54 protein-coding genes, 3 pseudogenes and 1 riboswitch (1 of these 58 only partly in view) are annotated in these 57,413 nt (G+C 61.8%); of the genes and pseudogenes, 26 read left to right on the forward strand and 31 right to left on the reverse strand.

Going from position 1 to position 57,413, the window contains the following annotated elements:
- The 5 genes from G3N64_RS00245 to G3N64_RS00265 all read right to left on the reverse strand — a co-directional run.
- A protein-coding gene (locus G3N64_RS00245) for a M20/M25/M40 family metallo-hydrolase (RefSeq protein WP_205781792.1) crosses the window boundary here: on the reverse strand, positions 1–95 show its beginning. 1,144 nt of this gene lie to the left of the window's left edge; only the first 95 of its 1,239 coding nucleotides appear in the window; it begins with the start codon at positions 93–95; its stop codon lies beyond the left edge, outside the window.
- A gap of 84 nt (positions 96–179) precedes the next feature.
- The gene (locus G3N64_RS00250) at positions 180–917 is read right to left on the reverse strand and encodes an amino acid ABC transporter ATP-binding protein (protein WP_205781793.1); all 738 of its coding nucleotides are present in this window, start codon (positions 915–917) and stop codon (positions 180–182) included.
- The gene (locus G3N64_RS00255) at positions 895–1,584 is read right to left on the reverse strand and encodes an amino acid ABC transporter permease (protein WP_205781794.1); all 690 of its coding nucleotides are present in this window, start codon (positions 1,582–1,584) and stop codon (positions 895–897) included. Before G3N64_RS00255 ends, G3N64_RS00250 begins: the two co-directional genes overlap by 23 nt.
- On the reverse strand, positions 1,584–2,252 hold the full coding sequence (locus tag G3N64_RS00260; RefSeq protein WP_205781795.1) for an amino acid ABC transporter permease: 669 nt from the start codon (positions 2,250–2,252) through the stop codon (positions 1,584–1,586). The genes G3N64_RS00255 and G3N64_RS00260 overlap by 1 nt, the downstream gene beginning before the upstream one ends.
- Before the next feature lie 5 nt (positions 2,253–2,257).
- Positions 2,258–3,217: a transporter substrate-binding domain-containing protein gene (locus G3N64_RS00265; RefSeq protein WP_241020687.1), complete on the reverse strand. Its 960-nt coding sequence runs from the start codon at positions 3,215–3,217 to the stop codon at positions 2,258–2,260.
- A 26-nt stretch (positions 3,218–3,243) separates the two neighbouring features.
- On the opposite strand from G3N64_RS00265, the gene G3N64_RS00270 reads away from it, so the two are divergent.
- The 8 genes from G3N64_RS00270 to G3N64_RS40330 all read left to right on the forward strand — a co-directional run bounded on the left by G3N64_RS00270 (position 3,244) and on the right by G3N64_RS40330 (position 9,653).
- Complete coding sequence (locus tag G3N64_RS00270) at positions 3,244–3,531, forward strand: (2Fe-2S)-binding protein (protein ID WP_205781796.1); 288 nt, start codon at positions 3,244–3,246, stop codon at positions 3,529–3,531.
- Positions 3,524–4,948: an NAD(P)/FAD-dependent oxidoreductase gene (locus tag G3N64_RS00275; RefSeq protein WP_205781797.1), complete on the forward strand. Its 1,425-nt coding sequence runs from the start codon at positions 3,524–3,526 to the stop codon at positions 4,946–4,948. Before G3N64_RS00270 ends, G3N64_RS00275 begins: the two co-directional genes overlap by 8 nt.
- The gene (locus G3N64_RS00280) at positions 4,945–6,114 is read left to right on the forward strand and encodes an FAD-dependent oxidoreductase (RefSeq protein WP_205781798.1); all 1,170 of its coding nucleotides are present in this window, start codon (positions 4,945–4,947) and stop codon (positions 6,112–6,114) included. Before G3N64_RS00275 ends, G3N64_RS00280 begins: the two co-directional genes overlap by 4 nt.
- On the forward strand, positions 6,111–7,061 hold the full coding sequence (locus G3N64_RS00285) for a dihydrodipicolinate synthase family protein (RefSeq protein ID WP_205781799.1): 951 nt from the start codon (positions 6,111–6,113) through the stop codon (positions 7,059–7,061). The genes G3N64_RS00280 and G3N64_RS00285 overlap by 4 nt, the downstream gene beginning before the upstream one ends.
- Positions 7,058–8,506, forward strand: coding sequence for a dihydropyrimidinase (gene hydA / locus G3N64_RS00290; RefSeq protein ID WP_205781800.1), 1,449 nt, complete (start codon positions 7,058–7,060; stop codon positions 8,504–8,506). The genes G3N64_RS00285 and hydA overlap by 4 nt, the downstream gene beginning before the upstream one ends.
- Positions 8,493–8,711: an FmdB family zinc ribbon protein gene (locus tag G3N64_RS00295; RefSeq protein ID WP_205781884.1), complete on the forward strand. Its 219-nt coding sequence runs from the start codon at positions 8,493–8,495 to the stop codon at positions 8,709–8,711. The genes hydA and G3N64_RS00295 overlap by 14 nt, the downstream gene beginning before the upstream one ends.
- A gap of 488 nt (positions 8,712–9,199) precedes the next feature.
- Positions 9,200–9,469 carry a hypothetical protein gene (locus tag G3N64_RS00300; RefSeq protein ID WP_241020688.1) on the forward strand — a complete coding sequence of 90 codons (270 nt, stop codon included), beginning with the start codon at positions 9,200–9,202 and terminating at the stop codon, positions 9,467–9,469.
- Between the two features lie 40 nt (positions 9,470–9,509).
- Positions 9,510–9,653, forward strand: a complete 144-nt coding sequence (locus G3N64_RS40330) for a hypothetical protein (protein WP_346778788.1) — start codon at positions 9,510–9,512, stop codon at positions 9,651–9,653.
- Positions 9,654–10,349: 696 nt separating this feature from the next.
- Here G3N64_RS40330 and pntB read toward each other — a convergent pair.
- From pntB to G3N64_RS00325, 5 genes are all read right to left on the reverse strand, one after another.
- Positions 10,350–11,765, reverse strand: coding sequence for a Re/Si-specific NAD(P)(+) transhydrogenase subunit beta (pntB, locus tag G3N64_RS00305; protein ID WP_205781801.1), 1,416 nt, complete (start codon positions 11,763–11,765; stop codon positions 10,350–10,352).
- A 15-nt stretch (positions 11,766–11,780) separates the two neighbouring features.
- Positions 11,781–13,400: a Re/Si-specific NAD(P)(+) transhydrogenase subunit alpha gene (locus G3N64_RS00310; RefSeq protein ID WP_205781802.1), complete on the reverse strand. Its 1,620-nt coding sequence runs from the start codon at positions 13,398–13,400 to the stop codon at positions 11,781–11,783.
- A gap of 118 nt (positions 13,401–13,518) precedes the next feature.
- Entirely contained in the window at positions 13,519–14,775 is a 1,257-nt protein-coding gene (locus G3N64_RS00315) for a D-amino acid dehydrogenase (protein WP_241020689.1), read from the reverse strand.
- 136 nt (positions 14,776–14,911) lie between these two features.
- Positions 14,912–15,007: riboswitch (glycine riboswitch) on the reverse strand.
- A 113-nt stretch (positions 15,008–15,120) separates the two neighbouring features.
- Entirely contained in the window at positions 15,121–16,200 is a 1,080-nt protein-coding gene (locus G3N64_RS00320) for an ABC transporter substrate-binding protein (RefSeq protein ID WP_205781804.1), read from the reverse strand.
- Positions 16,201–16,677: 477 nt separating this feature from the next.
- Complete coding sequence (locus G3N64_RS00325; protein ID WP_205781805.1) at positions 16,678–17,499, reverse strand: IclR family transcriptional regulator; 822 nt, start codon at positions 17,497–17,499, stop codon at positions 16,678–16,680.
- Between the two features lie 336 nt (positions 17,500–17,835).
- Here G3N64_RS00325 and G3N64_RS00330 point away from each other — a divergent pair, with 336 nt between their 5' ends.
- From G3N64_RS00330 to ubiA, 5 genes are all read left to right on the forward strand, one after another.
- A complete protein-coding gene (locus G3N64_RS00330; protein WP_205781806.1) occupies positions 17,836–18,927 on the forward strand; it encodes an ABC transporter ATP-binding protein in 1,092 nt (363 codons plus the stop codon).
- Between the two features lie 13 nt (positions 18,928–18,940).
- On the forward strand, positions 18,941–20,203 hold the full coding sequence (locus tag G3N64_RS00335; RefSeq protein WP_205781807.1) for an ABC transporter permease: 1,263 nt from the start codon (positions 18,941–18,943) through the stop codon (positions 20,201–20,203).
- Positions 20,200–21,006, forward strand: coding sequence for an ABC transporter permease (locus G3N64_RS00340; protein WP_205781808.1), 807 nt, complete (start codon positions 20,200–20,202; stop codon positions 21,004–21,006). The genes G3N64_RS00335 and G3N64_RS00340 overlap by 4 nt, the downstream gene beginning before the upstream one ends.
- 22 nt (positions 21,007–21,028) lie before the next feature.
- The gene (locus G3N64_RS00345) at positions 21,029–22,147 is read left to right on the forward strand and encodes an alcohol dehydrogenase family protein (RefSeq protein ID WP_241020690.1); all 1,119 of its coding nucleotides are present in this window, start codon (positions 21,029–21,031) and stop codon (positions 22,145–22,147) included.
- 69 nt (positions 22,148–22,216) lie between these two features.
- Positions 22,217–23,074, forward strand: coding sequence for a 4-hydroxybenzoate octaprenyltransferase (ubiA, locus tag G3N64_RS00350; protein ID WP_205781809.1), 858 nt, complete (start codon positions 22,217–22,219; stop codon positions 23,072–23,074).
- Between the two features lie 69 nt (positions 23,075–23,143).
- Here ubiA and G3N64_RS00355 read toward each other — a convergent pair whose 3' ends face one another.
- Positions 23,144–24,415, reverse strand: a complete 1,272-nt coding sequence (locus G3N64_RS00355) for a M20 family metallo-hydrolase (protein ID WP_205781810.1) — start codon at positions 24,413–24,415, stop codon at positions 23,144–23,146.
- 174 nt (positions 24,416–24,589) lie between these two features.
- Here G3N64_RS00355 and speB point away from each other — a divergent pair, with 174 nt between their 5' ends.
- The 5 genes from speB to G3N64_RS00380 all read left to right on the forward strand — a co-directional run bounded on the left by speB (position 24,590) and on the right by G3N64_RS00380 (position 30,273).
- The gene (gene speB / locus G3N64_RS00360) at positions 24,590–25,549 is read left to right on the forward strand and encodes an agmatinase (RefSeq protein ID WP_205781811.1); all 960 of its coding nucleotides are present in this window, start codon (positions 24,590–24,592) and stop codon (positions 25,547–25,549) included.
- 19 nt (positions 25,550–25,568) lie between these two features.
- Entirely contained in the window at positions 25,569–26,966 is a 1,398-nt protein-coding gene (locus G3N64_RS00365) for an aminotransferase class III-fold pyridoxal phosphate-dependent enzyme (RefSeq protein WP_205781812.1), read from the forward strand.
- Between the two features lie 17 nt (positions 26,967–26,983).
- Complete coding sequence (locus G3N64_RS00370; RefSeq protein WP_205781886.1) at positions 26,984–27,841, forward strand: enoyl-CoA hydratase/isomerase family protein; 858 nt, start codon at positions 26,984–26,986, stop codon at positions 27,839–27,841.
- A 1-nt stretch (position 27,842) separates the two neighbouring features.
- Positions 27,843–29,387 (forward strand): long-chain-fatty-acid--CoA ligase, encoded by a 1,545-nt coding sequence (locus G3N64_RS00375; protein WP_205781813.1) that lies wholly within the window; start codon positions 27,843–27,845, stop codon positions 29,385–29,387.
- A 112-nt stretch (positions 29,388–29,499) separates the two neighbouring features.
- Positions 29,500–30,273: an IclR family transcriptional regulator gene (locus G3N64_RS00380; protein WP_205781814.1), complete on the forward strand. Its 774-nt coding sequence runs from the start codon at positions 29,500–29,502 to the stop codon at positions 30,271–30,273.
- A 240-nt stretch (positions 30,274–30,513) separates the two neighbouring features.
- Here G3N64_RS00380 and G3N64_RS00385 read toward each other — a convergent pair whose 3' ends face one another.
- Genes G3N64_RS00385 through G3N64_RS00395 form a run of 3 tightly spaced genes read right to left on the reverse strand, consistent with a single transcriptional unit; the run spans position 30,514 to position 34,044 of the window.
- On the reverse strand, positions 30,514–31,668 hold the full coding sequence (locus G3N64_RS00385) for a porin (protein WP_205781815.1): 1,155 nt from the start codon (positions 31,666–31,668) through the stop codon (positions 30,514–30,516).
- 34 nt (positions 31,669–31,702) lie between these two features.
- The gene (locus tag G3N64_RS00390; protein WP_205781816.1) at positions 31,703–32,674 is read right to left on the reverse strand and encodes a sulfonate ABC transporter substrate-binding protein; all 972 of its coding nucleotides are present in this window, start codon (positions 32,672–32,674) and stop codon (positions 31,703–31,705) included.
- A 47-nt stretch (positions 32,675–32,721) separates the two neighbouring features.
- Entirely contained in the window at positions 32,722–34,044 is a 1,323-nt protein-coding gene (locus G3N64_RS00395) for an LLM class flavin-dependent oxidoreductase (protein WP_205781817.1), read from the reverse strand.
- 194 nt (positions 34,045–34,238) lie between these two features.
- On the opposite strand from G3N64_RS00395, the gene G3N64_RS00400 reads away from it, so the two are divergent.
- A complete protein-coding gene (locus tag G3N64_RS00400; protein ID WP_241020692.1) occupies positions 34,239–35,240 on the forward strand; it encodes a LacI family DNA-binding transcriptional regulator in 1,002 nt (333 codons plus the stop codon).
- Between the two features lie 124 nt (positions 35,241–35,364).
- Positions 35,365–35,589 (forward strand): annotated as a pseudogene (locus G3N64_RS00405) (IS3 family transposase); the annotation flags it as partial.
- Between the two features lie 43 nt (positions 35,590–35,632).
- Here the strand turns inward: G3N64_RS00405 and G3N64_RS00410 are convergent.
- Positions 35,633–35,788: pseudogene (locus G3N64_RS00410) on the reverse strand (transposase); the annotation flags it as partial.
- Between G3N64_RS00410 and G3N64_RS39525 the strand changes: the two are divergent.
- Positions 35,783–35,973, forward strand: a pseudogene (locus G3N64_RS39525) (DDE transposase); the annotation flags it as partial. The pseudogenes G3N64_RS00410 and G3N64_RS39525 sit on opposite strands and share 6 nt — an antisense overlap.
- A 67-nt stretch (positions 35,974–36,040) precedes the next feature.
- On the opposite strand, the gene G3N64_RS00415 reads toward G3N64_RS39525, so the two are convergent.
- From G3N64_RS00415 to nac, 16 genes are all read right to left on the reverse strand, one after another.
- Positions 36,041–36,568, reverse strand: coding sequence for a gluconokinase, GntK/IdnK-type (locus G3N64_RS00415; protein WP_241020693.1), 528 nt, complete (start codon positions 36,566–36,568; stop codon positions 36,041–36,043).
- A 78-nt stretch (positions 36,569–36,646) separates the two neighbouring features.
- Positions 36,647–37,528: a transporter substrate-binding domain-containing protein gene (locus tag G3N64_RS00420; RefSeq protein WP_346778789.1), complete on the reverse strand. Its 882-nt coding sequence runs from the start codon at positions 37,526–37,528 to the stop codon at positions 36,647–36,649.
- Positions 37,529–37,580: 52 nt separating this feature from the next.
- Entirely contained in the window at positions 37,581–38,309 is a 729-nt protein-coding gene (locus tag G3N64_RS00425; protein WP_205781819.1) for an amino acid ABC transporter ATP-binding protein, read from the reverse strand.
- A 27-nt stretch (positions 38,310–38,336) separates the two neighbouring features.
- Entirely contained in the window at positions 38,337–39,086 is a 750-nt protein-coding gene (locus G3N64_RS00430; RefSeq protein ID WP_205781820.1) for an amino acid ABC transporter permease, read from the reverse strand.
- 2 nt (positions 39,087–39,088) lie between these two features.
- On the reverse strand, positions 39,089–39,790 hold the full coding sequence (locus tag G3N64_RS00435; protein ID WP_205781821.1) for an amino acid ABC transporter permease: 702 nt from the start codon (positions 39,788–39,790) through the stop codon (positions 39,089–39,091).
- Positions 39,791–40,090: 300 nt separating this feature from the next.
- Positions 40,091–41,104: a D-glycerate dehydrogenase gene (locus G3N64_RS00440; protein ID WP_205781822.1), complete on the reverse strand. Its 1,014-nt coding sequence runs from the start codon at positions 41,102–41,104 to the stop codon at positions 40,091–40,093.
- A 123-nt stretch (positions 41,105–41,227) separates the two neighbouring features.
- Positions 41,228–44,020 carry a phosphoenolpyruvate carboxylase gene (locus tag G3N64_RS00445; RefSeq protein ID WP_205781823.1) on the reverse strand — a complete coding sequence of 931 codons (2,793 nt, stop codon included), beginning with the start codon at positions 44,018–44,020 and terminating at the stop codon, positions 41,228–41,230.
- A 3-nt stretch (positions 44,021–44,023) separates the two neighbouring features.
- Positions 44,024–44,692 carry an RraA family protein gene (locus tag G3N64_RS00450; protein ID WP_205781824.1) on the reverse strand — a complete coding sequence of 223 codons (669 nt, stop codon included), beginning with the start codon at positions 44,690–44,692 and terminating at the stop codon, positions 44,024–44,026.
- A gap of 42 nt (positions 44,693–44,734) precedes the next feature.
- Entirely contained in the window at positions 44,735–45,478 is a 744-nt protein-coding gene (locus tag G3N64_RS00455; RefSeq protein WP_205781825.1) for an SDR family oxidoreductase, read from the reverse strand.
- A 114-nt stretch (positions 45,479–45,592) separates the two neighbouring features.
- Positions 45,593–46,375 (reverse strand): 5-oxoprolinase subunit PxpA, encoded by a 783-nt coding sequence (locus G3N64_RS00460; RefSeq protein ID WP_205781889.1) that lies wholly within the window; start codon positions 46,373–46,375, stop codon positions 45,593–45,595.
- A complete protein-coding gene (locus tag G3N64_RS00465; RefSeq protein WP_205781826.1) occupies positions 46,365–46,835 on the reverse strand; it encodes a hypothetical protein in 471 nt (156 codons plus the stop codon). The genes G3N64_RS00460 and G3N64_RS00465 overlap by 11 nt, the downstream gene beginning before the upstream one ends.
- Positions 46,836–46,838: 3 nt before the next feature.
- Positions 46,839–47,843, reverse strand: a complete 1,005-nt coding sequence (locus G3N64_RS00470; protein ID WP_205781827.1) for a biotin-dependent carboxyltransferase family protein — start codon at positions 47,841–47,843, stop codon at positions 46,839–46,841.
- Positions 47,840–48,511, reverse strand: a complete 672-nt coding sequence (pxpB, locus tag G3N64_RS00475; protein WP_205781828.1) for a 5-oxoprolinase subunit PxpB — start codon at positions 48,509–48,511, stop codon at positions 47,840–47,842. Before pxpB ends, G3N64_RS00470 begins: the two co-directional genes overlap by 4 nt.
- 83 nt (positions 48,512–48,594) lie before the next feature.
- Positions 48,595–49,947 carry an acetyl-CoA carboxylase biotin carboxylase subunit gene (gene accC, locus G3N64_RS00480; RefSeq protein WP_205781829.1) on the reverse strand — a complete coding sequence of 451 codons (1,353 nt, stop codon included), beginning with the start codon at positions 49,945–49,947 and terminating at the stop codon, positions 48,595–48,597.
- Positions 49,948–50,016: 69 nt separating this feature from the next.
- Positions 50,017–50,508 carry a biotin/lipoyl-containing protein gene (locus G3N64_RS00485; protein ID WP_205781830.1) on the reverse strand — a complete coding sequence of 164 codons (492 nt, stop codon included), beginning with the start codon at positions 50,506–50,508 and terminating at the stop codon, positions 50,017–50,019.
- Between the two features lie 193 nt (positions 50,509–50,701).
- Complete coding sequence (gene nac, locus G3N64_RS00490) at positions 50,702–51,637, reverse strand: nitrogen assimilation transcriptional regulator NAC (protein ID WP_124646112.1); 936 nt, start codon at positions 51,635–51,637, stop codon at positions 50,702–50,704.
- Between the two features lie 228 nt (positions 51,638–51,865).
- On the opposite strand from nac, the gene G3N64_RS00495 reads away from it, so the two are divergent.
- The 5 genes from G3N64_RS00495 (at position 51,866) to G3N64_RS00515 (ending at position 57,321) form a co-directional block, all read left to right on the forward strand.
- A complete protein-coding gene (locus G3N64_RS00495) occupies positions 51,866–53,074 on the forward strand; it encodes an aspartate transaminase (protein WP_205781831.1) in 1,209 nt (402 codons plus the stop codon).
- Positions 53,075–53,191: 117 nt separating this feature from the next.
- The gene (locus G3N64_RS00500; RefSeq protein WP_241020694.1) at positions 53,192–54,301 is read left to right on the forward strand and encodes a porin; all 1,110 of its coding nucleotides are present in this window, start codon (positions 53,192–53,194) and stop codon (positions 54,299–54,301) included.
- 110 nt (positions 54,302–54,411) lie between these two features.
- Positions 54,412–55,554, forward strand: coding sequence for a Re/Si-specific NAD(P)(+) transhydrogenase subunit alpha (locus tag G3N64_RS00505; protein WP_205781832.1), 1,143 nt, complete (start codon positions 54,412–54,414; stop codon positions 55,552–55,554).
- A 10-nt stretch (positions 55,555–55,564) separates the two neighbouring features.
- A complete protein-coding gene (locus G3N64_RS00510; RefSeq protein ID WP_205781833.1) occupies positions 55,565–55,885 on the forward strand; it encodes an NAD(P) transhydrogenase subunit alpha in 321 nt (106 codons plus the stop codon).
- Positions 55,882–57,321: an NAD(P)(+) transhydrogenase (Re/Si-specific) subunit beta gene (locus G3N64_RS00515; RefSeq protein ID WP_205781834.1), complete on the forward strand. Its 1,440-nt coding sequence runs from the start codon at positions 55,882–55,884 to the stop codon at positions 57,319–57,321. The genes G3N64_RS00510 and G3N64_RS00515 overlap by 4 nt, the downstream gene beginning before the upstream one ends.
- Positions 57,322–57,413 lie beyond the last annotated feature (92 nt).

The raw sequence follows: 57,413 nt of genomic DNA on the forward strand, positions 1-57,413 counted from the left end.
GGCTTGCGCACGAGCGCGGCGAGAAAATCGACCTCGTTGGCGAAGTTGCGATCGACCAGGTCGAACAGCGCCGAAGAAAACAACTGTGCATCCATCGTCATTCCTTGAGTTGCAGTGAGTGACTGCCCCGCTACACCGACCAAGCGCGAGGCGAACCCGATAGCTGGCACCGGGCCGGTTCAATGACGCAGGATCTTGCCGACGAATTCGCGCGTACGCGCTTGCTGCGGGGCATCGAAAATCGCTTGTGGTGACCCGGACTCCATCACCCGTCCGCCCGCCATGAACACGACTTTCGACGACACCTGCCGGACGAAGCTCATCTCATGCGACACGATCACCATCGTGATACCGTCCCTCGCGAGTTCGAGAATCGTATCGAGCACTTCGGTGACGAGTTCGGGGTCGAGCGCAGCGGTCACCTCGTCGAGCAGCAACAACTTCGGCTTCAGTGCGAGCGCGCGCGCAATTGCCACGCGCTGCTGCTGCCCGCCGGACAACTCGTCGGGATAAGCATGAAGCCGGTGAGCGAGACCGACACGAGCAAGCAACGCCGTTGCCTCCTGCTCCACCTGCTCGCTCGGTCTGCCGCGAATCTTCGTCGGGGTGATCATCACATTCTCGAGCGCGGTCATGTTCTGAAACAGGTTGTATTGCTGGAATACGACCGCGACATCCGTTCGCAACGCACGTACGCGGTCCCGGCTGCCGTAATCGATCTCGCGGCCGTCGAGCAACACACTGCCCCGTGCAAGCGGCAGCAACCCGAGCAACACGCGCAACAACGTGCTCTTCCCCGATCCCGACGGACCGATCAGGCTGACCACCTCGCCTTTATCGATGGACAGGTTGATGGATTCGAGGACGGTTTGGACGCCATACGACGCTTTCAAATCAACGATTTCTAGTTGCGGCAAGGCTTTTCTCCAGACGCTTTCCAACACGCGACAGCGGATAGGACATGGCGAAATACAGCAGCAGGATCGCACCGTATACGAGACCGGCGGAAAACCCCTTGTCGTTCAGGACTTTCCCCGCGGACGTCAGTTCCATCACGCCGATCTGCGACGCCAGCGCGGTGTCCTTGATGAACATGACGAAGAACCCGAACGTCGGTGGCACGATCACGCGCCATGCCTGCGGCACGATCACATATCGCAGCATTTGCAGGTAACCGAAATTCAGCGCGACAGCTGCCTCCCGCTGATTGGGGTGAACGGATTCGAGCCCACTGCGAACGATCTCGCCCAGATACGCCGACGCGATCAGGCTTACGCTGACGAGCGCGACCGAAAATGTCGACATCTTTGCACCGCTCGACTGGCTCGCGAAAAAGACCAGCATCAATGTGACGAGAAATGGTATGCGCCGGAACACGAGGCAATAAGCGAACAACAGTGACCGAACCGGCGTGAGCGCGCGGGCGCGCGTCACCCTGACCACGGCAACGGCAAAACCAACGGCGAAGCCCGTGATGCACCCGACGGCAGAAAGCACGAACGTAGCAACGAAACCCTGTAACAACAGCTCCACGTTGTAAAGGGAAAACAGGTGGCGCAGTTCGGACGCAGTGGTATCGACCATCACATCACCTTTATCTTCGCCCGGCAGACGTATCGGCCGAATGCCGCGAGCGCAAACGTGGCGATCAACGTAATCGCGATGTATATCACCGCCGCAACAGTGAACGCCTCGACGGACAAATACGTCTGCGAACTCAGGTTGAACGTCCGCCCCGTCAGTTCCTCGACACCGAATACCGATGCCATCGAGGTGCCGAGCGTCATCACGATGAACTGGTTCGACAACGGCGGAAACATGACTTTCAAAACATGCGGAAAGATGACGTAACGCACGATTTGCGAGGTCGAGAACCCGAGCACTTCCGCCGCCTCGATTTCCGCTCGCCGCACCGACACGAAACCAGCGCGCTGGATTTCACACAGGTACGCGCCCGCGTTGAATGTCGCGCCGATCAGCACCGCCGAAAACGGGCTCAGCGTTATGCCGATTTCCGGTAGCGCGAAGAACAGGAAAAAAATCTGGACGAGCTGCGGTGTGTTGGTCGCGAACGTCACGTAGGCGACGACGAACCGCCGCAGCGACGCCGGCCCGTAATGCACGATCGACGCGCACACGACGCCGATGAGCATACCGAACGCAAACGCGAGCACGGCGATCTGCAGGCTCAGCCATGCGCCTGCGAGCAGATACGGCCACTGTTCGAGAATCGGGGCGAACTGGAGCGCCATCGTCGTCACTTGGCGGCCATCGCAGGCGCCGCGGTCGGGTCATGCAGCATCGGACCGCCGAACCATCGCTTCCAGCTCGTCGCGATGAACCCCATTTTATGCAACGTGGCAATTTCCTTGTTCAGACGCTCGGTCAGCGCGGTATTGCCCTTCCGGATGCCGACGCAATCGTAGTCGACCTCGATCGGCGAATCGACCACACGCCATTTCGTCGAATAGTTCTTCGTGTAGCTCAGCATGAAATCGAGCACGTCGATCAGCGCGTCCGCACGTCCCTGCGCGATCGCGCGCACCGCATCCGGGTAATTGTCGAGCAACAGCAGTTGCGCCTTGGGTAGCTGATCCTGGATCAGTTTTACCGGCGTTGTGCCGCGCACCTGCACAAGCCTGACCGACGGGTCGTTCAGTTGCGTGTAGTCCTTGAACGTCGTGGCCTGGGTCGTCAGTACGCCCAGCACTTCGGTATTCACCGGATCGGTGAAATCGATCACTTTCAATCGGTCCGGGTTGCGGGTCATGCCGCCCATCACCGCATCGATCTTGTCGGCCATCAGGAACGGCACGCGATCGGCCGAGCCGACCGGCACGATCTCGAGCTTCACGCCCAGCGCATCGGCGAGCTTGCGCGCGACGCTGACGTCGAAACCGTCGATCGCATTTTTCGCATCGTACAGGCCGAGCGGCGGCAGATTCGGGTTGATGCCGAACACGATCTTCTTCGACTCGAGAATTTCCTGCAGTGAACGTGCGTGCGCCGGGAGTGCGCCAATCAGCGCGATAGCGGCGAGGCCCGCAGCAAGGAGACGGCTCAGGGTAATCGGAGGCTGCATGGGAAGCTCCTGACGATACGAACAGGTGGCGAAAATTCGGGCCGAAAGCGTGGCGCCGAAACAGGTTTTTTTGTCGATTTTGCGTATACGAATCGTATACGTTAGTATCAAATCATCGCCCAAATTCGTTGTCAAGCAACGCTGTGCAACCGGAGAACATCATGCGAAACGAGATCGCGGATCAGGCTGCCACGGTCAACTTTTTCTTCGACAAACGAAGCATCGCCGCACGCGCCGGCGAATGCATCGCAGCTGCCCTGTTCGCCGCCGGCGTCAAGACGCTTCGCAAGAGTCCTCGTCTGCATCAACCGCGCGGCATGTTCTGCTTGATGGGGTCATGTCAGGAATGTCTCGTCATGGTCGATGGCCAACGCTTGCTTGCGTGTCGCACGCCCGTCACGGCGGCACTTCAGGTTGGGTCCGTTCCGGAGATCGACGCCCATGAATAATTTCGACGTGGCCGTGCTGGGCGGCGGGCCGGCCGGGGCAAACGCGGCGCTCGCCGCAGCCGGAGCTGGATTGAAGGTGGCGCTTTTCGACGAGAATCGCGCGGTTGGAGGCCAGGTCTATCGCGTGCCCGTCGATAGACAACCGGTAGATGGCGACGCGGAGCGTGTGATCGGCGACGCGTTGCGTGCAGCCGTCGACGCGAGCGACGTGTCCATCTTCGCCGATCACCAGGTGTGGTCGATCGGCGACAACTACCGTATCGACGCGGTCGGGCCGAGCGGCCTGGTTCAATGCAACGCGCGTGCGCTCATCGTCGCGACAGGTACGACCGAACGCGTCGTGCCCTTCGATGGCTGGACGACGCCAGGCGTGATCGGTCTCGCCGCGGCAACCATCCTGCTGAAGTCGCAGCACCGGCTGCCCGGCCGAACGACGCTCGTTGCCGGATGCGGGCCGCTGCTCGCCTCGGTAGCGGCCAAGACGATCCTGAACGGCGGCTCGGTCGTGGCAATGGCCGATCTGGCTGGCCCCAGCGACTGGCTGCGTACGCTACCGTCGTTCGCGGCACGCCCTGATCTGCTGCGCCAAGGTTTCGACTGGTGGCGCACGATCCGGCGTGCCGGCGTACCGCTTCATCACCGTCACACCGTCGTACGCGTCGAGCCGCATGGCGATCGCCTGCTTGCCACGCTGGCCAGATGCGATGCCGCGGGACGCCCGGTCGGTAGCGTACGCACGACCGTCATCGCCGACTGCGTCGCGATCGGCCACGGCCTCACGCCTTCCACCGAGGTGACGCGCCTGCTCGGGGCGTCACACCGTTATTCCCGCGAGGCCGGCGGCTGGATCGCGGTTGCCGACCGTGACGGACGGACGTCTCGATCCGGCCTGTATGTCGCGGGCGACGCAGCAGGGATTGCCGGTGCGGCAGCGGCGGCCGTTCATGGAACGCTCGCGGGTAGCGCATGTGCGCTCGACCTGTCGGCGACCGACGCCGCGCGCATCGCCGAGCAGATCGACGGCTTGCGCCACGCGCACCGGAACGCGGCTCGCGCCGGTCATGCGATGGCGCGGCTCATGGCGCTGCGTACCGGCCACGTGGATGCGATTGCATCGGAAACGATCGTATGTCGTTGTGAAGACGTCCGACGCATCGAGATCGACATGGCGGTCGGCGCGGGTGCTCGCGATATCAATCAACTGAAGGCATGGACACGATGCGGAATGGGCCCGTGCCAGGGACGCACCTGCGGCGATATCGCGGGTGAACTGCTTGCGTGCCACATGGCAGTCGGTACACGCGAAGCGGCGGGGTGCTTTACCGCGCGCACGCCGTTCCGCCCGGTCTCGGTCGGCGCTCTCACGGGAACGTTCTGCTATGACGACATTCCGATTCCGCAAGCCGCGCCGCTATGAGCACCACATCGCATCGGACCTTCGGCCCGTACGATGCCGCCATCGTCGGCGGCGGCATCATGGGATGCACGACCGCGTTGTTTCTCGCCCGTGGCGGCATGCGTGTCGCACTGCTGGAGCGCGATGCGCTGTGTCGAGCCGCGTCGGGCGTGAACGCCGGCACGCTGACGCTGCATATGACGCGAGCCGCCCTCGTTCCCTATGCCATGCGAGCGTGGGACATGTGGATGCATGCAGACACCTGGCTCGGCGGCAGCGTGCTCGCTACGGCCGCGCCCGGGCTGTCGCTTGCGTTTACCGATGCCGAATGCGCGCTGCTGCGGACGCGGGCGGACGCGCGCCGTCGATACGGCGCTGCAATCGATCGACTGTCCGCCGCTGATGCTTGCGCGATCGAACCCGGCCTCAATCCCGCCGTGCGCGAAGCGGCGTTCTGCGCCACCGACGGCTTCGCGAGCGCGTATCTGACAGGTCGTGCCTATCACGCGGCGTTGCGCGAGGCGGGCGTACATATTCTGGAAAATACACCCGTCACGCATATTGACCGCGTGGACGGCCGCTACCGCCTGTATGGCACGGATAGCGCGGTGCACGTCGATGCGACGCGCCTCGTGATGGCAGGCGGCGTCTGGCTCGAACCGCTCCTCGCGCTGCTCGACATTCGGATTCCGGTCAAAACGCTCGTCAACCAGTTGATCGTCACCGAGCGGATGCCTCCCGTGATGCGCTCGGTATTGAGCATCGCGAACGGGCTTCTATCGCTCAAGCAATTTGCGAACGGCACCGTCCTGATCGGCGGTGGCTGGCAAGGCGTCGGCGATCGGACCCGCGGTGCGGTCGAGGCTTTGCCGCAAAACCTGGTCGGCAACCTGCGTCTTGCGCAACACGTCATTCCGGCTCTCGAGCATGCGCGCGTTGCACGAATCTGGCTTGGCCTCGAATCGGAAACCGCGGACGCCATGCCGATGATCGGCGCGCTGCCCGGGCACGATGACGCATGGGTGATCGGCTGCGTGCATTCGGGTTACACCAGCGGCCCCTACATGGGCAAGCTGCTGGCGGAGGCGATGCTTGGCCGAACACCCGAGATGCCGCTCTTCGATCCCGCACGATTGGTCGCATCGCCGGGTTCTCCCACCCTCACTTCCCCGGAAGCCACCGCATGATTCCCTCGACTCCGTATCCGTTTCACGGCGTGTACGCCGCCACGCTGTGCCCGCTCGACGTACACGGTCGCACGCTCGACGAAGCTGCGCTCGCCCGCCATCTCGCCGAGGTGGCGTCGGTGAACGGCATCGTCGGCCTCCTTGTCAACGGGCACGCCGGTGAAAACCATGCGCTTTCCCGCGACGAGAAGCGGCGCGTCGTCGAGATCGCGCATGCGGTCTGCGGCGATCGTTCGATCATCGTTGCCGGTGTCAACGCGGAGGACAGTTACGAAGCGCAACTGCATGCGGACGACGCCAAACGCGCGGGCGCCGATGCACTGCTGCTGTTCCCTCCGTTCTCCTGGGCACTGTCGACCGATCGCGACATCGTGCTCGCTCATCATCGCATCGCGAATGCCACCGCGCGCCTGCCCATGATGCTCTATCAGGCAGGCATCAATACCGGCGGCATGGCGTATCCGCCCGATACGCTCGCCACGCTCGCCGCCCTGCCGGACGTCATCGCAGTCAAGGAAGGCAGCTGGGAAACCAGTGCGTATGAAGCAAATCGCAGGCTCGTGCAGGCGGTCGCGCCGCACGTCGCCGTGATGGCCTCCGGCGACGAGCATCTATTCACGTGCTTTGCATTGGGCACCGAGGGCAGCCTCGTCAGCCTTGCGGCGGTCGTCCCCGAGCACGTCGTGGCGCTGTATCGCGCGGTAGCCGACGGCCGGCTCGCCGATGCGCGGAAGCTGCACGCAATGCTCTACCCGCTCGCCAGGGCAATCTACGGCACCGCGCCGGGCTCGCGCGCCACTGCCCGACTCAAGGCATGCCTTCATTTGACCGGCAAGTTTCCGTATCCGACTGCACGACCGCCAATCACGCCGCTGTCCGCTGACGAAATTGCACGCCTTGAAGCCGCCCTCGCCCTTGCCCTCGAACACGACCGGAGCGCCATATGACCCACGCCACGACCCGCACCCTGATCAAGGGCGGCCGCCTTGTCACGGCGATCGACGACTACGTCGCCGACTTCATCGTCGAAGGAGAACGCATCGTTTGCATCGGCCATGCGCTCGAAGTCGGCCCCGATACCCGCGTGATCGACGCAACCGGCCTGCTCGTGTTTCCCGGTGGAGTCGACTGCCATACCCACATGGAAAATACGTTCGGCGCGTCGACGACGTGCGACAACTTCGCGTCCGGCACACGCTCGGCCGCGTTCGGCGGCACGACCACGATCGTCGACTTCGCGCTGCAGACACCCGACACGAGCCCGCTCGACGCGATCGCGCGCGCCGGAGCAAAAGCATCGTCCGTCGCAAATATCGACTATGGTTTCCACGTGATCGTCACACAAGTCGACGAGCAGGTACTCGCGGACATGCGCCACGCAATCCGGCACGAAGGCGTGTCGAGCTTCAAGATGTTCATGGCATACCCCGGCACCGTGATGTCCGACGATGCGGCAATCTTCCGGGCGATGCGCATGGTCGGGCAGCATGGCGGGATGATCGCTCTGCATGCCGAGAACGGCACCGTCATCGATCTGCTGATTCGCGAAGCGCTTGAACAAGGTCATACTTCGCCTCGCTATCATGCGCTCACCCGGCCCGCGATCATGGAAGGCGAAGCAACGCATCGAGGCATCAAACTCGCCGAACTCGCGGAAGCGCCGGTCTATTTCGTGCATCTGTCGGCGAAGGAAGCCCTCAAACATGTGATCGAAGCACGCGACCTCGGCATCCCCGTCTTCGCCGAGACCTGCCCGCACTATCTGTTTTTCGATGAGTCCGTTTATGCCGACGACAGCTTCGACCTCGCTCGCTACGTGATGAGCCCGCCGCTACGCTCGAAGGAGGCGCAGCAAGCACTCTGGACAGCGCTCAAAACGGACGACCTGCAGTTGATCTCCACCGACCATTGCCCTTACTGCATGAAGGAGGGGCATCGAGGAAACATCAACCAGAAGCCGCTCGGCTCGAACGATTTCTCGAAGATCCCGAACGGCGTCCCGGGTGTCGAGACGAGAATGACGGTCGTCTATGACGGCGGCGTGCGCAACGGACGTATTTCGCTGAACCGCTTCGTCGAGCTGATGTCGACGGCGCCCGCCAAGCTGTTCGGACTCTTCCCGAGAAAGGGCACGCTCGCTGTCGGCAGCGACGCCGACATTGTGTTGTTCGATCCGAACGAAACGCACACGATTCGAGCCGAGACGCAACACAGCGATTGCGATTTCACACTATTCGAAGGGCGGCAAGTAACGGGGCGCGTCAAGAAAGTGATGCTGCGCGGACAATGGCTGATCGACGATGGAACGTGGGTCGGCTCCACTGGCCGAGGGCAGTTTATCGCGCGCGGTGAACTCAACACGCATGGGCAAGCCGGTCATGCCCGTCTATGAATATGCTTGCTCCGTCTGCGGCGTATTCGACGCCATTCGCGCAGTGGCGACCCGCGACGAGCCAGTTGCTTGCCCGCGCTGCGAATCGGTCGCACCACGCGTCAGGCTTGCGTTGCCGTTGTTACCGAGGAATGCCGACGATCAGTCGGATTCCGCTGATGGCGCGTACCTCGGACGGCATCATTCTTTTTGCAACTGCTGCTGAAGACGATACGCACTTCGGCACAGAGAGGACGCTTGTCCCAATGCTGCCCCCAGTTGCCCCTGGCTTTCCATGGAATCCCTTGGATGCACATGGAAATAAAAAACCCGCGAAGCCTTTCGGCATCGCGGGTTTCGAGACTTCCTTGTGCCGTTAAGCATAACTCGTCCGCCATATAAAGCATAAACGGTCCTCGCGTCATGGCGTTGCCGGCAACCATGTTATCCCCAAAAAACCATTAGTTGACCACTCGTGCAAATATAAAGCATATCCCGTCCGTGAAAATCACCGATAAAATAGTCTAGTTTTTCGCTTTAATACGACGCAAACTCGAATACCATGAATGACAGCGCAGTATCGACGGGCCGCCAAGGTGAAAGTCGACATTTTCCCGCCGGGCCCTCATTGGTGAACAGGAGATGCTCATGACTATTTGGAGAATCGCCCCAGTGAGTGAGGAACCTGGGGTCACGTTATCGCGCTGGAGAATCATGGAAACATCGAACGGGACTCGACATTTTGTCGGCGCAGACAACCGAGATCTCACCGGACGCGTCAGCTCCGAAGTCGTTACGTTCGACCATCTCGGCTTACGTGGTGAGACTCGCTCCGGCCGAATTTATCAACTTATCGGGGAGCCTGGCTGGTCAGATAATGCGGACTATGTGTGGAAGCGCTGGTGTGCAATCAACCAAGTGGCTGCATACGTTGACGTCACCAAGCAGCTGCTTGCCGGAGCCGAGGATGACAACTCCATATGAGCGCACGAAGGCCGTCATCGATACCCGCGCGCTCCTTCAGATGCTTGCTTCGGCCAACCATGTGAATTGCCACGGCAACGTTCAATCAGTCGCGCAACGCCTGCTCAGGCACTACCCGCTGAACGTTGACCTCGAGGTTTCGGCTGCGGCGTTGCCCGGAGTCTGGGCCACCTCAGGGCTATAGATCGAAAAAGCGAGCGCGGCATCGTGCCGCGCTCGACAGTTTTCAGATTCGCTATTGCCGGCGTGCGAGTTTGTCAGGTTCGCTGCTGCAACGTTAAATCGAGCAGTGTTATCGCCTCGATTTGTCGAATCGGGCATAGGACGTATAGTGTCGATCGAAGCGGATGACGCGAAAAAAATGCCTCTTAAATAGATGGAGTTTCCTCGAATGGCAAAAAAATCGATAAATCAAGGATGTTTTTTATTTACAAATAACTGCCCAACAAATAAGCCTGTTTTCCGTCTCAGCCTCGCGAACACCAATGGATGTAAGTGACGTCGTGCGTTCCCAACTCGCTTGAGGCCAGATTAAAAGGGCTGGATCATGTGGCAGGTCCGCTCATGGCCTACAAATATGCGGCGCGCACGCTGTACTTGCGCTGCATGGCCCACAAATGTGGGGAGGTATCCCCGCCGAATGAGCCGAACCCGCGGCGAAAGGCGAACTCAGGCCTGAACGCGCATCGCGTGACCGCACGATGACGGAGGACGGATCACGTTGAAGTGATGACCGCAGATCCGCCAGCCCCACCGTCATCTACCGTGCAAGACTCCGGCCCGGTTCGGCAGCAATGTCTTTGGCGACCAGCGCAAGTGCTGCAAGCGATGGGGCTATCGATGAGGCACCCGCCATCATAGCCTTGCTGAATGAGTTCCGTCAGACCTGCAACGCTCCGGACACCTCGTCCAGCATCGACTTCGCGTCGCCGAACAGCATGCGGTTGTTGTCCTTGTAGAACAGCGGATTGTCGACGCCCGCATAGCCCGAAGCCATGCTGCGCTTCATCACGATCGACGTCTTCGCCTTCCACACTTCCAGCACCGGCATGCCGGCGATCGGGCTCGACGGGTCGTCCTGCGCGGCCGGGTTCACGATGTCGTTCGCGCCGATCACCATCGACACGTCGGCCTCGGGGAAGTCGCCGTTGATCTCGTCCATTTCCAGCACGATGTCGTACGGCACCTTCGCTTCGGCCAGCAGCACGTTCATGTGCCCCGGCATGCGGCCCGCGACCGGGTGGATCGCGAAACGCACGTCGACGCCTTTTTCGCGCAGCAGCTTCGTCAGTTCGAACACCGTGTGCTGAGCCTGTGCAACGGCCATCCCATAGCCGGGTACGATGATCACGCGCTTCGCTTCGCGCAGCAGCTCGGCCGTCTCCTCCGCGCTCACCGCCACAGCCTCGCCGGCCGGTTGCGCGGCGGCGCCACCGGCTGCCGCCGGTGCGCCCGCGCCGCTGCCGAAGCCGCCCGCGATCACGCTGATGAAGTTGCGGTTCATCGCGCGGCACATGATGTACGACAGGATCGCACCCGACGAGCCCACGAGCGCGCCGATCACGATCAGCAGGTCGTTGCCGAGCATGAACCCGGTGGCCGCCGCCGCCCACCCCGAGTAGCTGTTGAGCATCGACACCACGACCGGCATGTCCGCGCCGCCGATCGCCATCACCATGTGCACGCCGAACAGCAGCGAGATCACGGTCATCACGACGAGCGGCAGCATGCCCTCCTGGATCGTTTCCGCATGCAGGAACGCGCGGCCGTAGTAGATCACGATCAGCAGCGCGGCCAGGTTCATCCAGTGCCGCGCCGGCAGCAGCAGCGGCTTGCCGCCGATCTTGCCCGACAGCTTGCCGAACGCGATGATCGAACCCGCGAAGGTGACGGCGCCGATCAGGATGCCGACGTAGATCTCCACTTCGTGGATCGCCTTCTCGGCACCGGTGAACTGCAGCGACGTGTCGATGTAGCTCGCGAAGCCGACGAGGCAGGCCGCGAGACCGACCAGGCTGTGCATCAGCGCGACCAGTTCCGGCATCTGCGTCATCTGCACCTTCTTCGCGGCGTACAGGCCGACGGCGCCGCCGACGACCAGCGCGGCGACCACGTACGGAATACCCGCGGCCGACACGCGCGGACCGGCCACGGTGGCCAGCACCGCGATCAGCATGCCGATCATCCCGAGCAGGTTGCCGCGACGCGCGGTTTCAGGGTTGGCCAGCCCGCCGAGGCTGAGGATGAACAGGATCGCGGCGCCGATATAGGAGACGGTAGTCAGGTTTGCAGTCATTGTCTTGTCGTCCCCTTATTTGCGGAACATTGCCAGCATGCGTCGCGTGACCGCGAAGCCGCCGAACATGTTGACGGCCGTGAGCGTGAGCGCACCGACCGCGAGGCCGAGGATCAGCCCGGACGGGCGGTCGCCGGCGTTGGCCAGCTCACCGAGGGGCGGCGCGACCTGCACGAGCGCGCCGATCGCGATGATCGACGAGATCGCGTTGGTCACGCTCATCAGCGGCGTATGCAGCGACGGCGTGACGTTCCAGATCACCATGTAGCCGACGAAGCACGCGAGCACGAATACCGTGAAGTGCGACAGGAAGCTGGCCGGTGCGAACTGGCCGACCAGCAGGAAAGCCAGCGCGCCGACGGCGAACACGATCGCGAGCGCCTTGGCCGACATCGGCTCGCCGCTGTGGCCGTGGCCCTTGGACTTCGCGGGCGCGGCCGCGACAGGCGCTGCCGGAGGCTTCGGCGCGACGACCGCCTGCTTGATCGGCGGTGGCGGCCACGTAATGTTGCCTTCCTTGATGACGGTGAGGCCGCGGATCGCGTCGTCGTCGAAGTCGACGTTGATCGTGCCGTCCTTGGCCTTGCACAGCTCCTCGACCACGCGCAGCAGGTTGGTCGCATACAGCGTGGACGACTGCCGCGACAGGCGCGACGCCAGATCGGTATAGCCGACGATCGTCACGCCGTGGCGCACGACGGCCTCACCGGGCACCGTGAGTTCGCAGTTGCCGCCCTGTTCGGCGGCCATGTCGACGATCACGCTGCCGGGCTTCATCGACTGCACCATCTCGGCCGTGATCAGCTTCGGCGCGGGCTTGCCGGGGATCAGCGCGGTCGTGATGATGATGTCGGCGTCCTTGGCCTGCTGCGCATACATCGCGCGCTGAGCCTGCTGGAAGCCTTCGCTCATCACCTTCGCGTAACCGCCGCCGCCCGAGCCTTCCTCTTCGTAGTCGACCTTGACGAATTCGCCGCCCAGCGACTTGACCTGATCGGCCACTTCCGCTCGCGTGTCGTTGGCGCGCACGATCGCGCCGAGGCTCGCGGCTGTGCCGATCGCGGCGAGGCCCGCCACACCGGCACCGGCGATGAAGACTTTGGCCGGCGGGACCTTGCCGGCCGCCGTGACCTGGCCGTTCAGGAAGCGGCCGAACGCATGCGCGGCCTCGATCACCGCGCGGTAGCCGCTGATGCCGGCCATCGACGTGAGCGCGTCCATCTTCTGCGCGCGCGACAGCGTGCGCGGCAGAGAATCGATCGCCAGCACGGTGGCGCGCTTCGCGGCCAGTTGCTGCATCAGTTCGGGGTTCTGCGCCGGCCAGACAAAACCGATCAGCGTGCCGCCCTCGCGCATCAGCGCCACTTCGTCGACGCTAGGTGGACGCACCTTGAGCACGATATCCGAACTCGCCCAAAGCGCGGCGGCGGAGCCGATGATTTCGGCCCCGACTGCACGGTAAGCATCGTCATCGAAGTTGGATCTTTCACCAGCACCGGATTCGATAGCGACAGTAAAGCCAAGCTTGGTCAGTTTTTTCACCACGTCGGGCACGGTGGCGACGCGCTTTTCGCCGGGGAAGCCTTCCCTCGGGACACCAATGCGCTGCGGCGTAGAAATCAGGGTGGATTGCATTAACGATTCCTGGACTTGCATTCAATATGAGAGCCACCGAACGTCTATCCTGCAGCAATACTGCTTTCAGCTATTTCGCTCTAGAAATCGTTCGGCTGAGTGTGGATTTCACTGGATTTCAACTGATGTCCGTCGGAAGATGCTCCCATACGATTTTTCCTATTGCCACTGCCGTCGCGGCCGAAAGAGTCCACCCGAGATGACCGTGGCCGGTGTTGTAAAACACGCGTGGCGCCCTGCCCTTCATCACTCTTGGCATCATGTCGGGCATCATCGGGCGCAGTCCGGACCACGGAACCACTCGTGAAGTATTAACCGTAAAATTTTGATTGACCCATCTAACTAGCGGATCAATACGGTCCATTCGAATGTCGCGATCGTAGCCATTAAATTCGGCCGTTCCTGCTACCCGGAGTCGGTCAACACCCAATCGACTAGTCACGATTTTTGCACTCTCGTCGAGAAGACTGACCCAAGGCGCTTTTGACACGCTGTCCTCGCCATCGAGATAAACTGTTATCGAATATCCTTTTACCGGATATATATTCAGGCGATCACCAAATAGATTGGCAATTCCCCGACTCCCCACGCCGGCGCATACTACGACTGCATCGGCCACCATCTCTTCTGCATATGGGTACGGAGAACCCTCTTGCGTTGGGACATCTATCGCAACGCTCAAGCGGACGCCACTATGCCGGCACTGAACATTCTTGACCGTTACACCCTGTCGAAAGCGGACGCCGCGCCTCTCACACGCGATTGCGAGGCCACGCGTAAACCTGTGTATATCCCCCGTCGAATCCGATGGCGTGAAGTATCCGCCGTAGTATTCCCCTTGCAGAGTAGGTTCGATATTTTTTATTTCTGCGGGCGACACGGCAAAACGCTCAAGTCCAGCCGACACTAGAAGTTCGTTTGTTCGAGTGGCCGCATCATATGATTTTCTGTCATGATAAAAATGCAGAATGCCCCGCCTTTCTAGATCGAAATCAATCTGTTCACGCTCGGCTATTGAAAAAATATAATTTCGCGCCTCAAGCGCCAACTTCACAGTAGCTATAGTGTTTTCGCTATAATTCTCAATATTCGAGACAAATTCACCAATCCACGAGTACTTGTGCCACGATGGCTTCGGATTGAAAAGGACAGGAGCGTCCTGCTTAAGCATCCATCGCAATCCCTTCAGAATAGTTCCAAAATTGTTCCACACTTCGGCATTGCATGCCGATAGTTGCCCACCGTTGGCGAATGATGTCTCCATCGCTGGATAGAGATGCCGGTCAACGACGGTTACCTGGTATCCAAGCTCGGATAGGGTGTACGCCGTCGTAACACCTGTAATGCCGGCGCCAATAATAATGATATGTGGCATGAACGGTTCCGCGAAGAATAAAGAATTGCCGAAAGTTCGGCTCATACCCCATCTGTCACGGTACCTGAGAGCTTAGGCGCAAGAAGCCGCCGTCCCCTTCGGTGGGCATGCGCGCATGCCTCTCTCCAGAGTTTAAAACGCCGCCACAGTCCTTTTGCCTGAGAGTTTCCGGGGCGGTTGCTCCGTCGGCGCCTCAGCCCTTATGGGCTGAGGTCTCTCCTGCAGCGCGTCAATTGCACCTTGAGTTCGATCTTGAACGAACGGTAACGGCACTGAGTCGTGCACAAAGCTGCCTCAATGCCGCCATTAGGCGGCGTAACCGATGCCGCCTATACTTGCGGATACCTATTTCAGGAGCCACTGCGTAAAGCGCAACTTCAGCGCGTCCTGATTCTCGGCCCAGAAATCCGCGCCAGCCTGGATCGAATCTTTGATGTTTGCAGGATACGTAGGCATATGCGGCGCAACGCTTTCTTTTGTGCCGGGATAGTTACCGACCAGCGCAACTGCAGAACGCCGCGTTGGCCCATTCGAAGTCAGGGTTGAGAGAGCCGCTTGACGATCAGGTTTGCTTGCAAACTTCACGAACTCGAGAGCTTCTTGCGTATGGGGAGCACCTTTCGGAATCATGAAGAAATCCGTTGACCAAACATCACTGTCCCACATGATCCGGAACGGTGCTCCTTCCATGCGAGCGACGAAAATCCGGCCCGCGTAAGCGGAAGTCATGGCGACTTCATTTGACGCCAGCAATTGTGGCGGCTGGGCCCCGGCCTCCCACCACACGACATCTTTCTTGATGCTATCAAGTTTGCGAAAGGCGCGGTCGACACCAGCAGGAGTCGAGAGCACGGTATAGACATCCTTTCGCGGAACTCCGTCGGCCACCAAGGCCCACTCGAGCGTCGCAACCGGTGACTTTTGCAGTCCGCGCTTGCCGGGGAAGTTCTTAATATCAAAGAAATCCCTGATGCTCTTCGGCTGCTTCGACGCGTTCGCGTTGTAGGCAATAGCTCGAGCCCACGAGATCGACCCGAGGCTGCACTTGGACGTTGTACCGGGTACGAAATCAGACACACCAGCAGTCCCGTCAGCATTTGCCGGAAGCGTCGATGCGTTGAATCTGGTCAGCAATCCATCTTCACACGCCCGTCGTTCGTCGAAGATGTCGGAGACAACCACGTCCCAGACCACCTTGCCCGCTTGCTGCTGGGCGCGAATTTCACTCAAGCCACCGTTGTATTCAATGACTTTGACGGCGATGCCAGTGGCCTTGGTAAACGGGTCGAACAGAGCCTTTTTCTGAGCTTCCGTGTAGCTACCTCCCCATGATGCAACGGTTATTTCCTTGCTGCCCTCAGCCATCGACGACATCGAGATCAGCAACGCGGCACTCGCGATCACCACCCTTCTCATTACGTTCATTGCATCACCTTTCCTATGAAGAAACCACGCCAAGATCAATACGAACGTTGCAAACATTGCCCCACGGAGCGTCACCGCGCATGCTAAGCATGCAAAAACGGAATCTTTGCATCAATTGTGGAATTTACCTACCTGAATCTCGATAGCCCGCCTCGCTGGGTGCAGTCTACATCTTCCGAATTTCGGAAAAATAAAACATGCTCTTTCGATTTCAGGAAATTTTGGTCCGCCACCGTACGTCACAAGGGACGCGCGGTCAGAGCGGCAATGTTCGGCTCAAATGGCGCGGAGAGGTACCCGTCGCCCCTGAGTCGGCAAACACCAACCCAAGGTGACGATGTGGCAGGACAGGAGAAGAAAAATAGGAAGGAAATCAGACTGCCGTCGCCGTCACGACGGGCGACCGCGCCGCGACAGTGCAGTCAGGTGTGTGCGCACGCTCAGCCAACGGTCGCGTGACCGGCGGAAGTCTCGGGATCAGGTATCAATTTCACTTTCAACGTCGCTGATAGCATGCAGACCGGTCGACTGCAGTGTCGTACGCAACGCGTTTGCGGCTTCTTTCAGGCTTTGCACAACCGTTTCCGTATCAAAGCTCATCAACAGCCTTTCCTTAAGAGCGACTATACCGACGCCGTACAGTGCACCTGCAGATCCAATCAGCACCGGACAGCAGATCGAATAAACCCCCGGGTCAAACTCGTCATCGCTTATTGCGTAGCCAAGCTCCCGGACCTCCGAGAGCTTCGCTTTCAGCTTCTCGGGGTCGACGATTGTGTTGGGCCGATACTTCTCGAGCGGACCTTGGAGCTGCCGATCGATGATCGCCTCGGATTGAAACGCAAGCAGCGCCTTGGCTGAGGCGGTGGCGTTTAGTGGAAACACGTTGCCGGGATAGATGAGATTTCGACTCGGAGACGATGGCAGCACCGTAACAGCGAGCTGGATTGAATCCTGGACTAGTCTTACCAGATACGCAACCTGACCAAAGCTGTCTGCAAGCCTCTGCAGTGTCGGCTCGGTAAGTACCTGAAGCGTCTCGAGACTCAGAGAACTTTGGAATATGCGTATCAGTCGCGGCCCAATCCGATACCGGGACCGTCCGCGCTGCCCCACGAGAAAACCGGCATCCAACATGTTGTTCACGAGGCGGTGCGCCGAAGGCATCGGCATCCCGGTCTGAGACGAAATTTCGACAAGGGTGAGCCCCTGGTCTGACCTGTTGATCGCCTCCAAGATCATCGCAACCCTTTCGAGTCGCGGAATTCTGTCACCTTTTTCGAGATCGGTATCGGACATCTGGCTTCAAGCTCTGGTGAGTTGCACGGATTCGGCAATCATACGTTGAAAAACGCAATGTCGGGGCTCTTGCCTCTACCGTGGTCGAGTCGCCGCTCCGTCGATCCCCCCCCAAAAAATCCCATGGCGCCCTCTCGCCTGTATCGCCCAGCCCATCGGTAGCCTGCCAGAGCATCATTGATGCAGGAAAGGGGAAACACACCCGGCGCCCAGCATGCAACTTCCGGAACCTGACCAGCAAAAACCCCTATTTTTGTCCGCGTTGACTAAAAAACGGAATTACAGTTTAATTTTAGAAACATTGAAGCCCACCGCCAGTCGCCGCAGGAGTGTGAAATGAAAGACGCGATAGTTGAATTCCGGGACGTCCGGAAGAGTTACGACGGGCACACGCCCGTCGTTGCTGGACTCAACCTCAGCATCCATCGAGGGGAGTTCCTTACGCTCCTTGGGCCCTCGGGATCCGGGAAAACCACAACGCTCATGATGCTCGCTGGGTTCGAAACCCCCAGCAGCGGCTCAATCTCTCTGGACGGAGCCGCAATTACCAGCGTCGCACCTCACAAGCGAAACATCGGAATGGTGTTCCAGAGCTACGCGCTCTTTCCACATCTGTCGGTGGCCGAAAATGTTGCTTATCCGCTGAAGGTTCGCAGAGTGTCGAGGGCCGAGATCGCTGAACGAGTGAGTGCCGTGCTCGATATGGTGAAACTGAAGGGGCTCGGCGACCGCCTTCCCGCCCAATTGTCGGGCGGGCAACGACAGCGTGTCGCACTTGCGCGCGCGATCGTCTTCGAGCCCCGCATCGTGTTGATGGATGAGCCACTTGGCGCGCTCGACAAGCAATTGCGGGAGCACATGCAGTATGAGATCAAACAACTGCATGCGCGCCTCGGCGTTACGATCGTCTACGTCACTCACGACCAAGGCGAAGCACTGACCATGTCTGACCGCATTGCAATCTTCAATGAGGGCATCGTTCAGCAACTCGCATCTCCCGTCGCCCTGTATGAGCAACCGAGAAACTCATTCGTAGCTTCGTTCATTGGCGAGAACAATCAGCTGTGCGGACGACTATCCGAAATCCGTTCCGAAAACTGGATCGTCGATAGCCCCGGTGTGGGCAGGCTTACTGCGAGCGGCGTCGGTGCCGCGGCCGCTATTGGCGATCTGATAAAGCTGTCCATCCGCCCGGAGCGAATTGTCCTTGGCCCGGAAGCCGATTCTCTGAATAACCGTTTCAACTGCCGCGTCACTGACCGAACCTATCAGGGCGACCACATCCGGGTACGACTCGCGCGCGACGAAGGTGACGGTTTGATCGCAAAACTTGCAAACAATCGCGACTGCGAACGTGTCCAAATCGGTGACATGGTGACCGTTGGCTTCCGTTCGGAAGACTGTATTGCGTTCCGCTCAGCCACGTGAGGTGAGAATGAACATGCCAGACACCGCCTATGTCCCGCCTGCGGCCCCTCCCGTGCACACCGATCGGCAATATCGGCACGTCAAGTTGCGCGCCCAGGTTCGCGCACTTCTTCTGATACTGCCGCTCGTTGCTTTCCTGGTCGCGTTCTTCTTGCTCCCGATCGCCCAGATGTTGTACCGCTCCGTTGACGCGAGTGCTGTTGCGCTGCCACTCGCCCAGGTTCACGCCGAGCTGGCTAACTGGAGCGGAGAAGGCGCACCGTCCGAAGGGGCATATAAAGCACTGGGAAAAGAACTGATGACGCTTGACGACCGCGACGAACTGGGGCAAGTCGCTCGCGAGTTGAGCTACAGGTACACGGGATTCGAAGGGCTGCTGCGCAAGACCGTGCGCCACTTGGAGGAATCCGGAGGTACTCCCGGTACTTGGAAAAGCAGATTCGTCGGCATCGATCCGCGGTGGGGCACGCCCGAGCCTTGGGGAGTGATCAAATATTCCTCCGGAAAAATCACTGCACAAAATCTGCTTGCCGCAGTGGACTTGCGCCAGACCGCGACCGGCAGTGTCGCTATTCAGCCTGAGGACCAGCGACTGTACCTCGCCGTTTTCACCAACACGCTCGTGATTTCCGTAAGCGCGACACTTGCATGCTTGCTCCTTGGGTTTCCGGTGGCACATCTGATCGCGACCGCGCGCAGACGCACTGCCACTGTGTTGATGATGCTCGTACTGCTTCCCTTCTGGACATCACTGCTGGTGCGCACTTCAGGATGGCTTGTCATTCTCCAGACCAATGGCCCGCTCGAAGACCTGCTTGTGTGGCTGCACGTGGTCGCAGATAGCGCTCGGCCACAATTGGCATATACACGTTTCGCCTCGATTGTCGCAATGACCCACATCCTCCTGCCGTTCATGATTCTTCCGCTGTACAGCGTGATGAAAGGGGTTTCCAAGGACTATGTCCGCGCCGCATGTTCCCTCGGTGCTGGACCTGTCAAGGCGTTCTTCTCGGTCTACATTCCTCAGGTCGTCCCTGGGATTGCCGCAGGAGCGATGATGGTTTTCATCTCGGCTCTCGGTTTCTATATCACACCCGCCCTTGTCGGCGGCAGTGAAGGACAGATGGTAGGGAACCTAATTGCCTATCACATGCAGTCCTCTCTGAACTGGGGCCTTGCTGCCGCGCTGTCAGTTGGCCTGCTGCTCCTGGTTGCAGACATCTTTTGGATGTTCAGGACGCTTGCCAGCGCCGAACTTGTTGGAGCTCCCAAATGATCCGGAAAACGTATTATTTTATTTGCGGTGCGGTGCTGTTCTTCATGATGGCACCAATTCTCATATGCATACCCCTTTCGTTCAATGCACAACGGTATTTGACGTTCACCCCAGGGATGCTGGCACTCCATCGTGACGCCTTTTCTTTGCGATGGTACGCAAGCTTCTTTGGATCCGAAGTCTGGCGCGATGCGATCGTGAATTCCATGATCGTGGGCTCACTGACTACACTCGTTGCGACGACGCTCGGAACCGTGGCCGCAATTGGACTCAGCCGGCAAGACACGCCGTTCAGAAAAGTCTTGTTGGCGCTGATTCTCTCACCGATGATTGTGCCGGTAATCGTGACAGCGGCTGGCATCTACTTCCTTTTCTCTCGCTGGGGCCTTACACAAAGCATTACCGGGCTTGTAATCGCGCACACCATTGTCGCAGTTCCACTCGTCGTCATCACGGTCAGTGCGGCGCTGTCCCGCTTCGACTACGACCTCGTAAAGGCTTCACTCAGTCTTTCAGCATCGCCAATTGAAACGTTCTTCCGAGTAACCTTACCGCTCATCGCACCGGGTGTTGCGTCGGGTGCCATCTTTGCATTCGCTACATCACTGGACGAAGTGGTGATGGCACTCTTCATCGCCGGCGTCGACCAGCGGACGATCCCATTGATCATGTGGAGCGGAATCCGCGAAGAGTTGAGCCCCACGATCCTCGCAGCGGCCGTAATTCTCACAATGTTTTCGATATGCATGCTGCTGACGGTTGAATACCTGCGTGCATGGTCCTCGAAGTTCAGCAACGCTTGATAATTGAGTGGAGAACCTGGTAATGAACACCCCCCGAACAATGCGTGCCGTATTGCTCACTGGTCACGGCGGTCTTGATAAGCTTGAGTACCACGAAGATGTCCCGACCCCTCGTCCCGGAAAAGGCGAGGTCCTGATCCGCGTCGGGGCCTGCGGTGTCAATAACACTGACTTGAATACACGCACCGGCTGGTATAGCCCGAACGTCCGTTCAGGTATGACGGAAGAAATTGGCAGCAAGGGCATCGCCCCTGACACCGCAGATCTGGGCAATTGGGACCGTTCGAGTCTTGCGTTTCCCCGGATTCAGGGTGCGGCAATCGCAGGCCGCATCATCGAAGTTGGTGACGGGGTTGACACGCAACGGATCGGTGACCGCGTGATGGTAGACCCGGTCATTCGTGACCCGTCTGCTCCGTTGCGCGAAGAAGGAGTCCGCTTCATTGGCAGTGAGTGTGACGGTGGGTATGCGGAGTACGCAGTAGTTCCGGTCGAAAATGCCTTCACGGTGAATGCGGACATCTCGTATGTCGAAATGGCCACCTTCCCTTGTGCTTTCACCACAGCCGAGGAAATGCTCGAGCGAGCTCGCCTGAAAGCCGGTGAGGTCGTCGTCATCACGGGAGCTGCGGGCGGGGTTGGTAGCGCGAACGTGCAACTGGCCAAGCGTCGCGGCTGTGTGGTGATTGCAATTGCCGGTCAGGGCAAACGGGCCAAAATTCTAGAATTGGGCGCCGACCATTTCGTTCCCCGCGAAAGCCTTGATATGGTGGCGGAAATTGAGAAGATTGTGGGCCCTCGTGGTGTTGACGTTGTTGCGGACGTGGTCGGCGGAGATTCCATTACGGGGCTGTTGCGTGTGCTTAAGCGCGGCGGCAGGTACACCACGGGCGGGGCGATTGCAGGGCCAATTTCTGAAGTAGATTTGCGTGACCTGATCTACAAGGACCTTGAGATGTACGGCATCGCGAATCCGGTTGCTCATACGACCAGTAACCTTGTGCAATACATTGAAAGCGGGGAGATCAAGGCAATGGTGGACAAGACCTTCCCCCTTGCGCAATTGCGCGATGCACAAGCCGAGTTCATGAAAAAGTCGCACGTGGGCAAAATTGTCATTGACGTGGACGCCTCGGCGTAAGCGCCTCTTACATCTTGGACAGACGGCCCCGCGAAGGGGCCGTTTTCAATTCCCCGGAAATCCATACCCATGACTTTATTTGTTAAGTCGATTCCGTATCTTCGTTTGGCGCGCGTTGATAAGCCAGTCGGGACCCTACTCTTGCTATGGCCAACGTTGGGCGCGCTTTTGATTGCTGCGGAGGGGCATCCATCGCATCATCTGCTGGCAACATTCATACTAGGAACCTTCCTGATGCGTTCGGCAGGATGTGTCGCGAATGATCTTGCCGACGAGCGCTTTGATGCTCATGTCGCGAGGACGAGGCAACGTCCACTTGCATCCGGCGTAATATCGCGCAGGCAGGCCCGGAGGTTTCTCTTGTTATTGCTGGCACTGGCGGCCCTGCTCCTGCTTCCTTTGAATTCCTTGACCGGCTTGTATGCTCTCGGCGCATCTGCAATTGCTCTGTGCTACCCGTTTGGTAAGCGCATCTTCGGGGTACCCCAAACGGTACTCGGCGTTGCGTTCAGTTTTGGCATCCCGATGGCTTTTGCGGCCGTCCTGGGTTCTGTACCATCGGTCGCGTGGTGGTTGTGCGCCGCGAACATGTTCTGGGTCGTCGGTTACGATACTGCATATGCGATGGTCGACCGGACAGACGACCTTCGGATAGGCGTGAGAAGCAGCGCGATTACCTTCGGAAGGTACGAAGTGCTAGCTTCCGGGCTCTGCTTCGCCGCCTATCTCGCCATATTTGCCGCACTGGCTATCGTTTTGTCGTGGGGCATCGCCTTCTGGCTCGGCTGGGCGGGTGCGCTTGGGTGCGTCGTCGATCAGTACTGCAAGATTCGGTCCCGTGATCCGGCGCGATGTTTCCTGGCGTTCAATCGCGCTCACCGTGCAGGCTTGTGTATCGTGGTGGGCCTTGCAGTTGCTTTGATCTGACTCAGACCGAAAGTACGTCCCCACGAGCGATATCTTCTCTTTGGGGACGCGTCGCCTGCAACCATCTGATTAATATTCAGTCCTATCAAGTGACGGATTTGCGAGCCGATACACCGTCAACGTCAGCGCCCTGGCCCCCCATGCTAATTCATCGGGAGTTGACAGCTCCGCCGGATGATGGCTCAGCCCGTCTTTGCTCGGGATGAACAGCATTCCCGTTGGACAATGTTCCGCCAGATACATCGAATCGTGAAAGGCGCCAGACAGAAGCTCTCGCCAGGGTTGTCCGCAGTAGTCAGCTGCTTCGGCGAGAGACGCCCTGATTCTCTCAGAAAACGGTGTCGGCTTATGCTGCATCAACTGTTCGAGCGAAATCGAACATGGGGATTGTCGTTGCGTCCATGAACGAAAGATGGCCTCGAAGTCATCAAGGACATCATCAGACGGGTGCCGAAGGTCAATTGTGAAACTTACTTCACTCGCGATGGTGTTGGTCGCCCCAGGTGAAACCTCGAAGCGCCCGACGGTCAAGCGCAAATTATCGTCACCTATGTCGGCGGCAGAGTATGCCTGCTGTACAAGCTCGGTCGCTATCAGGACCGCATCTTTCCGGAACTCCCTGGGTGTTGTGCCAGCGTGGGAGGTCCGTCCCTTGACGAAAATCCGGAACCACCGCACTCCCTGAATTCCACTTACTACACCAAGCATTTTGCCGTCGCGCTCGAGCACCGGACCTTGCTCGATATGTGCCTCTAGGAACGCGGAAAACGGACGTTTCAGCGGAACAAGCGGTATAGCGTCGAGCGCCGCTGCAGCGTCATCTAATGCGTCAGAGAACCGCCCGCCTGCGGAGTCAGCGCTCTCCCGGAAGGATGGGAGGAGTTCTGGGCGGACGAACGCGGCCGAGCCCATCGAACCAGGCGCGAACCGGCAACCCTCCTCGTTTGTCCAGATCGCAACTTCGATAGGGAGTTCTGTAGTCGCCCCCGCGTCATTCAGGGCAGCCAACATTTCGAGGCCTGCGCATACGCCGTAGGCCCCGTCGAACTTGCCACCGGTGGGTTGTGTATCGATATGACTTCCGGTCACCACCGGCGGAGCTTCCGTCAATCCGGGACGACGAAAGAAAACATTGGCCGCTTCATCGCGGTAGACCTCGCATCCCATCTCAACGGCAATCTGCGCCAGAAATTTACGGGCTGCCACGTCCTGCGGCGTAAGCGCCTGCCGATTGACACCACCTCCGTCTGATTTGCCGATCTCGGCCAGCGAAGAAACCAGGGTCGCAAGTCGCTCTTGCGATACGTGGCCAGTGAGGCGGTTCAAGAATGTGGAGTTCATCTGCGACACCTGAGGAGAGTAGTAGTTGCCCGTCTCCGTCGGATCCGCGGAAACGGCTCGAAAATTTCTTTTTGCCACTAGCAATTTCCAAAAATCCTTGCTAGATTCCATTTAACGGAAGTCTAGTGAACAAAGTGAAATTTTGCAACGACCCAAACCCCCAGAGGAAACGCGATGAACTCAACTGCAGACCAATTTCTCGACTCAGGTGTCGTCCCTCGTTTCGCCGAACCGGCGACGTTTATGCGTGCGCCTTACGCACGCGACCTTGATAACGTAGACATCGCGCTCGTCGGTGTTCCGTACGATCTTGGCTGCACGAACCGCAACGGTGCGCGACAAGGGCCTGCACAAGTCAGGGAAATGTCGCGACTTATTCGAAAGATCAACCCACAAAGCGGAATTTGCCCCTTCGAACTGCAACGAGTCGTCGACATCGGGGATGCGCCCGTCAACCCGCTTGACAACGCACAGACCTTGGACGCGATTACGGCCTACTATGCGCGGCTTCGTGATCGTGGCATCTCCGCGATCTCATGCGGCGGCGACCACACGGTCACCTATCCCATTCTTCGTGGATTGGCGCCGAAGGGGCAGAAGTTGGGCGTCATCCACTTCGATGCCCATTCCGATACGCTTGACGAACTCTACGGGAGCCGCATCAACCACGGCACCGTGTTTCGCCGTGGTGTTGAGGACGGCATCATTGACCCAAAGCGCGTGATCCAGATCGGTCTGCGCGGTACACGCTTCAGCGAAAGTGACATCCAGTACGCCTACGACGCCGGCATGGCAGTCGTTACGATGGACGACTATGAAGAGATGGGGCGTGCTGCGGTCATCAATAAGATGCTTGAGACAGTGGCTGGCGGCCCCGTCTACATCACATTCGATATCGATGGGCTAGACCCGGTCTACGCGATCGGCACCGGTGCTCCTGAACCGGGCGGACTTTCGATGCGCGACTGTCAGGTCATCATTCGTAGCGCGCTGGGCCTGGACGTTATCGGTGGCGACGTTTGCGAAGTCGCTCCCCTGCTGGACCCGTCCGGTCATACAGCCATCAATGCTGCAAATCTGATGTTCGAGATCCTGTGTGTGACCGCACATGCCAAGTCGAACGCAAAACGCTAACCGACCCGGATCGATAATCATGGCGCAAACTGCTAAACATGACGGCGCTCTGTCGGACTTTCCTATCGGCGGCCCACAAGATCTGTTCTACAGCCGTAAAAACACCAAGGATTTGCCTACGATCGTAAGGGGTGAAGGGATCTACCTTTGGAACGACGCGGGCGACAGGTTTATTGATGTCTCGTCTGGTGCAATCGTTAGCAACATCGGACAGGGAAACGAACGCGTGTTGCGGGCGATGTACGAACAAGGAAAGAAATTGTCCTTCAGCTACGTGCGCGTATCCCGCCACGAGCCGAACGCAGAACTCTCACGCAAGGTAGCAGTGCTTGCAGGCCCTGGTTTTGAACGGTGTCACTTCACATCTGGCGGCTCTGAGGCCAACGAAATGGCCATCAAGTTCTGTCGTCAGTATGCGTTCGCCAAAGGCATGCACCAAAAGACACGCATCATTTCGTGCATGCCGTCTTACCACGGCGGAACGCTTGGCACCATCGCAATAACGGGCGATCTGGACTTCGCCCCGATCTACGGTGACATGGTCCAGTTCTCGGAGAAAATCCCAACGCCGTTCACCTACCGGCACCCCGAGGGCATGAGCGTAGTCGAGTACGCAATGCAGTGTGCCCATGAACTGGAAGCAGCCATTCTTCGCCTTGGCGCCGAAAATACCCTCTGCTTTATCTTCGAACCGATTGGCGGTCTCTCGACCGGCGCGAATGTCCCGCCCCCTGAGTACTTCGCTGAAATTCGACGGATCTGCACGAAATATGGCGTCTTCCTCATCTTCGACGAAGTCATGTGCGGTGCCGGCAGAACAGGAAAATTCCTCGCCAACAGTCATTGGCCGGATGCAAAGCCTGACTTGGTCGTTCTCGCCAAGGGGTTAGCTTCCGGATATACGCCTCTTGGGGCAGTTCTGGCGCCCGCAACGCTCGTCGATGAACTGGCGGGACTCACTGGGTTCAATCTGGCGCACACCTACAATGCCAACCCGATTACCTGTGCCGGCGCGTGCGCGGTTCTCGACGAGACCGTTGAAAACGACATCATCGGTAACGCCTCTCGAGTCGGCGATTATCTGCTGGAGCGCCTGCTGGCTCTGAAGGAAAGTTCGCCGATCATCGGGGATGTACGCGGAAAAGGCATGTTGACCGCCGTGGAAATGGTGAAGAACAAGGAAACGCGCGAAATGCTTCCTGCGGAAATGATGGCTGCTGACCGCGTTCGCCAGATCGGTATGAAACATGGCCTTTTGATTTATGCACGTCGCACCAGCGGTGGTCGCTTTGGAGAGTGGTTCATGACTGCGCCCCCACTGACCATGACTGCCACTCAGGTCGACGACATGATGGAACGACTGGAGATTACGTTGGCCGAGTTTACCGATGAGCTGTACCGCGCCGGTGCCTTATAGGGAGAGGAAGCATGTCAATTGCTTACAGCGACTATCAAAATTTGAAGTTCGACCGACCATCGCCGGGTGTACTTCTAGTGACAATCAACAGGCCAGAAAAGTACAACGCAACCGATGAGCGGCTACATTGGGAATTGAGCAAGGTCTGGCTCACGATCGGTGACGACGCCGAGACACGCGCGGTCGTCATCACGGGCGCGGGTAAAGCCTTCTGTGCGGGAGGCGACCTCGACATGGTCAAACGCAACCTGGAGGACTATTGGGGCGTTCTTCGGACCGGTCAGGAAGCGCTCGATATCGTGAATAATATGATGAGCCTTGAAAAGCCCATCATTTCCGCAATCAATGGCGTCGCGGTAGGCGCCGGCCTCGCCACCGCATTGACAGCCGACATCAGCATCATCTCGGAGAAGGCGAGGCTGAGCGATGGCCATACGCGCCTGGGTGTCGCCTCAGGTGATCATGCAGTCATGCTGTGGCCGTTGATGTGCGGCATGGCAAAGGCCAAATACCACCTTCTGCTTGCCGATTTCATCGATGGTCCGGAAGCCGAAAGGATCGGCCTTGTCAGTCTGTGCGTACCACACGAGCAGCTGCTCGAGCGTGCCCTGTCTGTCGCAGACACCTTGAGCAGAGGCAGTCAGCTATCCATTCGCTGGACAAAACGCGCCCTGAATCATTGGTACAAACCTGTTGCGCCGATCTTTGACCTTTCAGTCGCCATGGAAATGCTGAATTTCGTCGACGAGGACGCGCGCGAAGGCATTCAGTCTGTCAAGGAAAAGCGCGAGGCGAGCTTCCCTTCTTCCGAGCGGGGTACATACCAGGAAGCCGGTTGCGGAAACAGGAATCGCATTATGAACGTTGGAGAATAATATGCACGCGGGTCACTGGGTTCAGCGGTCTGCGCTGCGCACACCGAACAACGTATTGTGGATTTCCGAAGACCGTAGAATTACGTACGCGGAGGGCGCGAGCCGGATTAATCGGCTTTCGAATGCTATTCTTGAGAGCGGGGGGAAAGGCGCACGAGTGGCGATTCTGTGCTCCAACCGGTTTGAGGGACTCGAAGCGTTTCTGGCGACAATGTCAGCCGGATGTGCGGCCGTCCCCATGAATCCCCGCCTTCATGTCCAAGAGTACCAGTTTCTCATTTCGGACTCCGAAGCTTGTATCGTAATTTACAGTGAAGATTTCGCCGCTCATGTCGACGAGCTAAAATCACTGGTACCGCAGGTCATGCTTTGGGTGTGCATCGGCAGCAAAAATTGCATTGCGGACACTGACTACGAGGATTTGCTGCTGCAGTTCCCCGCCACGCCACCCAACGTCGTCATCGACCCGGATGACATCGCCTGGCTATTCTATACGTCGGGGACGACCGGAAAGCCTAAGGGTGCGATGGAAACGCATCGGAACCTCGTTACGATGTGCCAGCAGTTCTTGTTGGGCGTTGTCCCGGATGTCTCTCCCAACGATGTCATGTTTCACGTCGCGCCGATATCACATGGAACTGCCAGTTGCATGATGCCTCACCTAGCGGTCGGTGCGGCCAACGCATTCCCGTTATCGAAAAGCTTCAAAGCGGAGAAGGTGTTCGAGGCCATTGAAAAGTACCGCGTGACCTCGACGTTTATGGCGCCGACGATGATTACGATGTTACTGCAGTCCGATTCGCACACCGGATACAACCTGTCGTCGCTGAAGAACGTCATCTATGGCGGCGGCCCCATGTACGTCAATCAGCTCCAGAAGTCACTCGACGTCTTTGGCAACGTCTTCGTCCAGATTTATGGACAGGGCGAGGCACCCATGACCGTCGCATCACTGCCGAAGGCGGCGCATATGGTCGGCGACGATGAAGCAAAGATCAAACGACTTGCTTCGTGTGGCCGTGAGATGCCAGGTGTGCGCATTGCGATTCTGGACGACAACGACACGGAAGTGGGCGTTGGCGAGTTTGGAGAAGTCTGTGTGCGCAGCGACCTCGTCATGAAAGGCTACTGGAATCGTCCCGAGGCAACGGCCGAGACGCTACGCAACGGCTGGCTACACACCGGCGATGTCGGCTACCTGGACAACGAGGGATATCTCTTTCTGACCGACCGCAAGAAAGATCTCATCATTTCCGGTGGCTCGAACATCTACCCACGCGAAGTCGAAGAGGTCATTTGCTCCCACCCCGCGGTGGCAGAAGTCGCAGTGGTGGGTGTGCCCGATGACGTATGGGGAGAACTCGTCAAGGCGGTCGTCGTGTTGCGTTCTGGTCACCACCTAGACGCTGCGGGGATCATCGAGCATTGCAAGGCGCATATGGCCTCTTATAAGAAGCCGTCGGTCGTGCAGTTCATTGATGAGTTACCCAAGAATGCTACGGGCAAAGTGCTCAAACGGGAACTCCGAAGCACCGCTTGTGAGTGAAAGTCGCCATTGTCCGACTCCATCGGACAATGGTCAGGTCTCTGCTCACCGCTTCCGCGATATGCACGCGAAACGACGCAACAACAAGGCAACCAAACAGGGACGGACAGGTATGCCGACGCAGACAACAGGTGAGAAAGCCGGGCGGCTAGAAAGAGTCGCTGTCATTCTCGAAGCCATTTCGACTTCATCGGCCGGCCTGTCCCTCGCTGAGATCTCGTCTAGGACACAATTGCCTATGCCATCGGCTCACCGACTGCTCAATGGTATGGTTGAGGCTGGGTTTGTGGCTGGTCAGCGAGGCAGGTCCAACTATTTCATTGGCCCTCGAATACTCGACCTCTTTCGCAGCAACGTGACAGGCACATCCACAAAAGCACTTGCCCGTCGCGAAATACAGGTGGTGGCGAACCGCTTTGGTGAAGTTGGATATTTGGCGAAGATTTCCGGGGAAAAGATCGAACTGGTTGTGATAGTGCCGCCGGAGGATCCGACCCGTACCCTCGTCTACCCCGGTGCCGACTTCCCGGTTCATGCAACCTCAACAGCAAAAGCTCTCGTAGCTTTTCAACCAGAAGGTTTGGTTAACCGTTTCGTATCGGGCCACCATGAGAAATTCAGGCCCAACACCGTAACCGATCCCGCAAAGGTCAAGGCAGGTCTCAGGGCAGTGCAAGCTGCGGGATATGCGATCAACGATGATGAGTATGACGCAGGCGTGTTCTCGATAAGCTGTCCGATTGAGATTGAGGGCGCGGGTGTACTGTACGCGATTGGCCTCGTTGGCTTGAAGGAGCGGTTGTTGATGGCGTTCCCACAAGACCGTATAGTGACCTCCCTCCTTTCAACGGCGCAAAGACTGTCTCGATTGCTTGCCCGACCGTGACCCCTGCCCCTTGTTTCCGAACAGTCTGACCAAGCTGTTGTCTCCCTCGTAGGCCTGCGAGTTGAAGGATTTCGCCATTTGGACCGGCCAGCCCTTCGTAGGCGACTTCGAGCCATAATTTGTGGCAACCAAGGAAGTCAGTATGAGCAGCAAGCGGTACACGGAGGAGTTCAAGATCGAAGTGACCTGAGGCGGAATCTTGTGACCAATCAGGCAGTGAGTCTCGCGTCGATATCCTCATTAAAACGAGGTTCGCACACCGGCCGTCACGGCCCACGGATCGAACCCCGGCGTCACGGTCGCCGCCGCGTTGCTCAGCAATGCGAATCCTTGAGTCGAATGTCTGTTGTTCAGGATCGTCGTCGCGAAGCCATACAGTTGCGTACGCTTCGACAGGTAGTACACGTAGCCGGCATTGCACGCCGTCGCGCGCGCATCGCCGTTCTCGATACGCCTGGACACACCGACGTTGATGTCGCCAAGCCCGACGCGCACGCGTGCGTTGAGCAGCGCTGCGGACGCAAACCACCCAGTGCCGTCAGTACGCTTCGAATACACGTAATTCCCGCCCACCACCACGCGGCCGAAATCGTATGCGGCGGTCAGCACATGCGTGAGCTGCGACGACGCGTCGGATGCCGTCGCGCTCGCGTAGTACTGGTAGCGGTTGAAACCGTAGCCGACCAGCACGCCGTTCTTCGCGTACTGGATGTTCGCGCCGACGTTGCGCGCGTTCAGCGTCTGCCCCGCAGGATCCTGCGCGCCGAACGAATAACCGATCTCGCTCGACCAGCCGCCGAGCGTTTCCGGCGTCCGGTAGCGCACCGCGTTCCGGTAGAACCCGCCTGTGCCGCTCGAACCGAGCGTCGTCGTGTGTTCGAGCGACATGATCGCGGCCGGATTCGCGAGCCCGTACGTGCCGACGTCGGACGCGAGAAACACCCAGTAGATCGGCAGGTACAGATAGCCTGCGTCGACGCTGCCGAACGGCCCCGACAGCCCGACCGATGCGCCGCGATTGAACTGCGTCGCACCGCCGCCCATCCCCGTGTAGATGTTGAAGCCCGTTTCAAGCCGGAAGTTCGCGCGATAGCCGCCGCCGAGATCTTCCTTGCCGAGCAGCCCAAAGCGCGATGCCTGCAAGTTGCCGCTCGCCGCCGATGCCATCGCGCCGGTCGTGCTGTTGAAGCGGCCATATTGCACGGCTGCATCGACGATGCCGTACATGACCAGCGTCGACTGCGCGTGCGCGGTGTGGCTGGCGCAAGCGAGCGCGACGGCACCCGCCGTGCGCAGCCCGGTTTTCAGCCGGGGCGTGAAGCGAAGGCGCCAGCGCAATGCGGCGGCGCGGCGAACGGGACGGATGGCGGCAGTACGGGAAGCGAGTCGGTTCATGACAGCGGCTCTGCGAGGCGAGTGGAGTATGGATTCAGCGGGTGAAGGAAACCGGGTGCGCGATGTCGGCGACCTGGATCGCACGCGGAATGACGTTCGCTCGACGGAACGTATCCGCAACGCGTTGCTGCGCGCCGAGCACGGTCGAATTGACGGGCAGCAGCCCGAATGCGGATCGAGCGAGATAGCGCTCGACGACGGTTTGGGGCACGCCGATCTCGCGAGCAATCAACTGCGCGGCGTCGCTGCGATGAGCGGCCGTCCACGCGTCGCCGCGCGCGACCTCCGACAGCACATCCGACAACACCTCGGGGTGGGCCTTCGCGAAATCCGGCGCACCGAGAAAGAAGCTGTACGGCTGCACGATGCCCGACGCGTAGTCGGCGATCGTGCGAACGCCGAGCGTCTGCTGGACGACCGCGAGATACGGATCCCAGATGACCCATGCGTCGACCTTGCCGCCCTCGAAGGCCGCACGTGCATCGGCCGGCGACAGGAACGCGGGCTTGATGTCCGCGTAGGTCAGTCCGGCTTTTTCGAGCGCGGCGACGATCAGGTAGTTCGAACTCGATCCGCGTGCGAATGCAACCGTCCGCCCCTTCAGGTCGGCGACCGATTTCAGCGGCGAGCCGTCGAGCACGATAATGGCCTCGTTGTGCGGGCCGGCTGGTTCGGCCGCCAGGTAGACGATCCGGCTGCCCGCCGCCTGCGCGAAGATCGGCGGCGGCGAGCCCGTGTATCCGAGATCGATCGAGCCGGCATTCATCGCCTCGAGCAGCGGCGGCCCGGCCGGGAATTCGGTCCATGCGATGTCGAAGCCGCGCGCGGCGAGCGGCTTGTCGAGCGAGCGCTGCGCCTTCAGCAGCGTGAGCGGCGTGCCCTTCTGGTAGCCGATGCGCAGCGTGCGGCCGGTGTCGGCATGCGCGCCGCCGGTGAATGGCGTAGCGAACGCGGCCACGGCTGCAGCCTGTGCGATGCGGAGAAACGAACGTCGGGAAAACTTCATGATCGGAGGTTCCTTATCGGATGGAATCGACGGGACGAATGCGTGCACTACGCACGCACCGGTCGCTGCAGCCCAAGATGCTCGCGCAACGTGCGGCCGGCGTAGGCCGTGCGGAACAGCCCACGCCGCTGCAACTCGGGCACGACGAGCGAACAGAACGCATCGAGGCCGCCCGGCAGTTCGGCCGGCATCACGTTGAAGCCGTCCGCCGCGTCGCGCTCGAACCACGTCTGCATCAGGTCGGCCACGGTTGTCGCACTGCCGACCACCGTCACGTGCCCGCGCCCGGCCGCGATGCGCAGCACCAGTTCGCGGATCGTCAGGCGCTCGTCGCCGGCCAGCGCGGTCAGGAGTGCCTGGCGGCTGCGCTGGCCGCTGTCCGTGAGCGGCAAATCGGGCAATGGACCGTCGAGCGGATAGCCGGACAGGTCGAAGTTGCCGAGCATCCGCGCAAGCATCGCGACGCCCGCGACCGGATCGACGAGCGCCTGCAGCGCGTCGAAGCGCTCGCGCGCCTCGTCGTCGGTACGCGCGACGACGACCGACAGGCCCGGCATGATCTTCAGGTCGCCCGGCGCACGGCCCGCAGCCACCGCACGCTCCTTCATGTCGCGATAGAACGCCTGCGCGGCGTCCAGCCGTGCGTGCGCGGTGAACACGACGTCGGCCGTCTGCGCGGCGAGGTCGCACCCCGCCTCCGATGCGCCCGCCTGCACGACGACGGGCCATCCCTGCACCGGGCGCGGCACGTTGAGCGGCCCCGCCACGGAGAAATGCGGGCCGCGGTGATCGAGTACGCGCAGCGTGGACGCGTCGTAGTACGCGCCGCTCGCCTTGTCGCGCACGAAGCTGTCGTCGGCCCAGCTGTCCCACAGGCCCGTCACGACGCGATGGAATTCCCGGGCGCGCGCATAGCGCTCGTCGTGACCGACGTGTTCGGCGCGGCCGAAATTGCGCGCCTCCGCCGCGTTGTCGGACGTCACGAGATTCCAGCCGGCCCGCCCGCCGCTGATGTGGTCGAGCGACGCGAACTTGCGCGCGATGTGATACGGCTCGTTGTAGGTCGTCGTCGCCGTCGCGATCAGGCCGATGCGTTCCGTGACCGCGGCGAGCGCGGGCAGCAGCGTCAGCGGATCGAGCCGGTCAGAACGTGCCGAGCGCGCGGCGCCATCACCCACGTTCGCGGCGACGCTGTCCGCGACGAAAATCGCGTCGAAGCACGCGCGCTCGGCCATGCTGGCCAGCGCCGCATACGCACGAAAATCCGTGCCGCCATCGGCCTGCACGTCCAGATGCCGCCACGCGGCTGCATGGTGTCCGGTCTCCATCAGAAAGGCCCCGAGGTGCATGAGGCGGGAAGCTGTCGTCATCCGATATCCTGTCGTGAAGGCAGCGCCCCACCACCGGGCCACACATCGTTTCGTGCTGGCGACCTCGCTTGGTTAGCGCTAACATTAACAGGCAGTTTCCCGTGGCGAATTTGCCGCGTCAAATAACGAAATCAGCGGAACATATGTCCGATTCGACTAAAAGCGATGCGCGCTCACGCCGCACGTCGGGACGCTTGACACTACGCGACGTGGCCGAGCACGTCGGCGTATCGCAGATCAGCGTGTCGCGCTATTTCCAGGATCCGGCGCGACTGTCCGAGCCGCTGCGCGAGCGGATCGCCGATGCGGTCGCCGAGCTCGGCTACGTGCCGAATCTCGTCGCCGGCGGCCTCGCCTCGGCGCGCAGCCGTGTCATCGGCATGGTCATTCCGAACATCTCGGGGCCGATCTTTGCGAACACGATCCAGAGCTTCAGCGACGAGGTCACAGCACACGGTTACCAGTTGCTGCTCGCATCGAGCTACTTCTCGACGGATCTCGAGGAGGACGCGGTGCGCGGATTGCTCGGGTGGTCGCCGGCGGCGCTCGTGCTCACGTCGCACTTCCATTCCCCGGGAACCGAGGAACTGATCGAACAAACGCAGGTGCCCGTGCTCGAAACGTGGGACTTCCAGCCGCGGCGCAAGCCGCTGCAGATCGGCTTCGCGCACCAGGAAGCCGGACGCATCGCGGCGCGTCATCTGGTCGAACGCGGCTATCGACGCATCGCGTTCGTGCTGAACAGCGTGGCGGGCGACGCAAGCGCGCTCGAGCGGCGCGATGGTTATACCGAGATCATGCGCGAGCATGGGCGTCAGCCGATCGTGTTTGCACCGACCGAAGCGCAGCCGATGCACGCAGGACGCGAGGCGCTGCTCGCACTGTGTTCCGCACGCCGCACGGCCGACGCGATCATCTTCGCGAACGACAACCTTGCCTTTGGTGCACTGCTGTCCGCGGGCGGCGCAGGCATCCGCGTGCCGGAACAATGCGCGATCGTCGGCTTCGGCGACTACCCGATGGCGGAGATGCTGGCGCCTAGCTTGACGACCGTGCGGCCACCTGCGCGTGAAATCGGCATCACGGCCGCCGCGCGGATCTTCCAGCTGCTGCAGGAGGATCCTCCGACGTTCGACACCCTTCGCAGAGGCCAGCAACCAATGTCGTGCCACCTCGTCGTCAGGGCGAGTAGTTAAGCACCGGAGGCAGTTAGCCGATTCACGGGGTTGCGCATGCCGACGGGTTCTGCATCAAACCGCGGTAGCTGTCAACGCCGCTTGAAATCTGACTCAGGGGTCAAGATTCGGTGGAAATCAACAGATCTCGATGAGCCGACGTGCAAACGCATGGGACAACGCACCGATGGAGAGCTTCTTTAAAACCCTGAAAGTGGAGCGCATTTACCAAACGCGCTACGAGACTCGCACTCAGGCCCGCCTGGATATCGTCGACCGGATTGAAGGCTATTACAATCGACAGCGCATACACACGTCGATCGACTACTGCACTCCCGTCGAGTACGAATCCCTACGCGCCGCCGCATGACACGCTGTACGTGAAAACGAGGCAGTGTCAAATACCACTGCTTGAACTCGTCGGGCGCCAGGTAGGCCAGACTCGAATGCGGCCAGATGGCATAGTAGTAACGCCGCCACTGCTCGATCACAACCTTCGCTTCCGTGCGCGTTCGAAACCATTCAAGGCTCAAGCATTCATCTCGGAACTTGCCGTTGAAGCTCTCATCCAGCACGAGATGATGTGGGCCGCACGCACGCCTACCTTCGCCAAGTCGCCCGCCGTCCTCAAGCGACTTCGCGAACACCGCAAGCTGCTCATCAATGTAAACGGCCCGACCGCAAATACGATCGGGCCGCCAAGTCCCGTCCTGCTCGTTATGCCGTCCGGTTCCTCAGAAAGAACCTTAACTGAACGGCATTACCCGTTGGGTTGCTAACTTTCGAGGCAAACCGTTAGCGTCAGCGAAAACGAGACGTCGTCACTCGCCCACGACATCCATCGATCCATCCAGCCATCGGACGATCCACGCGAGATTCTGCTCTTGTGGGTCGCACGCAAGCAAGCGCAGCACGCGACCCTCGCTGACCGGCGACTCGAGGGTGTCGAACTGATTCGAAACGAGCCCGACCGGAAACTCGTGCCCGACTCGTCTCGATACGCGCTTCAACGCATCTTCCAACTCAATTTCGAGATAGACGAACCGCAGCCCGGGAACACGCGCACGCAGCCGGGCGCGATAAGCGGCCCTCAGCGCCGAGCACGACAACACGACCGAAGCGGCTGGCGTCGTCATCATGCTTGCCAGCCGGTCCAGCCACGGCTCCCGATCGGAATCGCCCAGTGCAATGCCGTTGCGCATTTTGTGCTTGCTTTCCGGCAGGTGGTAATCGTCACCCTCGACGAACACGCCGCCGACGGCAGCCGCCAGCATCGCGCCAAGCGACGACTTCCCGCAACCGGACACGCCCATCACGACGATCCTGTGTCTCGTCTCTACAGATGCCATTCCGATCCTCATTGGCAAGCGCCGGGTGCCGACCGCCCCGGTCCGGATGGCGTGTTGCCGCGCCATCGAACGGCCACGTTACGAAACCGGCATGAACTTCAGCTGATTGATCGGCGTAACCTTGTCGGTCCGTACCAAGCCGTACGGCGTCTTCGGTCCCAACCATTTTTCGAAGATGGCCTGCATCGGCCCGCTCTGTTCGAGCGACGCCAGCGCCTGATTCACTGCGCCGAGCATCCCTTGCTCGTTCAAACGCAACCCGACGGCAATCGGCTCGATCAACATCGGCTCGGCCGCAATGGTAACCGCACCGTCCGTGCCCTCGACCTGTTTCGCGATCTTGATCGCCGTCATTTGGTTGGTCACGAAGCCCTTCACCTTGCCTTGCGCGAGGGCGAGAAACGCTGAACTCGTGTCGTGGAACGTCACCGCCTGGCCATCCTTGATCGACAGCGGGATCGATTGCGCCGACGTCGATCCATCGGCCGCGCTGATCTTCTGGCCCGTGAAATCGGCCAGCTTCTTCCCGCCGTCGGCCTTTTTCACGACCAGCACTTCCTTGGTCGAGTAATACGCATCGCTGAACGCGATTTGGGTCGCCCGTGTCTTCGTATAAGCGAGGTTGGCGACGACGATATCCACTCGCCCGAGCTTCAATTGCGGAATGCGCGCCTCGACGGCAAGCGGCGAGAGTTTCGCCTTCACGCCGATCTGCTTCGCGATCGCGTTGCAGAGGTCGACGTCCATCCCCTCGAGCTGGCGCGTTTGCGCGTTCGGATAGGAAAACGGCTCGACGTTCGAATACACGCCGCAGTTCAGTTCGCCGCGCTCCTTGACGTCGGCCAATTGATCGGCGCGAGCGGGTGCGACGTACATCAAGATGCCGATTGACAGTAGCATTCCCGCGATGACTTTCAACTTTTCCATCGTGTAACCCCTTGAGGCTTGACTGAAAAACATGTTTTGAAATGAACTACGGAGGACCTGCAGCGCCCGGCCGGCCAGCTCGCGATCAATGCGAACGAAGATCCGACAGGAATTTTTTCGCGCGATCGTGCTTCGGTGCCGAGAAGAACACGTCGGGTTCGGCCGTCTCGAGAATCGTTCCCGCGTCCATGAACCAGATGCGGTCGGCGACTTCGCGCGCAAACCCCATTTCGTGCGTCACGCACATCATCGTCATGCCTTCCTGCGCGAGACTCTTCATCACGCTCAGCACCTCGCCGACCATCTCCGGATCGAGCGCGCTGGTCGGTTCGTCGAACAACATCGCCGGCGGGTTCATCGCGAGTGCCCGCGCAATCGCGACGCGTTGTTGCTGCCCGCCCGACAACTGGGGCGGATAGGCGTTCGCCTTGTTCGACAGTCCGACACGGGCGAGCAAATCCAGCGCCTTGCTCTCCGCCTCTGCGCGCTTCACGCCACTGACGCGGATCGGCGCGAGCGTGATGTTCTCCAGTACCGACAGATGCGGGAAGAGATTGAATTGCTGGAACACGAACCCGACACGGCTTCGATATGCGTTCACGCTCATCTTCCGGTCGTGGATGTCCTGTTCGTCGAACGAAATCTTGCCGCGATTGATTTCTTCCAGCCGGTTGACCGTGCGAATCAGTGTCGACTTCCCGGAACCCGACGGCCCGCAAACAACCACCACTTCGCCCTTACGCACCTCAGCGTTGATGTCGACCAGCGCGTGATATTCGCCATACCACTTGTTGACGTTGGAAAACTTGATCATGCGAGTTCCTTGAGAGAGTCGGGTCACTCAGTTCCCCGTGGATACCGAGCCGGCCAGCGAAACCGCGTTCGCCGACTTCGCGCGGACGTTCATGCCGGCGCGCTTGCGCGTCACACGGCGTTCCAGGTATTGCGCGAACTGCGTCAGCGCATAACAGAGCGCGAAGTAGCAGAGCGCGAGGATCAGATAGACCGGGAACGGCTTCGTCAGCAGCCGGTTGTTGATCTGGTCGGCCGCGAACGAGATCTCCTGGACATTGATGATGTAGCCGAGCGACGTCTCCTTGATGGTCGATACGAACTGCGTCATCATGCTCGGCACCACGTTGTACAGGGTCTGCGGCAGGACCACGCAACGCATGGTCTTCAGGTAGCTCATGCCGAGCGCACGCGACGCCTCGATCTGCCCTTTCGGCAGCGCTTCGATGCCGCCGCGAATAATCTCACCGAGATACGCCGAGTCGTAGACGACGAGCGCGCACAGCATCGTGACGAACCCCGTTACCGGATAGCCGGTGAGCACGGGCACGAGGAAGTACACCCAGAACACGACCATCAGCAGCGGCACGCCGCGAACCGCATAAACGAGCGCGGTGGCCGGCGCGCGCAGCACCGGGAGCGGACTGATTCTCGCGAGCGCAACGAGGATCCCGAGCGGAAACGCGATCGCGAGCGCGGCGACGGAAAGCAGGATCGTCAGCACGATGCCGCCGAGTGGCCCATGCGGATACTGACCGATCAGCAACAGCGCCCAGTTGTCTCGAATGATCTCGAACATGGTCATTTCACTCCCGGAATACGGTAGAAGGCTGCGAGCCGTGCGCCCAGGAGCATGATCAGCAGCGAGATGGCCAGATACATCACGGTTGCAACGAAATACGATTCGAACGACAGGAACGTGTCGTTCTCGATCTGCCGCGTCACGTAAGTCAGCTCCGCGGCGCCGATCGCCATCGCGAGGCTCGTGTTCTTGAAGAGCAGCACCGCATGATTGACCATCGGTGGGATTGCGTTTCGCAGCGCCTGCGGCAGGACGACATGACGCATCCCCTTCAGGAAGTTCAGGCCGAGCGCGCGGCAGGCTTCGTACTGGCCGTACGGAACGGCGCGCAACCCGCTGCGGATGTCTTCCGAGAAATAGGCACCGCTGCACAACCCGATCGCGACGACCGCGAACACGAACTGGCCGTTGTACTGGTTGAGAAACGCCTGGATCCCCGCAGGCAGGATGTTCGAGATGCCGAAGTACCAGAACAGGATCTGCACGAGCATCGGCACGTTGCGGTGATACGCGACGAACGCGGCGACGAAGCGTTCCGCGATCCGGATATTCGTCATGCGAATCAACGTGAGGGTCAACCCGACCACGATCGACAGCAGCCACGCCGAAATGGCCATCAACAGCGTCAGCTCGATGCCGTGCAGAAACAGTGCACCGTAGTCGCCTCGCAGCACTGCAGAAAGGTCAAAATGCAGCTTCATAGTCCGCGCCTCTGAAATGAATCCGGATCAAGGCGTGTCGCGATGCGCGCCTCGCCATGACTTCGTTGTTCAACGCGGTGGCCGGCATCGACGACTGCGTTGAATTCATACTATCCCGCAAAAAAATCAGCTTGCAGACGCCTTTCCTCTGGTGCGATAAGTTCGAGCAATGACCGATCGATACACTCGCTCGAGCCCCGTGTGGCGGCGCTGTGCGCCACATCCCGGTTGACCGTCGCGCCCTCGGTCGGCGATGCGCTCGGGCAAATACCCATACGCCAATCGGTGCGCCAATGGCGGTTATCGACCGATGCGCGATGCGTCGGTCAACACCTGCGGATTGACTGGCGTCGGCGGCCGGCCGGCATGGGGGCCGGATCCCAGCGCCGCAATCAGGTTGTCGACGGCCAGCGATGCCATCGCCCGTCGCGTCGCCACCGATGCGCTGCCGATATGCGGCGTCAGCACCAGGTTCTTCTGCGCGAGCAATGCTGGACATACGACCGGCTCGCCCTCGAAGACATCGAGCCCCGCCGCGGCGATCGCGCCTTCGGCGAGCGCGGCAGCCAGTGCGCTGTCGTCGACCACGCCCCCCCGTGCGATATTCGTCAGCGTTGCCGTCGATTTCATCTGCCTGAGCTCGCGTGCGCCGATCGCATGATGTGAGGTCGACGAATACGGCACCACGATGATCAGGTGATCGGATTCGCGCAGCAGCGCGTCCTTGTCGACATAGCGCGCGCCGCATCCTGCCTCCACTTCCGGCGATAGTCGCGAGCGATTGTGATAGATCACGTTCATGCCGAAACCGAGCGCGCCGCGACGCGCGATCGCCTGGCCGATGCGGCCCATACCCAGTATCCCGAGCGTCGCGCCGTGAATGTCCGAGCCGACGAACATGTCGTAGCGTCCCGTCTTCGTCCACGCGCCGCTGCGCAGAAAGTGCTCGGACTCGGTGATGCGCCGTGCCGTCGCCATCATCAGCGCGAACCCGAAATCCGCGGTCGTGTCGGTCAGCACGTCCGGCGTGTTGGTCACGATCACGCCGCGCGCGGAGCACGCGTCGACATCGATGTTGTTGTAGCCGACCCCGATGTTGCAGACTGCCTCTAGCCCCGGGCAGGCATCGAGCAGGGGCGCGTCGATCCGGTCGCTGCCCGCGGTGACAGCACCGCGTTTCCCCTGCAGCCGGGCGATCAGTTCCGGTTGCGACCAGATCGTGTCGTCCGGGTTGTCGGTCACTTCGAAGGACTCCCGCAAACGGTCGACGATGTCGGGAAACGACGCACGGGTCACAAGAATCGACGCTCGCATGAGAACACTCCTTGCTGGATTTCAGTAAAGGTTGAATGTGGCGGACCGTGCCGGCCTCCGAGGCCGCACCGGTGCGCGTCGCATCGCGAATGCCATCGCCCGCGATGCGCGTGCGGGGCGGCGTCAGCCGAACGTGCCGACTTCGTGGGTCACGGCAGCAGAGATTTCGCGTATGGACTCGAACCACTGCCGCATCGGCGAGAAAATCTCGCGGTGCTCTCTCGCATAGGAACCCGGCGCGCGCGGCGCGGCGGGCTCGGCATACTCGTATTCGGCCGTGTCGTCCGTCCGCTCGGGAAATATCCGCGCGAGTACCGGCAGCACGGACGGCATGTCGAGGCCGACGATCGCCCGTTGCAGGTCGTCGACCGTCACATCGGGCCGCGGCGAAAACTCCGGAATCTCCGTCGCCTTCAACCAGACCAGCTGGATCAGCGCCAGCCGCAGCGCATGCAGCAGCATTTCGCGGTCGCTCATGCGCGTGCGATTCGGCCATACGGCGCGCAGCGCCAGATCGTCGGCCAACGCGCGGCGGAACATCGCCCGCGTCGCCGCGGACGCGCCGATCCGCTCGAGCATCGCGGCGACCGCGAGCATCGCGTCCCGCGCACTGCCATCCGCCGTGTGGAGCGCGCGGTCGAGCCACGTGCCGGGATCGAGTAGCGACGTCACGGCTCTCAGCACCTCGATGTCGGAGTGCGCGAACGCGGCTTCCGCGAGATCGAGCGCGCGCCTGAATCTGCGGCTGCGTTCACGCATCTCCATGAAGCCCTCCGGCTGCCGGGCCGCAGCGGCGCCCAAGCCATGCACGGTGTTCGCGCACCAGCCGAGCTGCTGCAGGATCGCATTGTTCGGGATAGCGCGCAGCTCGCTCGGGTGGCGAATCCGGGCGCGGAACGCGGCGCCGTCCGCTTGCCGCGCCGCGGGCCGCGAGCCCGTGCGGTCGAGCAGCGCGGGACCGAACGTGCTCAGCATCGCCGTATAGCCTGCGTCGTCGACGAGCGCCGTCATCGTCGCGCGGATCGAGCCGAAGAAATCGGCAGCGAAATCCGAATCGTCGTAGATCGGATCGTCGACCGGGCCGATCGCATGATGGAACGCATGCTCGGCGATCCTCGCGACCGTCGCGAGCGCCAGCGCCGGTGTGCCGAACAGAAGATAGCCGTCGCCGCCCTGGAATGCGCTCTCCTCCCGTACCTGCAACCCCCAATCGTTCAACGCATGGCGCGACGCCGTCGGCGACAGGTATTTGAGGCGGTCGGCGAGCGAGCCGGGATGCGCACCGCGGCCGACGCTTTCGCCGTGCGTGTCGAACAGCACGACCTCGATGCCGTCCAGCCCGTGGCGGGCGAGCATGCTGGTTATCTTCATCCTGAGTCGCTCGATCAGGTAGCTCGCTGCAAGCTGACCGACATAGCGGCCGGAATCCGAATAGCCGAATTGCAGTGCCAACCGCCCATGCGATTTCATGTAGGCGCGATAGTGCGGGCTGCGCAGCGCTTCATCGAGGACATGCGCGCCATGCTCGAGTGCCTCCTCGGTCTCGAACAGCGGGCTGATTTCCACGTGCCGCTCCACGCCGAAAAGCCGTGCAAGCCACAATGCGACCAGCAACGTGTATCCGCTCTCCGTCTCCGCGATCAGGAATCGAACCGGTGTCGCGCCGTCGATGTGCTTGACGAGCTGCGCGATCGCCATCATTGTCCGGGCTGCCGTCGACTGCTCCACGAGCAGCGAGCCGAAGTCGACCGGCAGCGGCAGCACCTTGTCCAGTTCGGCGTTGATCGCCGCCAGCATCGCGCGCCGGTGCATCGGCGCATCGACGGAATCGGCGATATTGAGCCTTTGACGCGCGGCGTTATGAAGCTGCGCGGCGTTCAGCCGGAAATGCGTATGCGCGAGCGCAAGCCCGTGCGATGCGAGGCCCGCGCGCGACACGGCCAGCGCCAGCCGGTCGCGATCGGGCGCAGCCGCGATCGCGTCGCGATAAAGCTCGTCCAGGGTAACCGGGTCCACCAGCGCGTCGTCGCGGTGCGCGACAAGCGCCTGTGCGAACCGGGAAGTCTGGCGCGCATCCGCGCCGTTCGGGCATGCCGCGATCTGGCGGTCCAGCACGTCGAGTGCCGTCGCGACACGTTCGGTCAGCTTCCGCGCACTGTTGACGGCGGACGTCTGCCGATGAATGCGCGCGAGCTGCAGGCGCTTGATCCGCAGGCGAAATCGCAGCGTATCCCACCAACCGATGTCGGTTCGCCCGTCGGTGTCGTAGCCGACCCAGGTCGACACGATCAACGGCCGCGGCACCAGCGCCAGCCAACGGTCGGGAAAGGCCCGGCGTGCCGCCGACAACAACGCGGCATTGAAGCGATCCAGCGCATCGCGGGCATGATCGATCGCCTGCACCGATTGCTCGAACTCCGCGTCGAGCGTGACCGTCCCCGGGCGATGCGACTCGAATCGCCGCGGCGCCGCGCCGCAAGCGCGATCGGCGAGATGGCGCGCGACCTCCGGATTCAGCGCGAAGGTCGGATGCCCGGTGAATACCGCCGCATAGCGGGTGCGCTCGGCGCGCGCGCGAAAGCCGTCCCAGTCGTTCGCGTCGCCCACGACACGACCGGCAATCGATTCGAGCGCCGCGTCGTTCGCGTCGACACCGACGCCGCCGACATAGGCGGCGATCCGCGCCGCCCGATCCGAGAACGCCTGATCGCGCAGCTGTCTCACCAGTTCGAGCGTGTCTTCGCCGCCGATTCGCCCATCGTCGATCGACTGCATGATCGCGCATGCGAGCGACAGCACCGGATTGGCGAACGGGTCGCCCTCCGAGCGCGCGCGCGTCGCGGCGGTCAGTGCCAGAAGCCGGTTCGCCAGCGCCGTGACGGCAACGCCTTCGCATGCTTCGCCGCGAGATTCCATCGCTCAGCCAGCCATATTCGCTTCGAACGCGTCGATCCACGAACGATCGAAGCGGCGTTCCCTGATCGACTGGATCGTGTCGGCTTCCTTGCGCATCTGCGCGCGCGCCTTCTCGATCAGGTATTCTGCTTCTTCCTGCGGAAACGCGACGAGGCCGTCGTCGTCGCCGACGACGATATCGCCGGGATGGATCACCAGGCCATCGATCGACACGGACACGTTGATCTCGCCTGGGCCGGCCTTGTAGGGCCCCTTGTGCGTGACGCCGCGCGCGAACACCGGGAAATCCTTCTCGCGAATCGCCGCGACGTCGCGAATCGCGCCGTCGAGCACGAGCCCGGCCACGCCGATGCTCTCCGCATACATCGACATGATTTCGCCGAGCAGTGCCTGGGTGACGTCGCCGCCGCCGTCGACGACCAGCACGTCGCCCGGCCGGCAATACTCGAACGCGCGGTGAATCGCGAGATTGTCGCCGCGGCGCACGCGTACCGTGACCGCGGTGCCGACCATCCCGCCCGACCGGTGGTACGGGCGCAACGCGGCTGTGCCGACGATGCGCCGCATGTTGTCGCTGATCAGCGCGGCCGGAATGTCGCGCAGCGCGTCGATGATCGCAGGATCGGCTTGCGGCGCCGACGCGTTCTTTCGGGAACCGATACGTTGTTGCATGATGTGCTCTCCGTACTTGTGGACGTGACCGAATCGATCCGCTTATGCGTCGCGCTTGACCGTCGTGAGGCCGCCCGGCACCTGCAGGGTCGGGAGGATTTCCATGTTGCTGATGTTGACCGCGAGCGGCGCGGCGATCGCGAACGCAATCGCATCGGCGATATCGGACGGCTGCGGCAGCTCGAAGCCTTCGATGAACTGCTTGCGCGCCGCTTCGATGTCGCCGTGCACGTGGCCAAAGATATCGGTCGCGACGCGTCCCGGGCAGATTTCCGTCACGCGCACGCGCCGGCCGGTCGCATCGACGCGAAGCTGTCGCGACAGCGCATGAATGGCCGCTTTCGTCGCGTGATAGATCGAGTTGCCGTTGAAGTTGTAGATCGCCGCAATCGAGCTGATGTTGACGATGTGCCCGCGGTCGCGCTCGACCATGCCCGGCATAGTGAGCCGCACGATATGCAGCACGGACTGCAGGTTGACTTCCACCTGCACGTCGATGTCGTCGGCGTTGGCGTCGAGAATCGACCCCTTGCGCGATACCCCCGCGTTGTTCACGACGATGTCGAATTCGACGTCCTGCGTCAGCTTCGTGACCGCGTCCAGGTCGCAGACGTCGATCACATGCGGAATGCAACCCGTGCGTTTCGCGAGCGCGTCGAGCCGGTCCGCGCTGCGCGCCAGTGCATGGACCTCGAGCCCTTCGCGGCAGAAGCGCTCGACGATCGCGGCGCCCATCCCCGTCGAAGCGCCCGTGACGAGTGCGGTTTTGTAATCGGAAAACGGCATGGTTCACCTCTGTGGAATCGCGTTGCATCGGTATGCCGATCAACGCTGCTGACAATGTATTCGGCGCCGCATTCGCGCGCCAAGACGGATTCGATGTGGTGCGATAAGCCGGACTTATGACGGCGAAGAACGCTTGACGAGATTCGATACCGGCACGACGCGCCCGCCCGCCGCTTCGATCGCACTGCGCACCATGCGCGCGAGTTCCACCGCGCCCGGCGTGTCGCCATGAAGCAGGATCGACCTCGCATTCATCCTGAGGGGGTTGCCCGCGATCGTGGTGACCGTACCCTCCTCGAGCAGTTGCTGCACGCGCGCGAGCACCGCCGCCCGGTCCTTGATCACCGCGCCCGCGAGCTTGCGGGACACGAGCGCGCCCTGATCGTCGTAGGCGCGATCGGCGAGGAAAGTATTCGCCGTGCGCACGCCGATCCGGTCGGCCGCTCGCTCGATCTCAGTGTTGGTCGACACGCTGATCACGAGATTCCGGTCGAATTCCGCAACCGCCCGCACCAGCGGCTCTGCGAGTTCATACGACGCGGCGGCCATGTTGCCGAGCGCGCCGTGAAAACTCATGTGGGTCAGGCGATGGCCCGCCGCGCGCGCGATCCCTTCGAGCGCGCCCATCTGGTACAGCACGTACTTCGCGAGTTCGAGCGGGTCCACCTGAATGGGCCGCCGCCCGAACCCCAGCAGATCGGGAAAGCCGACATGCGCGCCCAGGTCGATTCCCTTCGCGCCTGCAAGGCGCACAGTCCGGTCCATGATCACCGGGTCGCCCGCGTGATAACCGCACGCGATATTGATCGACGAAACGATATCGAACATCGCTTCGTCGTCGCCCATTCGGTACGGGCCGAATCCTTCGCCGACATCCGCATTCAGGTCAATTTCCATCATCTGCTCTCTCGATGCGTGGGAGGGGTGGCGGCGGCACGTCGGCAGCCAGTTCGAACAGCGGTGCCCCATACCCGACGAGGCCGCCCGGTTCCGCGTGAATCGCCGAGATCACGCCGCCGCGCTCCGCAACGACCGGCCGGTACAACTCGGCGATCTGCAGCAGACCGACGACGCTCCCGGCTTCGACACGATGACCGAGCGCGGCTTGCGGCGCGGCCCGGTCGGGATGCGTGGCCACGAAAATTCCGGTCGACGGCGACCTGACGATCGACGTCGGGCCGGCGACCTGCGACGGCGTCCCGATCGCACCCGTATCGCCCGTCGGCGCCGCGGGTTCGAGCGTCAGGCGGACCGTCGAACCCGCAAGCCGGATCTCCGCGAATTCGATCCCGGCGTCGGCGAGCCACGACGAGATCTGGCGAAGGTCTTGAATGTCCACTTCGTTGTTGTTTGTCATGAGTCAGTATTTCGACGCACGGAACAGCCCGGCGAGATTGCGGACCTTGGCGAGATAGCGCTCCACCTCGTCGAGCGCGGCAACCGCTTCTTCGTAGGTGGTCCTGGCAAAGCGGATCCGCGTGCCGATCCGGGCTTGCGCAAGCCGCCACAAATCGGCTTCGATCACCGTGCCGATCTTCGGATAACCGCCCGACGGCTGCGCGTCGCGCAGTTGGATGATCGGCTGGCCGCTGTGCGGCACCTGGATGACGCCCGGCACGATGCCGTGCGAGCGTTTCTCGATCGGCCGGCGGGCCGCAAGCGTCGGGCCGGCGAGCCGGTATCCGTATCGATCGCTCTGCGGCGTCACTTTCCAGCCTTCGCGCCAAAACGCGTCGAGCGAATCGGCTTCGTAGCATTCGTACTCGGCGGCCGGCAGCACCCGCACCACTGTGTCGCCGCCTTCGGCGGCCGGCGTGGCCGCGGGCGTCGGCAACAGGTACGCCGGCGGCACCGCGCCGAACCCGCCATTCGCGACGGACTGCAACGGTGCGCGCGCATCGAGCCCGATCGCATGGAGCACGTCACCTTTCTGCAACTGCCGTCCGTTGAATCCGCCGAACTCCCCGCGCAACTGCGTGCTGCGCGACCCGAGCACACGGGGCACGTCGACGCCGCCCGCAAGCGACAGGTAGCAGCGTGTTCCCGACGCGGGGATGCCGATCGTCAGCACTTCGCCCCGCCTCGCCTCGATCGTCCACCACGGCAGAATCGGCCGCTCGTCGAGCCGGGCCGCGCAATCGGCGCCCGTAATCGCAAACGCCAGATCCTCGAGGAAGCGCACGCGAAACGGAAACATCGGGATTTCGATCGCGGCCGCGTCGTCCGGATTGCCGAGCAGCAGGTTGCCGATCGCGAGCGCGACCCGGTCCATCACACCGGACGTGCCGACGCCGAAGCGCAGGTAGCCTTCGCGCCCGCGGTCCTGCACCGTCGCCAACGCGGATGAAGACAAGATCTCGATCATCGGACAATCCTTTCGGCACGGAAACGAATCATGTCGCCGGGGGCCAGCGTGGCCGGCCGCTCGCGTGCGGGGTCGAAGAACGTCATCGCCGTGCGGCCGATCGTGTTCCACCCGCTGGGGCCGGCGGACGCCGATACGCCCGTTTGCACGCCGCCGATCGAGACGGCGCCGCCCGGCAGCCCGAGTACGGGCACCTTGCGCCGCGGCGTGGCGATCCGCGGATCCATGCCGCCGAGATAGCAGTAGCCCGGATGGCTGCCGAGCGCGTAGACGGTGTAGAGCGGCGCGCAATGAATCTCGACGACCTCGTCGACCGACAGGCCCGTATGCGCGACCACGTCGTCGAGATGCGGTCCGAACTCCCCGCCGTACTGCACCGCGAGCTCGACCACGTTGCCCGCGATATCGAGTTCGCCAGCCGCATGCCATGCGTCGACCAGTTGCGCTTCCAGCGCGGCCGGGTCCTTCGGCGGATGCGTGAACGTCAGCATCAGGTTGGTCACGCCGGGCACGGCCTCGCGCACGCCGGACCACCCGCCGACCGTACGCGCGAGCGTCCAGATGCGACGCTGCACCCGCAGGTCGAGCGCGCCCGGCGCCTCGAACAGCATCGCGGTGGTGCCGAGCAGGCTGACGCACAGCGTTTGTTCCGATTCGTCCTGTTTCATTGCAAGAGCTTTTCCTTCCGGTTCGGCACACGCGACTGCCGAATCGTCATGCAGGCCGGGCGGCGCAGGCTCGATGATGCGAGTCATACGGCCTCCCGCGCGGCGAGCCAGCGTTCCAGGTGATGAATATCCACACCGCCGTCGCCGAACGCCGGATCGTCCAGGATCGCGCGATGAAGCGGCACGTTGGTCCGGATCCCTTCGATGCGCATCTCCGACAGCGCGACGCGCATCCGTGCAATCGCCTCGTCGCGGGTCGCGCCGTGCGTCACGACCTTCGCGATCAGCGAGTCGTAGTACGGCGGCACGACATGACCGGCGCTCAGGTGCGAATCCACGCGAATGCCGTTGCCGCCGGGCACTTCCCATTCGACGATCCGGCCCGGACACGGCGCGAAGGTGAACGGATCTTCCGCGTTGATCCGGCATTCGAGCGCGTGCCCGGCCGAGCGAAGGTCCGCTTGCGTCCACGTCAGCGCATGGCCTTGCGCGATGCGGATCTGCTCGCGCACGACGTCGATTCCGGTAATCGCCTCCGTCACCGGATGCTCGACTTGAAGCCGCGTGTTCATTTCGATGAAATAGAACCGGCCGTTCTCGAACAGGAACTCGAATGTCCCCGCGCCGCGATATCCGATCTGCCGGCACGCGGCCGCGCAACGCTCGCCCACCTCGCGAATCAGTCCGGGATCGATGTGTGGCGCGGGCGCCTCCTCGAGCACTTTCTGATGGCGCCGCTGCAGCGAACAGTCGCGCGACCCGAGCCACAGCGCTGTGCCATGCTGGTCGCAGAGCACCTGAATTTCCACGTGGCGAGGATGCTCGAGAAATTTTTCGACATAGAGTTCGGGCCTGCCGAACGCGCGCCGCGCTTCTTCGCGCGTCACGGCCACCGCATCGAGCAGTTGGGCCGCGGCGTGCACGACACGCATGCCGCGACCGCCGCCGCCGCCCGACGCCTTCACGATGACGGGATAACCGATCTCGGTCGCGATGTTGAGGATCTCGCCGGGATCGTCGGGCAGACTGCCGTCCGGTCCCGGCACGCAAGGCACGCCGGCCGCGCGCATCGCGCGTTTGGCCGCCACCTTGTCCCCCATGGTGCGAATCGATTCGGCCGTCGGCCCGATGAACGCCAGCCCGGCCGCCTCGACCTGTTCCGCGAACGCCGCGTTTTCGGACAGGAAGCCGTAGCCGGGGTGGATCGCCCCCGCGCCGCTCACGCGGGCGGCGAGCAGGATGGCCTCCTGGTTCAGATAGCTTCGATCCGGCGCCGCCGGTCCGATACAGAGGGCCTGGTCCGCCAGACGAACGTAGCGCGCACCGGCATCCGCCTCCGAATGAACGGCGACCGTCCGCAAGCCCAGCTCGCGGCACGCACGCTGAATCCGGAGCGCAATTTCGCCTCGATTCGCAATCAGCACCTTATCGAACATGGTCGCCCCGCTCGCCGGTTCCGATGGCGCCGCGGCCGTTCTCCGCCCGGCTGTCAGGAAAGAGGCGCATCATCGTTCGATCCTGAACAGCGGCTGGCCCGCTTCGACCTCGACACCGGAAGTCACGAGCACCTCGGCTATCCGGCCCTCGTATTCCGATTCGATCGCATGAAACACCTTCATCGCCTCGATCGTACAAAGCACCTGGCCGGCCTGTACATGATCGTCGGCATTGACGAAGTCCGGATCGTTCGGCGACGGCCGAAGATGCGCGACGCCAAACATCGGCGCACGCACGATGCTCGGCTCGACACGCATGTCGGGCGACGCGACCGGCAGCGGCGCCGCGTCCTGCGCGATGTGCGATTGCGGCTCGCGCGCGAAAGCCGCGTCGCGCGCCGGCGCGGCGGCGGCATCGCCCCGGTACCGCTTGACCAGCCTGACCTTGTCGTCGCCCTCGATCAATTCGAGTTCCAGGAGCGGCGAGTCCGCCAGCAGGTCGATTAGAGACTTAATCTTCTTGAGATCCATCGTTTGGCCCGTAGCCCGGTTGGCGAGCAACGGCGAACGGAGATTCGCCGCTGCGTACGTTGCGCGACGACGATCGCTGCGGCAGCTTCACCGGCTGTGCAGATCGCGTCGCGGCACGCCCCGCCGCCCCGCGCGCGGCGCCGGGCAACTGACGATGGATTCAATGTATCGGGCGCAGAAAAATTACGCCAAGACGGATTCGCTTTGTAGCGATAAGGCGAGCTTATGTATCCGCGGTATCCGCGTTCGGTTCCGAACGGGTGTCGAAAGCGAGATCGCCCGCGAGCTCAAGCAGGATGTCCTTGACCGCCGCGGCCGGCTCGGACAGCGGAAGATGGTCGGACAGGCAGACCGACAACGGAATCTTGATCACCGGCGACACGATACGGCACTGGACGACGTCGCCGGCCGCCGCGACGACGCGCGCGGTGGAATCCGGCAGGATCGTCGCGCCGATCCCGGCCCCGACGGCCGCGGACAGCGTCGTGGCCGACTCGATCTCGGCGATCACGTTCGGAATCATCTGCATCCGCGCGAAAGCCTCGTCGACGTATTTGCGCAGATAGTTGTACGGGCGCGGCAGCAACAGCGGCACATCGCGCAGCGCGGTCACGTCGATTTCGCCTGCCGCGATGCCCATGCTGCGCGGCGCGACGAGGAACAGTTCCTCGTTCATCAGCAGCTGGAACGACAGGCCATGCACGGGCTTGTCGCCGTACAGCACCGCCATGTCCATGCGGCCGTTCATGATCAGCTCGCTCAGCGTCGTGCCGAAATTTTCGTTGATGTACAGGAGGATCGACGGATGGCGCGCGCGGACCGCGCGCAACAGCGGCAGCGACAGCGCGGAGGCGCCGGTGCCGGGCGCAAGCCCGACCGAGACCTGGCCGGCCAGCGTCTGCCCCGCGCTCTTCACGTCGGCCTGTGCCTGCTCGAACTGGCGCAGGATGAGCTGCGCGTGGCGGTAGAGCGTCGCGCCGGCTTCCGTCGGCGTCACGCCGCGCTTCGTGCGGACGAGAAGCTGCTGCTGGAATTCGTCTTCCAGCGTGATCAACTGCTGGCTGAGCGCCGGCTGGGCGATGTGCAGCACCTCCGCCGCCTGCGTCAGGCTGCCGATGTCGACACTCTTCACGAAATACTTCAGGCGCCGCAGGTTCACGGTAATCAGGTCTTCGATGCAGGAATCGGCTAATGGTAGGACGAAGCCATCGGCCCGGAAAGTGGACAAAAACCCTACCGGCAGCGGGCGACGACGCGAATCGCGCCCGGGCATCGTCGAACGATTCGTCATAAGCGGATGCTCTCGCCCCAGCGGAAAGACGTCTTGGCGTGCGCGTTTTCGCCCGCTTACTGTTAAGGCTACTCATATTTCGTTCAGGAGCCTAAAGTGAGTGCATCGCGCATCGCCGCCCGTGTTCAGCGCATCAAACCCTCGCCGAGCAGCGCGGCGGCCGACCGGGCCGCCGAATTGCGGCGTCAAGGCAAGGCCGTCGTTAATCTCGTCGTCGGCGAACCCGACTTCGACACTCCCGCGCATATTCGCCAGGCCGCCGTCGATGCGATGGAACGCGGCGAAACCCGCTACACGCCGACCGCCGGCACGCCCGCGCTGCGTGCCGCGATCGCCGCGAAACTCGAACGCGAAAACGGCCTCACCTACGATCCGAAGCAGATCATCGTGACCTGCGGCGCGAAGCACGCGATCTTCAACGCGCTCGCGATCACCGTCGAATCCGGCGACGAGGTGCTGATCCCCGCGCCGTACTGGGTGTCCTATCCGGACATGACGCTCGCCTGCGACGGCGTGCCCGTCGTCGTGCCGTGCGCCGAAGCGCACGGCTTCAAGCTCACCGCGCCGGCGCTCGACGCCGCGATCACGCCGCGCACCAAGTGGCTGATCATCAATTCGCCGACCAATCCGACCGGCGCGGCGTATTCGGCAGACGAACTGCGCGCGCTCGCCGACGTGCTGCTGCGTCATCCTCACGTCCTCGTGATGATGGACGACATCTACGAGCACATTCGCTACACCGACGGCCGCACGCCGCATCTGCTGACGGTCGAGCCGGCCCTCGCGTCGCGCACGCTGGTCGTCAACGGCGTGTCGAAGACCTACGCGATGACGGGCTGGCGCATCGGTTATGCGGCGGGCCCGGCCGACCTGATCGCCGCGATGGACACGCTGCAGTCGCAATCGACCAGCAATGCCTGTTCGATCAGCCAGGCCGCCGCGCTTGCGGCGCTGACCGGCGACCAGATCTTCGTCGCGCAATCGGTGGGCGTCTATCAGGATCGCCGCGATCATGCGCTCGCCGCGCTCAATGCGATTCCCGGCATCAGTTGCGGCGCGCCCGACGGCGCGTTCTACCTGTACGTCAATTGCGGCGGGCTGCTCGGCAAGACCACGCCGCCCGGCAAACGGCTCGATACCGATTCGGACGTCGTTCTGTATCTACTCGAGCACGCGGGCGTAGCAGTGGTCGCGGGAACGTCGTACGGCCTCTCGCCTTATTTCCGGATGTCGATCGCCACCAGCGTGGACACCATCGGCGAGGGCTGCCGAAAGATCGCCGACGCGGTCCGTGCGCTGAACTGAGGGATCGGCCGGACTCGCCGCTGCGCTTTCCGTCCGCATGACATAAAGGCATGCCGCGCCTCCGGACGCGGCAGCCGTAGCCGATATCGCTTTACTTTCACTGACAAGGGGATGCAGATGAACACCAAAATATTAGTTACCCTAATCGGTTGCGGAATGCTCGTCACCGTGACGGCGCGCGCCCAGTCCAGCGTCACGCTCTACGGCATCATCGACGAGGCGATCCGGTTCGACACGCACCAGAACAAGACCGGCGGCAAGCTGTTCACGATGGGCAGCGGCGGGCAGATCCAGGGAAGCCGCTGGGGGCTGCTGGGTACGGAAGATCTCGGCGGCGGCTACAAGGCGATTTTCCAGCTCGAATCCGGCTTCACGCCGAATACCGGCGTGACGCAGCAGTCGACGCCGTCGGGCACGCCGAGGCTGTTCGGCCGGACCGCGATGGTCGGCCTGGCCACGCCGTACGGGACGCTGTCGGCCGGGCGCATGTATACGCTCGTTCACGAGATGGCATGGACGCATGATGCCTATGCCCTCTCCAACTTCACCGGCACGATCGGCTTCCAGGGCGCCGGCCTGACGGGCGGCGGCCGCCTCGACAATTCCGTGCGCTACACGTCCCCGACGATCGCCGGGTTCACGGGCAAGGCCTCGTTTACGTTCGGCCAGAACGCGGGCGATTTCCACCGCAATTCATCGCCGGCTGTCAGCCTGTCCTACGACAACGGTCCGTTGAGCGTCGGCGCCGCCTATCAGATCGTCAACGACATCGGCGGCCTGACGCCCGCGACGACGGCCTACGGCAGCACGTATTTCGGCATCACGATCCCGGACAGCTCACAGAAGGTCTTCACGGTCGGCGCGACCTATACGTTCAGCCGCGCGAAGATCTACGGCTCGTATATCTACAGCCACGTCTACCCCGCCGATTATCGAAACGACTCGTTCTCCGCCGCGATCGACTATTCCTTCACGCCCGCCCTCACGTTGAAGCTCCCGTTCTACGTCGATGTCGTGCATCACGCCGGCCAGAGCGGCACCCGCCTCACCGGCGGGCCGACGCTCGACTATGCGCTGAGCAAGCGGACCGACGTCTACGTCGGCGTCGACTACAACCATCTGACCGGCGCATGGACGAGCCTTGCGGCCGCACCCGGCTCGAATCAGCCGTTCTTCGGCTACAACTCGCTGTTCGAGGCCGCGATCGGCTTGCGACACAAGTTCTGACAATCGCACCAGGCGGAATTGGCCGCGGGTCGGCCCGTTCCGTCGGTTCACATCCCGGGCAAGGCATCGCCGACCGGCGAACCGTGCGAACCATACAGGAGAAGGAACTCATGAGAATCGGCATTCCCGTCGAGACCGTGGCAGGCGAATGCCGAGTCGCCGCTACGCCGGAAACCGTCAAGAAGCTCGTCGCGCAAGGGCATGCCGTGCGCGTTCAGCACGCCGCCGGCGAACGCGCGAATTTTTCGGACGCCGCGTATGCCGCGGCCGGTGCAACGCTCGTCGACGCACCCGTTGCGCTGGACGCCGAGGTCGTACTGAAGGTGCAGGCACCGACCGATGCCGAACTCGACCGATTGAAAAAAGGCACTGTGCTGGTCGGCATGCTCGATCCGTTCAATACCGAACGCACCGCCCGTCTCGCGAACGCGGGCATCACCGGATTCGCGCTCGAAGCGATACCGCGCACGACGCGCGCACAAGGCATGGACGTGTTGTCGTCGCAGGCGAACATCGCCGGCTACAAGGCCGTACTGGTCGCCGCCGGGCTCTACCAGCGTTTCTTTCCCACGCTGATGACTGCCGCGGGCACCGTCAAGGCCGCGCGCGTGCTGATCCTGGGTGCGGGCGTGGCCGGGTTGCAGGCGATCGCCACCGCGAAGCGCCTGGGCGCCGTGATCGATGCATCGGACGTGCGCCCGGCGGTAAAGGAGCAGATCGAATCGCTCGGCGCCAGATTCCTCGACGTGCCGTTCGAAACCGACGAAGAACGCGATGCGGCCAACGGCAGCGGCGGCTATGCGCGCCCCATGCCCGCCTCGTGGCTTGCACGTCAGGGCGTGCTCGTGCGCGAGCGCGTGCGGGCTGCCGACATCGTGATCTCGACCGCGCTGATACCGGGCCGAACCGCACCGACACTGCTGCCGGAGGACATGGTTCGCGAGATGAAGCCCGACGCCGTCATCGTCGATCTCGCGGCCGGACGCGGTGCCGAAACGAACGGGCATCGCGGCGGCAATTGTCCCCTTACCGAAGCGGACTGCGTCGTCACGCGATACGGCGTCCAGATCGCCGGCTACACGAACCTGCCGTCGATGGTCGCCTCCGACGCATCCGCGCTCTACGCGCGCAACGTGCTCGACTTCCTGAAGCTGATCGTCGACGAAGGCGGCCAGCTCAGGATCGATACGACCGACGACATCGTCGCCGCCACGCTGCTCGGTCACGACGCGTCGCGCCAGAAATCCGCCTAGAGGCCGCATCATGGAATTGATCAATCACACCACCATCAATCTCATCATCTTCACGCTGGCGATCTACGTCGGGTACCACGTCGTCTGGAACGTCACGCCGGCGCTGCATACGCCGCTCATGGCCGTCACCAACGCGATCTCGGCGATCGTCATCGTCGGCGCGATGCTCGCGACCGGCCTGACGACCGGCACCGCGGGCAAGACCTTCGGTGCAGTCGCCGTCGCGCTCGCTGCCGTGAACGTGTTCGGCGGCTTCCTCGTCACGCGGCGCATGCTCGAGATGTTCCGGAAGAAGGACAGACGTCAGCCCGCCTCCGGAGCCGCGCAATGAGCCTGAATCTCGTCACGCTGTTGTATCTCGTCGCGTCGGTCTGCTTCATTCAGGCACTGAAGGGACTCTCGCATCCGCGAACGGCCCGCCTGGGCAACGTGTTCGGCATGGCAGGCATCGCGATCGCGATCCTCACGACGATCGCGTTGATCGCGAAGCAAGCCGCGACGCTCGGCGCGAGCCTGACGCTGGGCCTCGGCCTGCTGGCCGCATCCCTTGCGATCGGCGGCATCGTCGGTGCGACCGTCGCGGCGCGCGTCGAAATGACGAAGATGCCCGAACTCGTCGCCGCGATGCATTCGTTGATCGGCCTCGCAGCCGTCTGCATCGCGTATGCGGTGGTCTGCGAACCGTCCGCGTTCGGGCTCGCCGCCGACGGCCGCACGATCCCGTACGGCAACCGCGTCGAACTGTTCATCGGCACCTTCATCGGCGCCATCACGTTCTCCGGCTCGGTCATCGCGTTCGGAAAACTCGCGGGCAAGTACACATTCCGCCTGTTTCAGGGCGCGCCCATCGTCTTTCGCGGGCAGCATTCGCTCAATCTCGCGCTCGCGCTCACAATGCTCGGCTTCGGCGGCGCATTCGTCATCACGCAATCGTGGCTGCCGTTCATCGCGATGACCGCGATCGCGTTCGTGCTCGGCGTCCTGATCATCATTCCGATCGGCGGCGCGGACATGCCGGTCGTCGTGTCGATGCTCAACTCGTACTCGGGCTGGGCCGCGGCCGGCATCGGCTTCTCGCTGAACAATCCGATGCTGATCATTTCCGGCTCGCTGGTCGGCTCGTCGGGCGCGATCCTGTCGTACATCATGTGCCGCGCGATGAACCGCTCGTTCGCCAACGTGATTCTGGGCGGCTTCGGCGCGGAAGCGTCCGCGCAGGGCGGCACGAAACAGGAACAGCGCCCGGTCAAATCGGGCTCGGCCGACGATGCGGCGTTCCTGCTCGGCAATGCGGAGTCGGTCGTCATCGTGCCCGGCTACGGCCTCGCGGTCGCCCGCGCGCAGCATGCGCTCAAGGAACTGTCGGACAAACTGACCGGCAAGGGCATCGCCGTGCGCTACGCCATCCATCCGGTCGCGGGCCGGATGCCGGGCCACATGAACGTGCTGCTGGCCGAGGCCGAGGTGCCCTACGACCAGGTCTACGAGATGGACGACATCAACTCGGAATTCGGTCAGACCGACGTCGTGCTCGTGCTCGGCGCGAACGACGTGGTCAATCCGGCCGCGAAGAACGATCCGTCGTCGCCGATCGCCGGCATGCCGATTCTCGAGGCCTACAAGGCCCGCACGATCATCGTGAACAAGCGCTCGATGGCGTCGGGGTACGCAGGGCTCGACAACGAGCTGTTTTACATGGACAAGACCATGATGGTGTTCTCCGATGCGAAGAAGGTCATCGAGAACATGACGAAAGCGCTGGACTGACCATCGTGCGTGGTGCTTGCCGAGCCGGACGAACATCGTCCTTTGCGCATTGCGCCGGCACCTGAATCCTTCCGTCAATCACTTTTCAACGT

Origin of the sequence: Burkholderia sp. Ac-20344 (assembly GCF_017104975.1) — a bacterium.
In the GTDB taxonomy this organism is placed as follows: Bacteria; Pseudomonadota; Gammaproteobacteria; order Burkholderiales; family Burkholderiaceae; genus Burkholderia.

Bases quoted from the DNA above. Each gene is read 5' to 3' on its own strand.
- G3N64_RS00255 (WP_205781794.1), bottom strand. From the start codon at position 1,584: ATGGTCGATACCACTGCGTCCGAACTGCGCCACCTGTTTTCCCTTTAC.
- G3N64_RS00260 (WP_205781795.1), bottom strand. From the start codon at position 2,252: ATGGCGCTCCAGTTCGCCCCGATTCTCGAACAGTGGCCGTATCTGCTC.
- G3N64_RS00270 (WP_205781796.1), top strand. From the start codon at position 3,244: ATGCGAAACGAGATCGCGGATCAGGCTGCCACGGTCAACTTTTTCTTC.
- G3N64_RS00275 (WP_205781797.1), top strand. From the start codon at position 3,524: ATGAATAATTTCGACGTGGCCGTGCTGGGCGGCGGGCCGGCCGGGGCA.
- G3N64_RS00280 (WP_205781798.1), top strand. From the start codon at position 4,945: ATGAGCACCACATCGCATCGGACCTTCGGCCCGTACGATGCCGCCATC.
- G3N64_RS00285 (WP_205781799.1), top strand. From the start codon at position 6,111: ATGATTCCCTCGACTCCGTATCCGTTTCACGGCGTGTACGCCGCCACG.
- hydA (WP_205781800.1), top strand. From the start codon at position 7,058: ATGACCCACGCCACGACCCGCACCCTGATCAAGGGCGGCCGCCTTGTC.
- G3N64_RS00295 (WP_205781884.1), top strand. From the start codon at position 8,493: ATGCCCGTCTATGAATATGCTTGCTCCGTCTGCGGCGTATTCGACGCC.
- G3N64_RS00300 (WP_241020688.1), top strand. From the start codon at position 9,200: ATGGAAACATCGAACGGGACTCGACATTTTGTCGGCGCAGACAACCGA.
- G3N64_RS40330 (WP_346778788.1), top strand. From the start codon at position 9,510: ATGCTTGCTTCGGCCAACCATGTGAATTGCCACGGCAACGTTCAATCA.
- pntB (WP_205781801.1), bottom strand. From the start codon at position 11,765: ATGACTGCAAACCTGACTACCGTCTCCTATATCGGCGCCGCGATCCTG.
- G3N64_RS00310 (WP_205781802.1), bottom strand. From the start codon at position 13,400: ATGCAATCCACCCTGATTTCTACGCCGCAGCGCATTGGTGTCCCGAGG.
- G3N64_RS00315 (WP_241020689.1), bottom strand. From the start codon at position 14,775: ATGCCACATATCATTATTATTGGCGCCGGCATTACAGGTGTTACGACG.
- G3N64_RS00320 (WP_205781804.1), bottom strand. From the start codon at position 16,200: ATGAACGTAATGAGAAGGGTGGTGATCGCGAGTGCCGCGTTGCTGATC.
- G3N64_RS00325 (WP_205781805.1), bottom strand. From the start codon at position 17,499: ATGTCCGATACCGATCTCGAAAAAGGTGACAGAATTCCGCGACTCGAA.
- G3N64_RS00330 (WP_205781806.1), top strand. From the start codon at position 17,836: ATGAAAGACGCGATAGTTGAATTCCGGGACGTCCGGAAGAGTTACGAC.
- G3N64_RS00335 (WP_205781807.1), top strand. From the start codon at position 18,941: ATGCCAGACACCGCCTATGTCCCGCCTGCGGCCCCTCCCGTGCACACC.
- G3N64_RS00340 (WP_205781808.1), top strand. From the start codon at position 20,200: ATGATCCGGAAAACGTATTATTTTATTTGCGGTGCGGTGCTGTTCTTC.
- G3N64_RS00345 (WP_241020690.1), top strand. From the start codon at position 21,029: ATGAACACCCCCCGAACAATGCGTGCCGTATTGCTCACTGGTCACGGC.
- ubiA (WP_205781809.1), top strand. From the start codon at position 22,217: ATGACTTTATTTGTTAAGTCGATTCCGTATCTTCGTTTGGCGCGCGTT.
- G3N64_RS00355 (WP_205781810.1), bottom strand. From the start codon at position 24,415: ATGAACTCCACATTCTTGAACCGCCTCACTGGCCACGTATCGCAAGAG.
- speB (WP_205781811.1), top strand. From the start codon at position 24,590: ATGAACTCAACTGCAGACCAATTTCTCGACTCAGGTGTCGTCCCTCGT.
- G3N64_RS00365 (WP_205781812.1), top strand. From the start codon at position 25,569: ATGGCGCAAACTGCTAAACATGACGGCGCTCTGTCGGACTTTCCTATC.
- G3N64_RS00375 (WP_205781813.1), top strand. From the start codon at position 27,843: ATGCACGCGGGTCACTGGGTTCAGCGGTCTGCGCTGCGCACACCGAAC.
- G3N64_RS00380 (WP_205781814.1), top strand. From the start codon at position 29,500: ATGCCGACGCAGACAACAGGTGAGAAAGCCGGGCGGCTAGAAAGAGTC.
- G3N64_RS00385 (WP_205781815.1), bottom strand. From the start codon at position 31,668: ATGAACCGACTCGCTTCCCGTACTGCCGCCATCCGTCCCGTTCGCCGC.
- G3N64_RS00390 (WP_205781816.1), bottom strand. From the start codon at position 32,674: ATGAAGTTTTCCCGACGTTCGTTTCTCCGCATCGCACAGGCTGCAGCC.
- G3N64_RS00395 (WP_205781817.1), bottom strand. From the start codon at position 34,044: ATGACGACAGCTTCCCGCCTCATGCACCTCGGGGCCTTTCTGATGGAG.
- G3N64_RS00415 (WP_241020693.1), bottom strand. From the start codon at position 36,568: ATGGCATCTGTAGAGACGAGACACAGGATCGTCGTGATGGGCGTGTCC.
- G3N64_RS00420 (WP_346778789.1), bottom strand. From the start codon at position 37,528: ATGTTTTTCAGTCAAGCCTCAAGGGGTTACACGATGGAAAAGTTGAAA.
- G3N64_RS00425 (WP_205781819.1), bottom strand. From the start codon at position 38,309: ATGATCAAGTTTTCCAACGTCAACAAGTGGTATGGCGAATATCACGCG.
- G3N64_RS00430 (WP_205781820.1), bottom strand. From the start codon at position 39,086: ATGTTCGAGATCATTCGAGACAACTGGGCGCTGTTGCTGATCGGTCAG.
- G3N64_RS00435 (WP_205781821.1), bottom strand. From the start codon at position 39,790: ATGAAGCTGCATTTTGACCTTTCTGCAGTGCTGCGAGGCGACTACGGT.
- G3N64_RS00440 (WP_205781822.1), bottom strand. From the start codon at position 41,104: ATGCGAGCGTCGATTCTTGTGACCCGTGCGTCGTTTCCCGACATCGTC.
- G3N64_RS00445 (WP_205781823.1), bottom strand. From the start codon at position 44,020: ATGGAATCTCGCGGCGAAGCATGCGAAGGCGTTGCCGTCACGGCGCTG.
- G3N64_RS00450 (WP_205781824.1), bottom strand. From the start codon at position 44,692: ATGCAACAACGTATCGGTTCCCGAAAGAACGCGTCGGCGCCGCAAGCC.
- G3N64_RS00455 (WP_205781825.1), bottom strand. From the start codon at position 45,478: ATGCCGTTTTCCGATTACAAAACCGCACTCGTCACGGGCGCTTCGACG.
- G3N64_RS00460 (WP_205781889.1), bottom strand. From the start codon at position 46,375: ATGGAAATTGACCTGAATGCGGATGTCGGCGAAGGATTCGGCCCGTAC.
- G3N64_RS00465 (WP_205781826.1), bottom strand. From the start codon at position 46,835: ATGACAAACAACAACGAAGTGGACATTCAAGACCTTCGCCAGATCTCG.
- G3N64_RS00470 (WP_205781827.1), bottom strand. From the start codon at position 47,843: ATGATCGAGATCTTGTCTTCATCCGCGTTGGCGACGGTGCAGGACCGC.
- pxpB (WP_205781828.1), bottom strand. From the start codon at position 48,511: ATGAAACAGGACGAATCGGAACAAACGCTGTGCGTCAGCCTGCTCGGC.
- accC (WP_205781829.1), bottom strand. From the start codon at position 49,947: ATGTTCGATAAGGTGCTGATTGCGAATCGAGGCGAAATTGCGCTCCGG.
- G3N64_RS00500 (WP_241020694.1), top strand. From the start codon at position 53,192: ATGAACACCAAAATATTAGTTACCCTAATCGGTTGCGGAATGCTCGTC.
- G3N64_RS00505 (WP_205781832.1), top strand. From the start codon at position 54,412: ATGAGAATCGGCATTCCCGTCGAGACCGTGGCAGGCGAATGCCGAGTC.
- G3N64_RS00510 (WP_205781833.1), top strand. From the start codon at position 55,565: ATGGAATTGATCAATCACACCACCATCAATCTCATCATCTTCACGCTG.
- G3N64_RS00515 (WP_205781834.1), top strand. From the start codon at position 55,882: ATGAGCCTGAATCTCGTCACGCTGTTGTATCTCGTCGCGTCGGTCTGC.